The organism is Streptomyces sp. NPDC042100, from assembly GCF_055582325.1.
The window spans coordinates 395,001-442,159 of record NZ_JBVJDK010000007.1 but is presented as its reverse complement, the minus strand read 5'-3'; the positions used below and the strand labels follow the sequence as shown (position 1 = coordinate 442,159).

Below are 47,159 nucleotides of genomic sequence, written 5' to 3'. Positions count from 1 at the left end.
CGCGCCAGCAACACCTCCACCAACTCCGCCACCGCACCCACCACATGCTCACAGTTGTCCAGCACCAGCAGCATCCGCCGCCGCGCACAGTGCTCCACGAGGGCGACGAGGGGGTCGCGCGCCTTGCCGTCGGCCAGGGCGGGGCCGCTCCAGAGCTGGGTCTCCCGGGCGCCGAAGGCGGTCAGGACGGCGGCCGGCACATCGGACTCCGCGCGCACGGACGCGAGTTCGGCCACCCAGACCTCCCGCTCCACTGCCCCCTCCACACCCCGGGCCGCCTCCATCGCGAGCCGGGTCTTCCCGACGCCGCCGGGACCCAGCAGGGTGACGAGCCGCGCCCCCACCAGCTCCGCCGCCACCTCGGCCAGTTCCTTCTCCCGGCCCAGGAACGAGGTCAGCGCGAGGGGCAGTGCCGGACGGGGGGTCGGGAGCGGATTCGGATTCGGATTCGGATTCGGATGCGGGTGCGGGTGCGGGTGCAGGTACGGGTACGGGTGCGGATTCAGGTGGGGATTCGGATTCGGGTGGGCTCCGTGCGCGGGGGGCGGAGTGCGGGGCCCTGGCGCCGCGCCCGTCAGCAGTTCCTCGTACAGCTCTCTCAGTTCCGGGCCGGGGTCGGTGCCCAGGCGCTCCGCGAGGGTGCCGCGCACCGTCTCGTACGCGGCGAGGGCCTCGGCCGGGCGGCCGGCGGCCCGCAGCGCGCGCAGGTGGAGGGCGTGCAGCGGCTCGTCCAGCGGGTGCTCGGCGGCCAGCTCGGCCAGGGGGGCGACCGCCTCCCGGGCCTCGCCGAGGGCCACGGCGGCGGCGAGCCGGTCGCGGCGGGCGCGGGTGCGGCGGTGTTCGGCCCGGACGGCCAGGGGGTCGGTGTCGTACCCGGGGAGGTCGGCGAGGGCCGGGCCCCGCCACAGTTCCAGGGCCTCGTCCAGGAGCTCCGCGGCGCGCGCGGGGCGGTCCGCGTCGAGCTCGCGGGCGGCGGCGTCGGCGTTCCGCTCGAAGCGGAAGTAATCGATCTCCTCGGGCGCCCCGACGACGAGCCGGTAGCCGCCGGGCTCCGACGCGACCGCCTCCGGCCCGAGGGCCCTGCGCAGCCGCCCGACGAGCGCCTGGAGCGCCGCCAGCCGCCCGCCCGTGCCCGTACCCGCCGTACCCGCCGTACCCGTCCCCGCCGTATCCCTGTCCCTGTCCGTCCCGGCCCTCGCACCGGCTCCCGCCCCGCCGCCGTACCCCGCCGGACCGGCCTCCTCGCCCCAGACCTGGTCGATCAGGGCGTCCGTGCGCACCGGGCGGCCGCCCGCCGCCGCGAGGGCGGTGAGCAGGGCGCGGAGCCGGGCGCCGTTGAGGGCGGCGGCGGTCCCGTCGGGGCGGAGGGCCTGGGCGGGACCGAGGATGCGGTAGAGGGGCTGCACCGCCCCATTCTGGCCGAGGTCCCCGCGCGCCCCGTGACCGCGGTGACGGCCCGGCGGGGAAGCGCCCCGGCGCCGGCGCGGAAAGCACTCCGGCCGCCGGTGTCGCCGCCATGGCGTACGGGGGGTGCCGGTTCGACAATGGGGAGGATGACCGAGGACGAGCTGAGCGCGCGCGGTGGCGAGATCGGGCCGACCGAGCGTCTCGCCATGAACCGCACCGGCAGCTTCGACTGGGATCTCGACACCGGCACCATCGATGTCGACGGCGCCGGGCTGCTGGTCTTCGGAGTGTCCGCCGAGCGGTTCGACGGTCGGCCGGCCACGCTGGTGCGGGGGCTCGACCCGGAGGAGCGCTCGCGGCTCGACACGGTGATCAAGCGGGCGATCACCGGCGGGGAGTCCTCGTACACGGCGCACGTGCGGCTGGAGCGGGCCGACGGGACACCCCAATGGACGCACGTGCAGGCGCGGATCCTGCGCCGGGAAGGGCGCATGGCGTACCGGATCGTGGGGATCGTGCGGGACGCGACGGCGGAGGTGACGCACTCGGCGTTCCTGCTGGAGCTGGAGAAACGCCGCGAGGTGCAGACGACCATCGTGGAGCGCACGACGCACGCGCTGTCACGGGCGGTCACGGTGGACGACGTGACGGCGGCGCTGACCGGCCCCGGCGGGCTGGCCCGGCTGGGTGCGGAGGGGCTCGCGCTGGGGCTGGTGGAGAACGACTCGCTTCACATCATCGCCCTGTCGGGCGAGGCGCTGGACGTGTTCGACGACTTCCGGGTCCGGCGGCTCGACCGGGGGCTGCCACTGGCGGAGACGGTGCTCAGCGGTCGGCCCCGGTTCGTGTCGAACTTCCCTTCGCTGGGGCGGGACTTCCCCGAACTGGCACCGTACGTGAAGCGGATGCCGTTCAAGTCGGCCTGCTATCTGCCGCTGATCGCGCAGGCGCGCAAGCTGGGCGGGCTGGCGCTGTTCTACCGGCGGCGCAGCACCTTCAACGCGGACGAGCGGAACCTGCTGCTGGGCCTCGCGGCGATCGTGTCGCAGTCGCTGCAGCGGGCGATCCTGTTCGACGAGGAGCGGGAGCTGGCCACGGGGCTCCAGGCGATGATGCTGCCGCGCCGGATCCCGGTGATCACCGGCGGCGAGATCGCGGTGCGGTACCACGCGGCGTGGAGCGGGCGGCAGGTCGGCGGCGACTGGTACGACGTGATCCCGCTGCCGCGCGGCCGGGTCGGGATCGTCGTGGGCGACGTGCAGGGGCACGACACGCACGCCGCCGCGATCATGGGGCAGCTGCGGATCGCGCTGCGGGCGTACGCGGGCGAGGGCCATGCCCCGTCCACGGTGCTGGCGCGGGCCTCCCGCTTCCTCGCCGAGCTGGACACCAACCGCTTCGCGACCTGTACGTACGCACAGGTGGACCTGGCGAGCGGCACGGTGCGCGGGGTGCGGGCGGGGCACCTGGGGCCGCTGATCCGGCACACGGACGGGCGGGTCGGGCGACCGAAGCTGCGCGGCGGGCTGCCGCTGGGGCTGGCGACGGTCTTCGGGGACGAGGAGTACCCGGAGACGCGGCTCGACCTGGTGCCGGGCGAGACGCTGGTGCTGTGCACGGACGGGCTGGTCGAGCAGCCGGGCACGGACATCGAGGCGGGGCTCTCGGCGCTCGCGGAGGCGGTGGGCGGCGGGCCGCCGCAGGCGGAGGCGCTGGCCGACCACCTGTCGGAGCGGCTGTGGGAGCGCTGGGGCGCGGGCGACGACGTGGCGCTGCTGGTGCTGCGGCGCAGTCCGGACCCGGGGACGCCGCGGGCTCCGCGCATCCACCAGTACATCCACCAGGCCGATCCGCAGGGCCTGTCGGACGCGCGGGCCGCCGTCGGGCAGGCGCTCACGGACTGGGGTATGCCCGAACTGGCGGACGATGCAGAGCTGTTGACGGGCGAGCTGCTGGTGAACGTACTGCTGCACACCGAGGGCGGCGCGGTGCTGACCCTGGAGGTGCTGCCCGAGCCGGTGCGGCGGGTGCGCCTGTCGGTGCAGGACCGGTCGAGCGCGTGGCCGCGGCGGCGCACGCCGGGAGAGGCGGCGACGTCGGGCCGGGGGCTGCTGCTGATGGACGCGCTGGCCTCGCGGTGGGGCGTGGAGCCACGCGGCGAGGGCAAGGCGGTGTGGTGCGAGATCGGGCCCGCGCCGGCGGCGGGCCCGGCCGGCTCGGCGGGGTCGGCCGGCTCGGCGGGGTCGGCCGGCTCGGCGGGGTCGGCCGGCTCGGCGGGGTCGGCCGGCTCGGCGGGCTGAGCGGAAGGAGGGTGCGGGCGATGGACCCGGTGGCGGCGTTGGAGCGGATCGCGTTCCTGCTGGAGCGCGGGCAGGCGCCCACGTACCGCGTGCGCGCCTTCCGTACGGCGTCGGCGGCGGTGACGGCGCTGGGCCCGGCGGAGGTGGCGCGGCGGACGGCGGCGGGGACGCTGGAGGCGGTGAAGGGCATCGGGCCGAAGACGGCGGCGGTCGTGCGCGAGGCGCTGGAGGGCCGGGTGCCCGCCTATCTGGAGCGTCTGGAGCGGGAGATCCAGATGCCGGAGGTGACGGGCGGGGAGGCACTGCGGGCGGCGCTGCGCGGCGACTGCCACCTCCACTCCGACTGGTCGGACGGTGGCAGCACCATCGTGGACATGGGCCGGACGGCGGCCCGGATCGGGCACGAGTGGGCGGTGCTGACCGACCATTCGCCGAGCCTGAAGGTGGCGCGGGGCCTCTCCCCGGAGCGGCTGCGCGAGCAACTGGACCTGGTGGCGCGGCTGAACGCGGAGTGGGCGCCGTTCCGGCTGCTCACCGGCATCGAGTGCGACATCCTGGAGGACGGCTCCCTGGACCAGGAGCCGGAGCTGCTGGACCGGCTGGACCTGGTGGTCGGCTCGGTGCACTCGAAGCTGCGGATGGAGTCGCGGGCGATGACGCGGCGGCTGGAGAAGGCGGTCCGCAATCCGCTGATGGACGTGCTCGGGCACTGCACGGGGCGGCTGGTGAGCGGCGGGCGGCTGCGCCCGGAGTCGGAGTTCGACGCGGAACGGGTCTTCGCCGCCTGCGCCGAGGCCGGGACGGCGGTGGAGATCAACAGCCGTCCGGAACGCCGCGACCCGCCCCTCCGGCTGCTGCGGCTCGCGCTGGCGGCCGGGACGCACTTCGCCGTCGACACGGACGCCCACGCCCCGGGCCAGCTGGAGTGGCAGATCCTCGGCTGCGCCCGCGCGGAGGAGTGCGGGGTCCCGGCGGACCGGGTGATCAACACGTGGACGGCGGAGGAGCTGCTGGAATGGACGCGGGGGCGGTAGCCGGACGGGCGGGGGGCCGGGCGGGGCGGGCGCGGGCCGGACGGTACGGGGGGGCGGGCCGGACGGTACGGGGGCGGGGGTGCGGTCAGCGGCGCTGCCAGATCGTCGTGATGTTGCAGAACTCGCGGATGCCGTGGCCGGAGAGCTCGCGGCCGTAGCCGGAGCGCTTCACGCCGCCGAAGGGGAGCGCGGGGTGGGAGGCGGTCATGCCGTTCACGAAGACGCCGCCCGCCTCCAGGTCGCGCACGAAGAAGGCGAGGTCGTCCGCGTCACGGGTCCAGACGTTCGAACTGAGCCCGAACGGCGAGTCGTTGGCGACGGCGACGGCCTCCTCGACGTCGGCGACGGGATAGAGGGTGGCCACGGGACCGAAGGTCTCCTCGCGGTGGACGCGCATCTCCGGGGTGATGCCGGTGAGCACGGTCGGGCGGTAGAACCAGCCGCGCGGCCGGTCCTCGGGGCGGCTCGCCCCGCACAGGACGGTGGCGCCCCGGCGTACGGCGTCGTCGACGAGGGCCTCCAGGTCGGCCCGGCCCTGTGCGGTGGCGAGGGGGCCGACGTCGGTGTTCTCGTCCAGGGGGTCGCCGACGGTGAGCGCGTTCATGGCGGCGGTGAAGCGCTCGGCGAAGTCGTCGTAGACGTCCCGGTGGACGATGAAGCGCTTGGCGGCGATGCACGACTGCCCGTTGTTCTGCACGCGGGCGGTGACCGCCGTCTTGACCGCGCGCGGGATGTCGGCGGAGGGCATCACGATGTACGGGTCGCTGCCGCCGAGCTCCAGCACCGTCTTCTTCACCTCGTCCCCGGCGATCGCGGCGACGGACCGGCCGGCCGGCTCGCTGCCGGTGAGCGTGGCGGCGACGATCCGGGGGTCGCGCAGCACGCCCTCGACCGCGCCGGAGGGGATCAGGAGGGTCTGGAAGCAGCCCTCGGGGAAGCCGGCCCGGCGGAAGAGTCCGCCGAGGTAGAGGGCGGTCTGGGGGACGTTCGAGGCGTGCTTGAGCAGTCCCGTGTTGCCGGCCATCAGGGCCGGCGCCGCGAAGCGGATCACCTGCCAGAGCGGGAAGTTCCACGGCATGACGGCCAGCACCGGGCCCAGCGGCCGGTACACGACCCTGGCGGTGTCCGCGCCCGCGTCCTGCGCGTCCTGCTCGGCGGGGTGCTCGTCGGCGAGCAGCGCCTCGGCGTGCTCGGCGTACCAGCGCATGGTCTTCGCGCACTTCGCCGCCTCGGCACGGGCGGCGGCGATCGGTTTGCCCATCTCGGTCGTCATCGTGCGCGCGATGTCGTCGGTGTCCTCGTCGAGGAGCGCGGCGGCGGCCCGCATCAGACGCGCCCGGTCGGCGAAGGGGGTGGTGCGGTACTGGCGGTACGCCTCGTGGGCGGCGTCGATCCGCCGTTCGACCTCGGCGGGCCCGTGGGCCTCGTACGTGCGCAGCGTCTCGCCGGTCGCCGGGTTCACGGTGGCGATGCCCATGTCGTCTCCTCCTGGCCTCCGCCCCCTCCGGCAACCTTTCGCGCCCCGGCGCCCGGCGCAATCGGGGCGGGGCGGCGGGGTGACACGCCCGGACGCGGGGGGCCCGGGCTCAGCCGCCGGTCACCCAGCGGAGGGCGCCCGCGAGGTGGGCGCGGAAGACGGGGTCCGCGTACGCCTCCGGGGCGTGCCCGAGGGCCGTGAACAGGAACCGGCCGCCGCCGGGCCCGGTCTCCCGGGACCAGACGAGCGGATGGTCCGCGCCGAGGGTGCCGCCCCGGTAGCTGGTCTCGTCGGCGCGGGCGAGGACCCGCACGCCGGTGGGACGGGGGTTGGCGGTGAAGTCGTACCACTCGTCCGTCCACCGCCAGCGGGCCGGCAGGCAGGCCGTCGCCGGGTGCCCGGGGGCGTCCACGCGGACGGTGCCCGGCTGGATCTCGGGGTGCCCGGCGAAGCGGGTGCCGAGGAGCTCGCCGTAGAAGGGCCAGTCGGGTTCGGCGTTGGCGGCGGCGTGTACGGCGAGGAGCCCGCCGCCGCCGCGTACGTACGCTTCGAGGGCGGCGCGCCCGGTGTCGGTGAGCACGGTCCCGGTCGTGGACAGGAGGACGACGGCGGCGCAGCGGGCCAGCCGGGCGGGGGTGAACGCGGCGGGGTCCTCGGTGGCCTCGGCCCGCAGCCCCGCCGCCTCGGCCAGTTCGGCGATCGTGGCGGACCCTGCCGGGATGGAGTCGTGGCGGTAGCCGGCGGTGCGGGTGTAGACGAGGACGTCCTTGGCGAGGTCGTCCTTCACGGGAAGGTTGTTCACGAGGTCGTCCTTCACGAGGAGGTCCTTCACCAGGAGGTCCTTCACGGGGGTGTCGCTCACGTGGCTCGCTCCTCGGGCGGCGGGGATAGGTCTCCAACGGTCGCAGCAAGCGCTTTCTACGCTGCCCGGCCGGTGCGACGGTAGCGCATGCGGCCCCGCTCGCGATCCGTGCGCACACGGAGGCACCGCCGGTCCCCGTCGTGCTGAGCGGTGAGGTCATTGGCGGGCCCGCCCCTTCCCCGTAGCCTCTCGCGCGCCCACCGCACCCCGGGGAGGAACCATGAGCACCCTGCCGCCCGCGCTCGCCGCCGCCGTCGGTCCGCTGCCGGAGGGGGTGACCCTGCCGCTGCCGCCGAGCTTCGCCACCGTCGACGAGGAGCGCCGCTACCGCAAGGAGCAACTGGCCGCCGGATTCCGGATCTTCGGCCGGTTCGGCTTCTCGGAGGGGGTCGCCGGGCACATCACCGTGCGCGACCCGGGCGAGCCCGACACCTTCTGGGTCAACCCCTTCGGCATGAGCTTCCTCCAGATCAAGGCGTCCGACCTGATCCGGGTCGACCACGAGGGCCGTGTCCTCGACGGGCGCCGCCCGGTGAACCGGGCCGCCTTCGTCATCCACGCGCAGGTGCACACCGCCCGGCCCGACGCCGTCGCCGCCGCCCACGCGCACTCCCTCTACGGCAAGGCCTTCTCCAGCCTCGGCGTCCCGCTCGACCCGATCACCCAGGACGCCTGCGCGTTCTTCGAGGACCACGGGATCTACGCCGACTACCGGGGCGTCGTCAACGAGACGCAGGAGGGCGAGCGGGTCGCGAAGGCGCTCGGCGCGTACAAGGCGGTCATCCTCCAGAACCACGGGCTGCTCACCGTCGGGCAGTCGGTCGCCGAGGCGGTGTGGTGGTTCGTCACCATGGAACGCTCCTGTCAGGCGCAGTTGGCGGCGATGGCCGCCGGTACGCCCCGGCTCATCGACCGGGAGACGGCGCTGCTCACGCGCGGGCAGCTCGGCACCCCGCTGGCCGGCTGGTTCCAGGCCCGGCCGCTGTGGGACCAGATCACGGCCTCGGACCCGGACCTGTCCCACTGACGACGGGCCGGGTGCAGGACTCCAGCAGCGGTGCGAGGAAGTCCCGTTCGAGGGTGCCCGGGGGCAGGGCGGCCGGTTCGACGTAGCTCTGCGCCAGGCCGCCCTCCCGCAGGGCCACGATCAGGCGGGCGAACCGGTCGGCGTCGACGGTGAGTTCGCGGCCCGCGCGGCGCAGGACGAGCTCGACGCCCCGGGCGATCTCGGCCCGCAGCCGGGCGTCGTGGCGGGCGAGCACCCAGGCCGCCTGCGGGTCGCGGACGGCGTGCAGGGTGAACTCCGTGCTGACCAGGTACCAGTCGCGCTCGTCCGGGTCCACCCGGGAGGCCAGCTCCGCGATCCGCTCCAGCGTGTACTCCTCCGGGCCGAGCGCGTCGACGGACTCGGCGAGCCGGCGCACGATCTTCTCGCTGTGCGCGTCGAAGAGGGCGAGGAAGAGCTCTTCCTTCCCGGCGAAGTTCGAGTAGTAGGCCCCGCGCGTGAACCCGGCGCGCTCGCAGATCCGCTCGATCGAGGCGGCGTGGAACCCGTGCTCGGCGAAGGTCTCCAGGGCCGCCTTCAACAGGGCCTCGCGGGTCCGTGGCCGGCGCCCGGTGACACCCTTCGGCACGGTCCCCCACCTCCTCGTTCCCGCGCGGTTCCCGCACGGCTCCCGCACGTCGTCGGCGCGGCCCGCCGGGCGGCGGGGCGACCACCATACTCGGCCGTGGCGTGTTCGCCCCCCGGCCGAGTCGCGGCGCGACCCCGCCGGCCGGCTCCGGGGAGGGACACGCGCCGGCCGGTGGTCTGCGAGCGCGCGATCGCGCCCGTCCCCGTAGGATTTCGGATATGGGAGAGCGGCCCGTCGCGCCCGCCGCGCCCGAGCTGGTCGTGGAGATCGGCGGGGACGCGACCGTGATGAACCCGAGTCGCGTCTATCGCATCGGACGCGACCCCACCAGCGACTTCGTCCTGGCCGATGCCCGGGCGTCCTGGCACCACGCCGTGCTGCGGGCGGCGGGGGGCCGGTGGACGGTCGAGGACGAGGGCAGCACGAACGGCACCTACGCGGACGACCGGCGGGTGCACCTGAGCGCGGTCGGCCCCGGCACCGTCATCCGCTTCGGACACCCGGCGGACGGCCCCACGGCCACCCTCTCGGCCCCCTCGGCCCCCTCCAGCCTCTCGGCCCCCTCGGCCCTCTCGTCCCCCTCGGCCCCTTCCGCCCCCTCGTCCGCCCCGCCGGAGCCGGTCCCCGGACCAGGGCCGGGCCACCCGGAACCGGAACCAGAGCCGCCGGGGCCCGCGGCCACTCCGGAGCCCGGCCCGGTGCCGGCTCCCGCGTCCGTACCGGAGCCCGGCCGCGTACCGGACCCCGGTCCCGTCGCGCCCCGCGTCCCCCCGCGCCCGTCCTCCGTCTCGTATCCCGCCCGTACGGGCACCTTCCGGCAGCCGACCTCCGTGCGGCCCCTGCCCGCGCGCGGGGTGCGGATCGGGCGCGGGCCCGACAACGACCTCGTCGTCGACGACCTGACCGTCTCGCGCCGCCACGCCGAGCTGCTGGCCGCGCCGGACGGCACGTACTGGATCCATGACCTCGGCAGCCACAACGGCACCTTCCTCAACGGCAGCCCCGTCGAGCGTGCCCGGGTGACGGCCGAGGACATCGTCGGCATCGGCCACCACGCCTTCTGCCTCATCGGCGGCGACCTCGTCGAGTTCACCGACACCGGCGAGGTCTCGCTCGACGTGCAGGAGCTCGCCGTCACCGTCGACCACGGGCGCAAGACCCTCCTCGACGGCGTCTCCTTCCCCGTCGGGCAGAAGTGCCTGCTGGCCGTCGTCGGCCCGTCCGGCGCCGGGAAGTCGACCCTGCTCAACGCGCTCACCGGGCTGCGGCCCGCCGACCGGGGCACCGTCCTCTACGACGGCCGCGACCTCTACCGCGACTACGCGGAGCTGCGCCGGCGCATCGGCCTCGTCCCGCAGGACGACATCCTGCACCTCCAGCTCACCGTGCGCCGGGCCCTCTCGTACGCCGCCGAGCTGCGCTTCCCCGAGGACACCGACCCCGCCGAGCGGCGCGCCCGCGTGGACGAGGTGATCGGCGAACTCGGGCTCGTGGAGCGGGCGGAGCAGCCGATCCACAGCCTCTCCGGCGGGCAGCGCAAGCGGGTCAGCGTGGCCCTGGAGCTGCTCACCAAGCCCTCGCTGCTCTTCCTGGACGAGCCGACGTCCGGACTCGACCCGGGCATGGACCGCTCCGTGATGCACATGCTGCGCGGGCTCGCCGACGACGGGCGCACCGTCATCGTCGTCACGCACAGCGTGCTCAGCCTCGACGTCTGCGACCGGCTGCTGGTCCTCGCGCCGGGCGGCCGGGTCGCCTACTTCGGCCCGCCCGACGAGACCCTCGGCTTCTTCGGCTACGCGCAGTGGCCGGAGGCGTTCGAGGCCTTCGAGAACGACCGGGACCGCGACTGGGCCGGGCAGTACCGCGCCTCGCGCCTCCAGCGGCGGTACATCGACGAGCCGATGGCCCGGCCCGGGAGCGGCGGGGCCGCCGCCGGGGCGCCGGGAGCCCCGGGCACACCGGGCGCCCCGGCCGGGGTCCCGGCGCCGCCGCCGAAGGCGCAGAGCTGGTGGTCGCAGCTGCGGACGCTGGTGCGCCGCTACACGGCCGCGCTCTCCGCCGACCGCACCTTCCTCGTGATCATGGTGGCGCTGCCGTTCGTCATGGGCGCGATGGCCCGGGCCCTCTCCGAGGGCAGCCTGAACGCGGAGTCCACGTTCAACGTGCTCCTGATCCTGTGCGTCGGCGGCGTCCTCACCGGTGCCGCGAACGCGGTCCGGGAGCTGGTCAAGGAGCGCACCATCTACCGGCGCGAGAGAGCCGTCGGCCTGTCCCGTTCCGCGTACCTCATGTCGAAGGTCGTCGTCCTCGGTGTGATCACGGTCGTGCAGGCCGTGGTCCTGACCCTGGTGGCGCTGGTCGGCGTGCCGCTGAACGTCCCGGGCGGCAAGGGCGTGCTGATGCCCCCGCTCGTGGAGCTCACCCTGGCCGTCGCGCTGCTCGCGTTCACCGCGATGATGCTCGGCCTGTTCGTCTCCGCCCTGGTGAGCAAGGAGGAGGTGACGATGCCGCTGCTCGTCCTCCTCGCGATCGTGCAGGTGGTGTTCTGCGGGGCCCTGCTCAGCGTGCGGGGGACGCCCGTCCTGGAGCAGCTCGCGTGGCTGGTGCCGTCCCGGTGGGCGTTCGCGGCGATGGGCGCGACCATCGACATCGGGACCGTCGCGCCGAGCGCCAAGACGGCGGACCCGCTGATGGCCCACACCGTCGGCGCCTGGCTCTTCGACATGGGGATGCTGGTGGTGCTCTGTGTCGTCCTCGGCTTCGTCGTCGCCCGGCTGCTGCGCCGGCACGAGCCGGTCGTCATGCGGAGGTAGCGTGCCGTGAACACCGTCGTGCCGGAATCCGGCTTCTCGTACGTGCCCGACTTCCGGCCCACGCATGTCGTGCCCCGCGCGGGGCTGCCCGCCTGGGAGTCCCCCGGCCCGGGACTGCCGACGACACCGCTGGACGCCTTCCTGCCGGTGCGGCTCGTGGACCGGGCCGGGGACTGGGGCCGGATCCTGTGCTCCAACGGCTGGTCCGCCTGGGTCGACGCGCGGCTGCTCGTCCCCGTGCCCGACGACCCGCCCGCCGCGGGCCGCCCGCCGGCCCGCACCGCCGACCCCCGGCCGCTGATCGCCCGCGCGGAGGACGCCCTGGGGCGGTACCGGCGGGCGGCGGAGGAGCTGGCCGGGGGCGGGGCGGACGGCGAGACGTTCCGGCGGCGCACCCGGGGGCTGCGGGTGGGGATGGTCGTCGACGGCGAGTCGCTGTGGCTGTACGACGCGGAGCACGAGCGCTGGCTGTACTGCGACGGGACCGGGCTGCTCACGTACGCGGCCTCCGCCGCTCCCTCGGCGGCGGCCGGGCCCGGCGGGCCGGGTGGGGCGGCGGCCTCGCACGAGCCGACGCAGGTCGTCCCCCGGTTGGATCCCGGAGCGGGGGCGGCCGGTGCGGCCGCCGGCGCTCCGCCTGCGGACGACGCCGCCGCTCCGCCCGGCGCGTCGCGCACGCGCGTGGTCCCCAGGTCCGACGCGGACCGCACCGCCGGCTCCGGTGACGGCCGATGACGGCCCCCGGCGGTCCCCCGGACCCGGGTGCGGCCCCGCACCCCGGCCCGCCCGGGGCGGTCCCCACCGACACGGCGCCCGGTACGGCCCCGGAGCCCGGGTTCGCCGAGCTGCCCGTGGGCCGCGACTCGGGGCTCATCGGCAAGCGCATCGCCGGCTACCGGGTCGAGGACGAGATCGGGCGCGGCGGCATGGCGGTGGTGTACCGGGCCCATGACCTGAACCTGGACCGGACCGTGGCGCTGAAGCTGCTCGCGCCCGAGCTGGCCCGTGACGACACCTTCCGCAGGCGCTTCGCGCACGAGTCGCGGGTGGCGGCGGCCATCGACCACCCGCACATCGTGCCGGTCTTCGAGGCGGGCGAGACGGAGGGGCTGCTGTACATCGCGATGCGGTACGTGCCGGGGCAGGACCTGCGGGCCCTGGAGGACCGCGAGGGCGCGCTCGGCCCGTCGGCGACGGGGCGGATCGCGGGCCAGGTGGCCTCGGCCCTGGACGCGGCGCACGCGCACGACCTGGTGCACCGGGACGTGAAGCCCGGCAACATCCTGGTGGCCGAGGGCACCGACCGGGACCATCCCGAGCACGTCTATCTGACCGACTTCGGGCTGACGAAGAAGTCGCTGTCCCTGACCGGGTTCACGACGGTGGGGCAGTTCGTCGGGACGCTGGACTACGTGGCGCCCGAGCAGATCTCGGGCAAGCCGGTGGACGGGCGCTGCGACGTGTACAGCCTGGGGTGCGTGGTCTTCGAGATGCTGACCGGGGTGGTGCCGTTCCGCCGCGACGACGACATCGCGGTGCTGTGGGCCCAGCAGTACGATCCGCCGCCGCCGTTGTCGGAGGTGCGGGCCGGGCTGCCGGAGGCGGCGGACACGGTCCTGGCCAAGGCGCTGGCGAAGGCGCCGGAGGAGCGGTACGGGACGTGCCTGGAGTTCGTGGCGGAGCTGCGGGCGGCGCTGGAGCGGGGAAGGCCCGCGAAGGAGCCGGCGCGCGACACGGGCGGCGGCGGCACCCCGCAGGGCCCGCCGCCCGAGCCCCCGGCGTGGGCGCGGGCCGTGTTCCGGCGGATCGGCGCGTAGTCGCGGGCGGCGGCCGGAGCGCGTGACCGAGGCCGGAGGGCGGCGGCGCGCGGTCTCCCGGACGGCCCCGGGTGCCGCCCGCCCGGGCGGTCCTCACCCCTTCGGCGGCGGGCCCGCGTCCTCTTGTCGTACGGGCACCTCGCCCCGGCGGTGGACGGGGCTCGCGAGGAGGGCGCCGAGGGGGCCGGCCACCAGGCCCCAGAGCAGGGCGAGGCCGGCCGTGCGCCAGACGTCCGGGCGGAGCAGGACCTCGCCGCCGAGCGACGCCAGGTCGCCGATGCCGAGGACCGAGAGGCCGAAGCGCGCCTGGACGAGGGTCAGCGGGACGATGACCAGCATCGTGACGGCGAAGGCGATCCCGAGGCGCAGGGCGTGCTGCCAGAGCCGGGTGCCCGCCGGGGAGCGCACGGCGGCCACGAAGGCGGCGGCGAGCACCAGGACGGCGGCGACGGGCAGCAGCCACCAGGCGCGGGAGTCGTAGGAGGCGAGGCTCGACAGGTCCACGGTGGAGAGGTCCTTGCCGCCGTTCCCGCCGCGCAGGACGTCGTCGAGGATCTGCGGCATGGGCAGGCCGAACGGGCCCTCCACCCTGCCCTGCCAGGAGCCGCCGATGCCGACGCCGAGGGCGAGCCAGCTGACGTTGGGCAGGCCGAGGAGGAGCACGGCGAGGGTCTGCGCGGCGTGCCCCTTGGTCGCGGCGACGACGATCCCGGTGACGAGGCCGATCGCCACGTACGCGAGGGCGAGCAGCAGCATCGCGGAGGCGGCGGGCCGCACGGCCTGGTGGTGGCGGACCAGGCGGGCCGGCAGCGGGGTCGCGCGGGAGACCAGGAGGGCGATGACGAGGACGCCGAGGATCCACAGCAGGCCGTAGAAGAGCGTGGGGCCGAGGTCGGTGCGGAAGCCCACGGTGGGGTTCACGGCGTTCAGGAGCTCGTTGAAGAGGTCGCCGAGGCTTCCGGTGTCCTGGGAGCCGCCGCCGACGCTGATCGGGAAGTCGTGCCGGGCGAGCGCGGAGAGGCCGGCGAGGGCGAGCAGCCACAGCACGACGGTCGGCACGGCGAGCGACAGCAGGGCGCGCCCCCGGGCGACGGCGTGGTGGCGCAGCGGCCGCAGGAAGCAGAAGCCGGCGACGAGCGCGCCCACCAGGGTGACGCTGAGCGGCATGGCGGTGAGTTCGGCCTGCGTACCGGCGAGGTCGCCGGCGCTGCCGGACAGGCCGACCTGTCCGCCCGCCGCCATGACGACGACGGCGGCGAGGACGGCGGCGAACGCGCCCGCGCCGCCGGGGAGGTCCGTCGCGCCCGCGGCCCACAGGCCGAGGCCGGCGACGACGCCCATCGCGAGGAATCCGGCGACGACCGTGAGGAGGGCCGAGGCCGCGTCACGGGCCGGGTTCCCCGGGGAGGTGCTCACCTCGCCCACGCTAGTACCGGTGGGCGCGGTCCGCTTGCGGGCGGGCCCCGGTGGGCGCACACAATGGGCGCGGAACGGAAGAAAGGGAAAAACGTGACTTCCCACCCGCCGTCCGGCACCCCCTCGGTTCCCCCGGTTCCCCCCGCCGGCCCGCCCTCGGGACCCCTCTCGGGCCCCACGACGCGGCCCGGGCAGCCCGCACCCCCACCACCCCCCGGCCCGCCGCACGACGGCTCCGGGGGCGGCTCCGGCGGGGGTGGGAGCGGCGGAGGCGGGAGCGGGGGCGGCGGCTCCGGCCCCGGAGGCCCCGGGCCCGGCCAGGGTTCCGGCGGCGCGGCCGGGGGCGGCGGCAAGCCCCCCTGGTGGCGTTCCGTCCCGAAGGTCGCCTCGGTCACCGCCGTCCTGGTGGCGGCGATCGCGCTCGTCGTCGTCCTCACCCGGGGCGACGGCGGCAGCGGGAAGAACGAGGCCGGCGGAGGCGGCGGAGGCGAGGTCTTCCTGCAGAACACCTCCGCGTCCGGACCCGACCCCTTCACCCGTTCGACGGCCCAGTCGACCGGCGCGTCGATGTCGCCCGTTCCACTGCCCAGCGAGACCGGCGCCGACACCAACGCCACGCGCAGCGTGCAGGGTTCGGCCCCCGGCCTGTACGGCGGCACCCACCGGACCGCGAGCTGCGACGTCGAGCGGCAGATCCGCTTCCTCGCCGACGAGCCACCGAAGAACGCGGCCTTCGCCAAGGTCGTCGGCATCTCGGCGAACGAGGTCCCCGGCTATCTGCGCTCCCTGACCTCGGTCCAGCTCCGCGTCGACACCCGCGTCACCAACCACGGCTTCCGTGACGGGTCCGCGACCCCGTTCCAGTCCGTGCTCCAGGCCGGTACGGCCGTCCTGGTGGACGACCACGGGGTGCCCCGGGTGCGGTGCGCCTGCGGCAACCCGCTGACGCCGCCGGTCGCCCAGTCGGCGCCGAAGCAGGTCGGCACCGGCTGGCCCGGCTACCGGGCGGGCAACACCGTGGTCGTCCAGCCCTCGGTGACGGTCATCAACATCTTCGTGATCTACGACCCGCACCAGGACCGCTGGATCGCCCGGAAGCCCGGCGACACCGGCCGCCACGACCGGCCCACGGCGCCGCCGCCCCCGCCGACGACGTCCCCCTCGGCCTCGCCGTCCTCGTCGACGTCGACCTCCACGTCGCCCTCGACGTCGCCGTCGACCTCCCCGTCGACGTCCCCGTCCACCTCGTCGACGAGCCCGTCGGCCCCGACCTCGTCGTCCTCACCGTCCGCGCCGTCCTCGTCGGCGTCCTCGCCCTCGTCGCCCGCGTCCTCCGCCTCCAGCGCGTCGGCGCCCGCGACGGAGTCGTCGATCACGGGCTCGGCGTCCACCTCGACGTCCGCCTCGACGTCCACCTCGGCGAGCGCCGCCTCCTCCGAGTCGTCCCCGGCCTCGGCCGCCGTCCCGCCCTCGGGCTCCGGCCCGGTCTCGCCGCCCGCCCCGGGCGCGCCCGCCGCTCAGCCGGTCGTCTGAGGCGACGCCGGGGACTCCCCCGGCACCCGTCCGGCGGTACGGGCGTGCCGCCGCGGGACCCGGGCCTCACCCCGGCTCAGCACCGGCCCCGGCACCACCAGGGGGGTGCGGGCGTACACCGTCTCCCCCTCCGGCGGCTCCCAGGCCAGCACGGCCAGGAGCCCGGCGCCCTCGCGACGGGCGAGGGCGGTTGCCGCAGGGCGGCGAGCGAGGCCGGCGAGCCGCCGACGCCGGCCACGACCCTGTTCACGCCGGCCCGTGGGGACGGGGCCGGGCGACCGGGACGGCGGCGCGGTGGGCGGACCGCCGGCGCGACCGCCTCCCGAGCCCCCCGAGCGAGCGGAGCGCCCGGAGCGGCCCGAACGCTCCGGGCGACCTGAGCGACCTGAGCCATCGCCCCACGCCCCACGGTGCGGCGATCCGCTGTTCCGCCCGCCCCTGCCACGCCCTCTCGTCCCGGTCCGTGAAGTGTCCGGACATGCCGCGCTCCTCTCCCCTTGGTTCTTCGTTTCGCAGTGCCCCGAGGGCCACTTGACCGGAGTCTGTAGCCTTATTGGCCTGGACAGCACAGCCAATGGAGAGTGATTGGCATGGCACAGGACCGAGTGGTCCGATCCGTGGTCACCGTGGCGGACCGCGTGCTCAGCGGGCGCCAGCTCGCCGCGCTGCTCACCCCGCCGCCCGAGGGCCGCTTCGGCTACCGGGAGCTGGCCCGGGCCGTGCGCCAGACCCTGCTCGACGGGCGGGTGGCGCTGCGGATGCGGCTGCCCGCCGAGCGGGAGCTGGCGACGGCCCTCGGGGTCAGCCGGACCACCGTGACCTCGGCCTACGACCTGCTCCGCGAGAGCGGCTACGCGCACAGCCGCCAGGGCGCGGGGACCTGGACGGCGCTGCCCGAGGGCCAGTCGCCGATCGGGCCCGCCGCCATCCACGGCGCCGGCGGCGAGGTGATCGACTTCGCCCTCGCGGCGCCCGAGGCCCCGGCCGGGCTGCTCGCCGAGGCACTGGCCGCCGCCTCCGCCGAGCTGCCGCGCTACGCGACGACCCAGGGCTACCACCCGTACGGGCTGCCGGAGCTGCGCGCGGCCGTCGCCGAGCGGTACACCGCGCGCGGGCTGCCCACCCGGCCCGAGCAGATCCTGGTGACGACCGGGGCCCAGCAGGCCCTGGCGCTGGCCCTGGCGCTGCTGGGCGGGCCCGGTGACCGGGTGCTCGCCGAGAACCCCTCGTACACCAACGCCCTGGACGCGATGCGCGGCCACCGGCTGCGGATCACGCCCGTGCCGGTCACGGAGACCGGCTGGGACAGCGGGCTGATCGACGCGGCGCTGCGGCAGACCGCGCCCCGGCTCGCCTATCTGATCCCCGACTTCCACAACCCGACCGGGCGGCTGATGCCCGAGGAGCAGCGGCGGGAGGTGGCCGGGGCGGCCCGGTCCACCCGGACCTGGCTGCTGGTGGACGAGACCCTGTCGGACATCGCGCTGGACGTGCCGGCACCCCGCCCGTTCGCCGCCTCGGCCGGGCCCGGCGCGGCGGAGCAGATCATCAGCGTGGGCTCGCTCAGCAAGAGCTGCTGGGGCGGGCTGCGGGTCGGCTGGGCGCGGGCCTCGTCGCGGATGGTGACGGAGCTGGCGCGGGTGCGCGTCACCCACGACCTGGCGGGGTCGGTGCTGGACCAGCTCGTCGCCGTGGCCCTGATGGACCGCGTCGACGCGCTGCTCCCTCGCCGCGCCGAGGAGCTGCGGCGGCGCCGGGACGCGCTGGTGACGGCGCTCGCCCGGCACGTGCCGGAGTGGCGGTGGACGCTGCCGCCGGGCGGTCTGTGCCTGTGGATCGACCTGGGCCGCCCGATCGCCTCCCAGCTCGCGGCGCGCGCCCTGGGGCACGGGGTGCGGGTGGAGGGCGGCGCCCGGTTCGGCGTGGACCCCGGCACCCACGAGCACCGGCTGCGCATCCCGTACACGCTGCCGCCCGAGGTGTACGAGACGGCCGCCGAGCGGCTCGCCTCGGCCCTCGCGGGCGCCCCGGCGCGGGTGTCGCTGCCCGGTCTGCCGGAGTGGGTGGCCTGACCCGGCGCCGCCCGATAACGGGATGCCCGGGACGCCGGAGGGTGTGTACCGTCCCAGGGTGGAACCGCTGACCGACAAAGAGATCCGCGCCTCCTTCGTGAACTGCACGAAGGGCGACGCGGCCCGCCTGAAGACCCCCCTCGACTTCGCCGAACTGCCGTGGCCCGACCTGGACTTCCTGGGCTGGGTGGACCCGGGCGCGCCACTGCGCGCGCACCTGGTCGTGCCGCGCCCCGACGGCCCGGTCGGGGTGACCCTGCGGGTGCCCGCGGTGGGCCGGACGAGCGCGGTGAAGTCCAGCATGTGCCAGATCTGCCTGACCGCGCACGCCTCCTCGGGCGTCACGCTCCTCGCGGCGCCGCTCGCGGGCAGCCGCGGCCGGGAGGGCAACACCGTCGGCACGTACGTGTGCGCCGACCTCGCCTGCCCGCTGTACGTGCGCGGCAAGCGCGAGCCCCGGCTGCGCGGGCTGCGGCAGGAGGAGTCCCTGAGCGTGCCGGAGCGCGTCGAGCGGATGATGGGCAACCTGCACGCGTTCGTGGACCGCGTGACGGCCGGCTAGGGGGTGTCGTCAACGTCCCGTCGTCGCCCGGAGGGCGGCAGACGGGAGTGTGACGACAGGCCTTAGGGCCGGGGGCGGCGGGTCCCCGTGCGGCGGGCGGGTCAGCGGAAGGCCTGCTCGCCGGTGAGCGCCTTGCCGATGACCAGGGCGTGGACCTCGCTCGTGCCCTCGTAGGTGAGGACCGACTCCAGGTTGTTGGCGTGGCGCAGCACCGGGTACTCCAGGGTGATGCCGTTGGCGCCGAGGATCGTGCGGCACTCGCGGGCGATGGCGATGGCCTCGCGGACGTTGTTCAGCTTGCCGACGCTGATCTGCTCGGGGGTCAGCTCGCCCGCGTCCTTCAGCCGCCCGAGGTGCAGGGCCAGCAGCATCCCCTTGCCGAGCTCCAGGGACATGTCGGCGAGCTTCGCCTGGGTGAGCTGGTACGAGGACAGGGGCCGGGCGAAGACCGTCCGGTCGGCGGCGTACGCGAGCGCCGCCTCCAGGCAGTCGCGGGCGGCGCCGAGCGCGCCGAAGACGATGCCGAAGCGGGCCTCGTTGAGACAGCCGAGCGGGCCGGACAGGCCTCGGGCCTCCGGCAGCACCGCGTCACCGGGCAGCCGGACCTCGTCCAGGACGAGCTCGCTGGTGACGCTGGCGCGCAGGGAGAGCTTCCGCTTGATCTCGGGGGCGCTGAAGCCGGGCGTGTCGGTGGGGACCACGAAGCCGCGGACGCCGTCCTCGGTGCGGGCCCAGACCACGGCGACGTCGGCGACGGAGCCGTTGGTGATCCACATCTTGGTGCCGTTGAGGATCCAGTCCGAGCCGTCCCGCTTGGCGTGGGTGCGCATGGCGCCCGGGTCGGAGCCGGCGTCGGGCTCGGTGAGGCCGAAGCAGCCGATGTACTCACCGGCCGCCATCCCGGGCAGCCAGCGCAGCTTCTGCTCCTCGGAGCCGTACTTCCAGATCGCGTACATGGCGAGCGAGCCCTGCACGGAGACGAGCGAGCGCAGGCCGGAGTCGACGGCCTCCAGCTCCATGCAGGCCAGGCCGTAGGCGACGGAGCCGGTCCCGGCGCAGCCGTAGCCCTCCAGGTGCATCCCGAGGACGCCGAGGCCCCCGAGGGTACGGGCGAGCTCGCGGGCCGGGATGGCGCCCCCCTCGAACCACTCGGCCACGTGCGGGCGCAGCTCGCGGTCGGCGGCGGCCCGGACGGTGCGGCGGATCTCGCGCTCCTCGTCGGTCAGCAGCCCGTCGACCGCGAGCAGGTCGAGAGGGTGGACGGGCGAGGACTGCGACGGACGCGACGGCTTCGGCGACGACTTCACGGACGGCCTCCTGGCGACTGCGACGACTCGAAAGGCAACTCGGCGTGCCGCAGCCTAGCGGCCGATTGGATATTGGATCCAGTCTTGAATCCCCGCTCTCCACCGCATACGGTCCGGGGACCTCCCGATCACCGGACGACCGGATCGCCGGGCGACGGGATCGCCGGGCGACGGGATCGCCAGATCGCTTGATCGCCTGTTCGCCTGTTCGCCGACGAAGGAGAGCGGAATGCCCTTGGATCCCCCGGAGACGCCCGCTCCGGGCGCCCTGTCCGGAATCGTCGTCGCCGACTTCGGACGGGTGCTCGCCGGGCCGTACATGACCATGCTGCTCGCGGACCTCGGCGCCGAGGTGGTGAAGATCGAGCGGCCGGGCACGGGGGACGACACCCGTGCCTGGGGCCCGCCGTTCGCCGACGGGCAGTCCACGTACTACCTCGGTGTGAACCGCAACAAGCGCTCCGTCGCCCTCGACCTGGGCGACCCGGACGGCCTGGCGGCGGCCCGCGCGCTCGTCGACCGCGCCGACGTCCTGGTGGAGAACTTCCGCCCCGGCACCATGGACCGTCTCGGCCTCGGTTACGAGCGGGTGCGGGAGTCCAACCCGGGGCTCGTCTACTGCTCGGTGACCGGCTTCGGCGCGGCGGAGGGCGCCCACCTGCCCGGCTACGACCTCCTCGTCCAGGCCATGGGCGGCCTCATGAGCGTCACCGGCGAGCCCGGCGGCTCCGGTACGAAGGCGGGCGTCGCCCTCGTCGACGTCATCACCGGGCTGCACGCGGGCCTCGGCGTCCTGGCCGCCCTGCGGCACCGCGAGCGCACCGGCGAGGGGCAGCGGGTCGAGGTCTCGCTGCTCGGCTCGCTCCTGTCGGCGCTGACCAACCAGTCCGCCGCCCACCTCGCCGCCGGGGTCGTCCCGCGTGCCATGGGCAACCGGCACCCGAGCATCGCGCCGTACGAGGAGTTCGCGGCGAGCGACCGCCCGCTGGTCCTGGCCGTGGGCAACGACCGCCAGTTCCGCGCGCTGTGCGAGCGGATCGGGCGCCCCGGGCTGGCCGACGACCCCCGGTTCGCCGACAACAGCGCTCGCGTCGCGCACCGCGAGGAACTGGTGAAGGAGCTGTCCGGGCCGCTGGCGGGCCGGACAGCCGACGCCTGGTTCGAGGAGCTCACGGGCGCGGGCGTGCCCTGCGGGCCGATCAACGACCTCGGCGCCGCGTTCGCCCTCGCCGACCGCCTCGGCCTCGCCCCGCGCGTCCCGGTGGAGGCGGCGGGCCCCGGGCAGGTCGCCCACCCGATCGCGTTCGGCGCGACCCCCGCCGCGTACCGCTCCGCGCCGCCGCGCCTGGGCGAGCACACCGCCGAGCTGCTGGCCGGGCTGCCGGACGCCGGACCGGTGCCGGGGCGGGCGGCGCACCGGCCGTAGCAAGATGAGCACGATGTACGGGACACCCGGGGCGGACCGAGCGCTCCCCGAAACGAAAGGCCACCGGTGATGAGCAGCGCCGTGGAGAGGCGGCGGCCACCGACCGCCCAGCAGTTCGTCCTGGCGGAGCTGCGGCGTGCCATCACCTCCGGGGAGCTGCGGCCGGGCGGCGCGATCCGGCAGGAGACGCTGGCGGCGCGGCTCGACGTGAGCCGGGTCCCGCTGCGCGAGGCCCTGAAGGCCCTGGAGGCCGAGGGGCTGGTGGTCCACCACGTCCACCGGGGCTACTTCGTGGCCGAGCTGTCGCTGGCCGATCTGGAGGAGATCTACCGGATCCGGCGGCTGCTGGAGACGGAGGCCGTGCGCACGGCCGCCCCGCGCCTGCCGGACGGCGTCCACGACGCCCTGGAGGAGACCCAGCGGGAGGTCGAGCGGGCGGCAGCCGCCGGTGACGTCACGGCCATGGCGGAGGCGAACCGGCGCTTCCACTTCACCCTCGTCGAGGCCTCCGGGATGCCGCGCCTGGTGCGCCTGATCGCCACCCTGTGGGACGCGACGGACGCGTACCGCTCGCTCTACTACACCGAGGACGCGCACCGGGAGCTGGCCGTGCACGAGCACCGGTCCGTCATCGCGGCCCTCGCGGCCGGCGACGTCGACGCGGCCGTGCGGTGGCTGGACCAGCACCGGGACCACGCCGTCGCCGCGCTGCGCGAGGTCCTGGCGGAGGAGTGAGCCGGGGGTGGACCCTCGGCTCACCAGGCTCCCCCCAGGCTCGCCCCGCCCCGGCGTGCGCCCGGCGGTCCCCTCGGCCCACGATGGTGGAGGGGCCCGTGACGGCCAGGGATCCGGAGGCGCGGAGATGCGCGGCGAGACCACCAGCGGAAGCGGCCACGGAACCGACGTCCTCGTCGTCGGTGCCGGACCGGTCGGGCTCACCTCGGCCGCCGAACTGCGCCGCCGAGGCGCGCGGGTGCGGATCGTGGACCGGCTGCCGGCCCGCCTCCCCTACGCCAAGGCGGTCGGCATCCAGCCGCGCACGCTGGAGGTCTGGGACCGGATGGGCTGCGTCCGGGCGGCCCTGGAGGCGTCCGTGCCGCTGCGCGGGCAGCTCCGGTACGTGGACGGCGCCGAGCGCTCCCGCCTGGAGCTGACGCTGCCCCCGGAGGTGCCGTACCGCTTCGCCTCGCTGCCGCAGTACGAGACGGAGCGGATCCTGGAGGAGTTCCTGGCCGGATTCGGGACCGCGGTCGAACGGGGCACGGAACTCGTGTCGTTCGACCAGGACGCGGACGGCGTGACCGCCCGCCTGGTCACCGGCCGAGGCGACGGGGCGCCGGTCGCCGAGGAGCTCCGCTGCCGGTACCTGGTGGGCTGCGACGGCGCCCACAGCGTCGTGCGCAAGCGGCTCGGGCTCGGCTTCGAGGGCGGCGCCTTCCCCGAGGAGTACATGCTCGGGGACGTCGAGCTCGACTGGGACCTGCCGCCGGGGTACGCGGTCCGCTCGACCCGCACGGACGGCGGCCCGGCGGGCCCGGGAGCCCGGGACGACGTGCTGGTCTGCATCCCGCTGCCGGGCCGCGGGCGCTACCGCGTGTCCATGAACGTGCCGCCCGAGCTGTCCACCGCGCCCCGGGACGGCGAGCCCCGGAGCGCTGGACCGCCGAGCGGCGGGCCCCGGGACAGCGCCCCCGCGCACGGGCTCGACGGCGGCGCGCGGGCGCCCGGGCTCGCCGACCTCCAGGCGGTCCTGGACCGCCTCGCGCCCCGGCCCGCGACCGCGTCGGCGCTGCGCTGGTCGTCGGTGTTCCGGATCAGCCACCGGCTGGTGGACCGGTACGGCGAGGGCCGGGTGTTCGTCGCGGGCGACGCCGCCCACATCCACCCGCCGACCGGCGCGCAGGGCATGAACACCGGCATCCAGGACGCCCACAACCTGGCGTGGAAGCTCGCCCTCGCCCTCGACGGCACCGCCGCCCCCGGGCTGCTCGCGGGCTACGACGCCGAGCGGCGCCCGGTGGGCGAGGAGGTCGTCGGCCGGACCGTGCGGCACGCCGGCGGGGGCGTGGAGGCGGACCCGGAGGCCCCGGAGACGCTGCTCCTGCGGGAGGCCCAACTGCTCGTCGGCTACCGGGCCGGCCCCCTCGTCGCGGCGGCCCCCGACGACGGCGGGCCCGGACCCCGGCCCGGCGACCGGGTGCCCGACTGCGCGGGACTCGCCGCCGGGACGGCCGCCCGGCCGCTGCGCCTGTACGAGCTGCTGCGCGGCCGGGACCACGTCCTGCTGCTCTACGGGGACGTGCGGACCAGCGGCGGCTTCGCCCGACTCGCCGAGCACGCGCGGGAGTTGTCGCACGGCGCGGTGCGCTCCCTCGCGCTGCTCGCCCCCGGCGCGGCGCCCGGCGAGGTGCCCGGCGAGGTGCCCGGCGAGGTGCCCGGCGCGAGCGTCGGTCCGCCCGAGCTGCCCGTGTACCTGGACGCGCGGGGCGAGTTCGCCCGCGCCTTCTCCGTACGCCCGCCGACGGCCGTGCTGGTACGGCCCGACGGCTACCTGGGAGCGCGCCTCGATCCGCCCACGGCGGAGGGCCTGGCCGGGGCGCTGGCCCGGGTGTTCCGGGCCTGAGGGCGGGGCCGCGCCCACCGTGCGGGGCCGGGGGCGCGGGCCTAGCCTGGAAGACGGAGTTGCCCTCGTCTGGCAGGAGGCTGCCGTGAGGTACTCGCAGGCGCGTTGGCGCAGGCTCTGCATCGGTGTGGCCCTCACCGGGACCCTGACCGTACCGGCGGCAGCGGGCGCCGCCTACGGCGCGACGGCCCCGGCCCCCGAACCACCGGGCCCGGTCGCCGCGAGCACCACGGCGGACACCCCGTCGCCGTCACCGGTCTCGCCGACGCCCACCTCGCCGTCACCCTCCTCGGCGGACCGCTTCCCGCAGCTCAGTCCGGAGGTCGCCGCGCGGCTCGACACCGCGATCAAGGGCGTGATGACCGAGGCGAACGTGCCCGGCGTGATGGTGGCGCTGTCCGCCCCCGGCAAGGGCGAGTACATCCGCTCCTTCGGCATCGCCGACAAGGCGACCGGGCAGCAGATGAGCCCCGGGCTCTACATGCGGATCGGCAGCGAGACCAAGACCTTCACGGTCACCGCGCTGCTCCAGCTCGTCGACCAGGGCAGCGTCGGCCTCGACGACCCCATCGGCGACTACGTGTCCGGCGTCCCGAACGGCGACCGCATCACGCTCCGCGAGCTCGCCGGGATGCGCAGCGGCCTGTACAACTACTCGATGGACGAGGGCTTCTTCAAGGCGCTCACGTCCAACCCGCAACGCCCCTTCACTCCACAGGAGTTGCTGGACTACTCGTTCAAGCACCCGGTCAACTTCGCGCCCGGCACGCAGTTCGAGTACTCCAACACCAACACGATCCTGCTGGGCCTGGTCGTCGAGAAGGTCTCCGGGATGCCGCTGCACGACTACATCGACCAGAAGGTCGTGCGGCCGGCCGGTCTGAAGCACACCCTGTTCCCGACCGGCGCGGAGTTCCCCCACCCGCACGCCCACGGCTACACCAACCAGACGGCGACGGGCCAGGTCGAGGACGCCACCGACTGGAACCCGTCCTGGGGCTGGGCCGCCGGCGCGATGATCTCCGACCTCCAGGACATGCGCACGTGGGCGAAGGTCGTCGCCACGGGCACGCTCCTGACGGCCGACACCCAGGCGCAGCGCCTCAAGACGGACTCCGCGAGCGGCATGACGGACACCGGCTACGGCCTCGGCATCTTCAACGTCGAGGGCTGGATCGGCCACAACGGCTCGCTGCCCGGCTACGAGTCGCTCACGATCTATCTGCCCCAGGAACAGGCGACCCTGGTCGTGCTCCTGAACACCGACATCCCGCACGGGCAGACCGAGCCCAGCACGCTCTTCGGGAAGGCGATCACCGAGATCGTGACCCCGGACCACGTCTACGACCTGCCGAAGCCGACCGAGCCGGCCTCGTCCCCTTCGCCTTCCCCCTCGCCCTGAGCGCGCCCCTCCCGTCCGCTTCCCGGCTCCGACCACCGATCCCGTGAGGGATCATGGACAAAGGAGCCGAGAAGGGACAGGACGAAGATGAGGCACCGCAGTGTCGCCGACCTCATGACACCGACCGCCGTGGCGGTCCAGCCCGGCACGCCGTTCAAGGAGATCGCGCGGCTGCTCGACGAGTACGGCATCACGGCCGTGCCCGTGGTGGACCCGGAGGACCGGCCGGTCGGAGTGGTCTCGGAGGCGGATCTCATGCGCCGGCACACCTCGAAGGACGGCCCGAGCACGGCCGAGGCGATGATGTCGAGCCCGGTCCACACCGCCCGGCCCTCCTGGACGGCCGTCGAGGCGGCGCGGCTGATGGAACGCCACCACGTGAAGCGGCTGCCGGTCGTCGACGCGGACGGGCGGCTGATCGGCGTGCTCAGCCGCAGCGACCTGCTCCAGCTGTTCCTGCGGCGGGACCGGGCCATCCAGGAGGAGATCCTGGAGGACGTGGTCACCCGCATCCTCGGCCTGTCGCCCGCCTCGTTGCACATCGACGTGGCCGAGGGCCGGGTGACGCTCAGCGGCACGCTGCCGCGCCGGGGCATCGGGCCGGTCTTCGTCCGGCTCTGCGAGGACGTGGACGGGGTGGTCGAGGTCGTCGACCGGCTCGCGTACGACGGGGAGGGCGCGGAGGCCCCGGGCGGGGAAGCCGGGTAGCGGCGGGCCCGGACCGGACCCGCCGGCCCGGGCTCCGGCCCGCCTCCGCCGCCCGCTCCGCCGTGCGTTCCGTTCGTGCAGTTTCGTGCGGTTTCGTGCTGTTTCGTTCCGGCGGTCCCTCAGGAGACCGCCTCCGGCCAGCCGTATCCGGGTCCGGTGCGCCGGGGCACGGTATCGGCTCCGGCGGCCTCCATCTCCCGGCCGGCCTCGTTCATGAGCTTGCCGGCCAGGTCCTTCATGGCCCGGCTCGCGGCGATCTCGTCGCCGATCGCCGGTACGTCCACGTCGGCCGGGGCGCACCGGGCGCTGCCTCGGCCGGTGAGGCGCGAGGTACCGGTGTCCAGGCGCGCCTCCGCGCGGGTCGTGCCGCCGTCCTCGACCAGATCCAGGCCGACCTTCCACTCCAGGTGCCGTGTCATGGCCCGCCGCCTCCTGCTGTCGTGCGGTGTCGGATGGGCCCCCTCCCCTTCAGGATCCGTCCGGCGGGGCGGCGGCGCCATGTGCCCCGCTCCTCACAGGGCGGCCGAGGTCCCCGTACGCGGGGCGCTGCGGGGCTCGAAGGCGGGCGGCCGGTCGCTCCGCGTGCCCTGGGCGTCACGGGCGGGCGGGGCCGGCCGGTCCTCGAAGCCCTCGGCGAGCGCCCCGTACACGAACCGGACCGCGTAGACGAAGACGACCAGGGCGGCGACGGCGAGGGCGGCGACGAGGAGGCCCTTGGGCCAGGTCTCCGTGTTCGCCGAGCAGGTCATCGCGACGAGGACCGCGAGCTGGCCGTACACGCCGAACAGGGTCGTGCAGGAGGAGGCGACGAGACCCCAGCCGCAGCCGGTGGCGGTGAACTTCGGCGACGGCGGCGGGGGCGGCTTCCGGCTCTTGTCGCGGCGGGCCGCGCGCAGGGTCTCCCGTACGGTGCGGCGGACGCGGAGGTCCGCGCGGCCCCAGGTGCAGGAGGCGGCGTAGATGACGGGGGCGAACAGGATCACGCCGCCGAACAGCAGGTTCAGCTTCACGAAGTGCGAGGGCGAGATGCCCGGCAGCCACTCGCCGAGCACCCCGCCGGTGCCGAGCACGGTGCCGAGGAGCGCGCCGAGCGCGGTGACGTTGGTGAGCCAGCTGTCCTTGAGGGACCAGGGCGAGTCGATGGGCGGTTCGACCTGGCCCCAGTGGGTGGCCTCGCGCCGGAAGGGCAGCACCATCCAGAGGAACGCGACGACGGTGAGGCCGAGGGCCGACCACAGGGCCGCCGCGTACTGCGGTTCCTGCTCCACGTCGCGGACGAGGGCGAAGCGCACGGAGACCGGTTCGCTGTTCGCCCCGGAGACGACGAGGACGCCCGAGCGGCCCGCGCACTCGGTGGGCAGGGTCAGGTCGACGGTGACCGGGACGGGCTCGTTGGCGGCGAGCCGCACGGGCGCGTCCCTCAGGCGGGCGCGGACCTTCTCCGGGTCCGTGCACGGGGCGTCGTGCGGGTCGCCCTCGGCCTCCAGGACGGCGGCGACGGCCACGCTCGGGACGCCGAGGCTCGCGTTGAGGACCAGGCGCAGCGGGCCGCCGACGCGGCCGGGCTCGCCGGTGCCGTCGAGCTCCACGGCACCGCCCTCGGCGGCGCTCACGGCGGTCAGCTTCCCCCCGTCGGCGGCGAGGGCCGGAGACGGAGGCAGGAACAGGAGGAGGGAGAGGGAGAGGGAGAGGAGCACGAACGGGAACGGGGTGAGGGCGAGGGCCGTCAGGGGTGCCGGGCGGGCACCCGCCCTCCTCCGGGTGGTCATACGGCCGGCTCCTCTCTCTGTCCCCCTCCTCGCCACGCGCCACGCGGCCGGGTTTCCGGCATCCTCCGGCGTGGGACCCGCCGGGCCGCGCAGGCTCACACGGACGAGGGCGATTCGTTGCCCGGAACAGCCCCGTCGCTCGTCCTCCCGTGTCCCTCGGGCGGGGGTGCAGGCGGTACGGCCCCGGCGCTGCCCTCCCGGGCCTGTCCGGGCGGGCCCGGGGGCGGCACCATCGGGAGCGGGAACGGTGACGACGAACGGGAGGCGATCCGTGCGCGCGAGAGCCGAGGGCCGGGGCGGCACGTCCGGCGAGAGGGCGGTCGGCGAGACCCGGGCGGGCCGGACGGACCGGGCAGACCGGGCAGACCGGGCGGCGGCGCCGGCCTGGACCGGACGGAGAGACGGGGCGGGCCGGGCGGGCGCGTCCGCCGGGTCCGTGGACGCGGCGGCCCTTCAGGGCCTCGTCGGGAACGCGGCCGTCGCGCGCGCCGTCCAGCGCGCGCGGGACCGGGACCAGGCGGACGACGGGGGCGGCGGTGCCCTCGTCCACGAGGTGCTGCGGCGGCCCGGCCGGCCGCTCGGGGAGGCGCTGCGCGCGGAGATGGAGGCGCGGCTCGGCGCGGACTTCTCGGACGTACGGATCCACACCGGCGCCACGGCCCGGCGCTCGGCCGCCGCGATCGGGGCACGGGCCTACACCTCGGGCCGCGACGTGGTGATCGGGTCCGGCGGCGGCGACCGGCACACGCTCGCGCACGAGCTGACGCACGTGGTCCAGCAGCGCGAGGGTCCGGTCGCGGGCAGCGACGACGGCACGGGGCTCGCGCTGTCCGACCCCGCCGACGCCTTCGAGCGCGCGGCCGAGGCGAACGCCCGCCGGGTCATGTCCGGCGGGCCCCCGCCCGTAGCGAGGCGAGCGGCAGCCGCGGCGCACCCGGCACACGGCTCCGGCGGGTGCGCCGACGCCGTGCCCGCGCAGCGGGCCGCCGCCCCGGTGCAGCGGATGCTGGGCTTCGAGACGGAGGTCAGTCTCCCCGTGGAGGACGCGGCGGGGAACCAGTTCGAGGGCGACACCGACCTCGCGAAGAGCACCCGGGAGGATTTCAAGGTCGTCTCCGACAAGCGGAGCCTGAACTCCGGGGCGGGCTACTCCAACATCGAGTTCGTGACGGGGGCGGTCCGGGTCGTCGGTTCGCAGGCCGAGGCGGGGAAGGGGCGGCTCGACGCTCTCGTCGACGAGATCAGGGCCGTACGCGACCGCTTCTACCAGGAGACCGAGCGGACCCCGCTGGCCGATCTGCCGCTGGAGCTGGAGATCCTGCCGGGCGGCGCCGAGGCGCGGGTCGCCCCGGACCTGGACTATCCGGAGCACGCCGGGCAGCCGGGGCTCGGCGACGGCCTGTTCGTGCACTACTCGGTGGGCGTGCCGCTCAAGGGGATGCCGCTGTTCTTCGACCACCTGCGCACCGCGGCGCCCGACACGCAGGGGGCGCCGAACCGGCGGGCCCGCTTCCGGCTGACCCAGGCGAAGGCGTTCGCCAAGGCGGTCGTCGACATGTACGAGCTGGCGGACACCGCCGACAGGAAGCGCAAGGAGCAGGACGAGGACACGGACGCCCTCGACGGCTACTGCCAGCTGTTCTTCACGCAGGTCGCGGCGGTGGCGGACTACGTCGCCGAGGAGCAGGACGAGGGCCAGATCAAGAACCTGACGGCGGTGCTGTCCCGGTCGCGGCTCTCGGATGTGCACGCGCTGCTCAAGGCCGAGTTCAGGACGTTCCTGACCGACCGCGACGAGCAGATCCTCACCCTGCTCGCGGGATACCAGGAGAATTCCGGGGACGGGCGGACGCTGGAGTTCCAGGAGGACTCGACGCGGGACATCGAGGACGGCCCGGTCTCGCTCTACGACTTCGCCATGTCGGCGATCCGGGGCGTGCCGCACGTGTACCAGCAGCGGGTCTTCGGCGGCATGAACCAGATCGCCCCGCATCTGGAGGAGGGCGCCGTCATGGTCCCCTTCGAGATCCGCACCATGGGCAACGTCATGAAGACCTGGGACGAGCTCAAGACCGAGCTGCGCAGCCTGGCCGACTGGGCCGACGAGGCGTACCGGCACGACCGTGGACCGGCCCCGGCGGAGGGCGAGCCGCAGCGGACCCGGTCGCGGCGGAGCGGGCGCGGCGGCGGGGCCTCCGGATCGGGGCGGATCCGGAAGTAGGCGCGGGAGCCGGCGGGGCTCCCGGTTCTCCGAGGAGAGCCGGGAGCCCCGCCGGTTCCGTCTTGAGAGCGCTCTTTCCCGGTCTTCCTTGACTTCTTTCCGGCCAGCGCCGGGGGCCGGGTCCCTGCGCGGAGCCGCGGATGCCCCAGGATGGGCGCGCCGCCTGGTTCACCTGAGGTCGCTGAGCACTCCGCTCACGTTCAGGACCTCGTGGCACTTCTCCGCTCGTCGGCCGGAGGCCGGGGTGCCCGGCTTCGCGCAGGTCACCTGGACGGTGACGGTCTGGCTCTCGGTGATCCTGATGGGGGTGACCCAGTGGTAGTCCTGGTTGCGGAAGGTCTCCAGCGCGATCGTCGTGATCTTGCGATCGCCGAAGCCGATGGTCATCACGCCTTCGTCGCCCTGGAAGTTGGCGACGACGATGTCCGTGATCCCGAAGGCCTTGCCCGGGGGCACGGTGTATGTGCCGGTCGCGGTCCGGCCGCCGGAGGTCTCCAGGTCGATGGTGGCGGAGCCCTGCTGCCCGCCGCCCGTCCGGCCCGGTCCGGTGCCCGTGCCGCCGTCGCCGCCGGTCCCGGGCGCGGTGGTGGCGCCGGAACCGCCGGGCCGGGTGCCGTCGCCGGTGCCGGAGGGCCGTGCGCTCGGCGCGGCGGTGGGCGCTGGCCGCTGCTGGACCACCTCGTCGGCGGCCTCCTTGGCGGTGCTGCGGACGGCCGGGCGGACCAGCGCGAACCAGGCGACGAGCAGGGCGAGCAGCAGCGCGAGGAGCGCCAGCAGCCACCTCGGCAGGAGCGGGAGCTGCACGAACTCGGCGTCCAGCGGCGGCCGTACGGGGACGTCACCGGCCCCTTCGCCCTGGGTGCCGGGCGCCCCGGCCGCACCTCCCGGGGCTCCCGCCCCGTCGCCACCGCTCACGCCGCCGGCCCCGGCGGCGCCCGTCGCGCCGGCCACGGCCTCCGTGCCTTCCGGGGCATCCCGGGCCTCGCCGGCCGTCACGGTGAACGGCCGGGTCGTGGGCGTCCCGAACCACACCGGGCCGCCCGCCCTGACCCGCAGCCCCGCCTCCGCCGACTCGCCCGGCTCCAGGTCCTGGGCGGTGGGCTGGAAGGCGAAGCGCAGCTCCTCGCCCTGCTGTCCGGCCGCGAAGGCGACCCGGACGGGGGCGTTGCCCTCGTTGCGCACGGCGAGCCGGTAGCGTCCGCGCAGCCAGCCGCGGCGGCGGCGCGGGACCAGTTCGGCGCGCAGCTCCCGGAACTCCCCGACGTGGACGACGGTCTCGGGCACCCGGACCGCCTCGGGGCGCTCGGTGGGCAGCACCCGCACGGCCAGCGGCACCTCCCCGGCCCGCACCCGCGAGGAGCGCGGCGGCGCCAGCCGGATCGTCACGGTCTCCGAGGTGCCCGGGTAGAGGGAGATCCGGTCGGGTTCGACCGTGGTCCAGGGGGCGCAGTCGCCGACGACCTCCAGGCGGTACGCCTCGACGATGTCGCCGTCGTTGCGGACGGTGAGGCTGGTGGTCGCTGTGCCGCCGGGGACGACCGACACCCTCGGGATGTCGGTACCGGGCGCGCCAGCGCTGGCAGAGGCAGCTGAGGACGTCACCCCGACGACGCTAGGCCGCCGGCTCCGGGGGCTCCACGGTCGCGAGGGCAGGGCCCCGGGCAGCCGAGGTGCCTGCCGGGGCCCGGCCGCGCCGCCCACCGCGCCGACCGACGCGCCGACCGACGCGCCCCACCGTGCCGCCCCGCCCCGTACCTCCCGCCCCCTCCGCGCACGTCTCGACGACACCGAACAGGTAGCGACCCATGAGCCGAGCTCAGCACAGCGGACCCGTCACCCCCTCCGGCACCGCCGCGTACCCCGCCCCGGTCCAGGAGGCCGCGCGGACCCGGGACGCGCCCCGGACGCACGACGCCCCCGACCCCGGCGAGGTGCCCCGGCACCAGCTCCCGGCCGTGCCGCCCGCCCCCGGCGGCACCCTCCAGGACCGGCGGATCACCGTGGCGGTCTACGCCTCGGACCCGGTGCTGCACGTCGGGGTCGTGCACCAGCTCCGCCAGCGCCCCGAGGTCGAGCTGCTCGACGGGGTCCGGGCCGCCGAGGCCCGCGTCTCGCTGGTCACCGTGGACAGCGTGGACGACGAGACCGCCGCGCTGCTGCGGCGGCTGCGGCACAACTCCCGCACCCGCACCGGGCTCGTGGTCGGCACCTTCGAGTCCGGGGACGCGCTCCAGCGGGCCATCGAATGCGGGGTGACCGCGGTGCTGCGGCGCGCCGAGGCCGACCAGGACCGGCTGCTGCGGCTGGTGGTGGCGATGGCGAACGGGGAGGGCGTGCTCCCCGGCGACCTGCTGGCCAAGCTCCTCAGCCACGTCGGCAGCCTCCAGCGCTCGGCGCTGGACCCGCACGTCTCGTCGCTGTCGACGCTGACCCCGCGCGAGGCGGACATGCTGCGGCTGGTGTCCGAGGGGCTGGACACGGCCGAGATCGCGCGGACCACCTCGTACTCGGAACGGACCGTCAAGAACGTGCTGCACGAGGTCATCACGCGGCTGGAGCTGCGCAACCGCACCCACGCGGTCGGCTACGCCCTGCGCAACGGGCTCATCTGACCGCCGCGACTGCCCCAAAGCGCACCCGGCGCTTCCCCCGGGTGCGGCCCCCGCGGCCCTGCCGGGCGGCCTGCGGGGGCGGGCAGGGTGGCCGGGTCGTAGGACCCCGCTGCACCGGACTGTGAGGTGGACCGTGATGAGCACGGGCGGCTCCGGCGGCCGACGGCACCGCTGGGGAAGGGTCGGCGCGCCCATGCTGCTGCTGGTCCCCCTGCTCGCGGTGACCGCGGCCTCCGCCCCCGACCGCGCCGAGGCCGGGCCCCGGGCGGCCGCGGGCGACGTGCGGATCGCGTACGCGGGGACCCGGCACCGCAGTCTGGGCCGGGTCACCAGCGGCACCACCAGCGCCCCGCTGTTCGGCGAGGGCCCGGCCCACCTGGACGTGCAGCCGGCCGCGCTCGGCGACCGGCTGGTCTTCGCGAGCCGCCGCGACGAGCAGGCCCCGCAGATCTACCTGCGGGCGGCGGACGGCGCGGTGTCCCGGCTGACCGCCGGCCTGGACGCGGCGAACCCGCGGCTCACCCCCGACGGGCTGGCCGTGGTGTTCGACGCGGCGGCGCCCGGCGGCGGCCAGCGCGACCTGTGGCGGGTGGGCACGGACGGGACCGGGCTCACCCGGCTCACCGACTCCCCCGCGAACGAGGAGCACCCGACGGTGTCGCCGGACGGGGCGCGGCTCGCGTACGCGAGCGACGCGGACCCGGCGCTCGGCCGGCAGGTGTACGCGCGCCCGCTGGCCGGCGGCGACGCGGAGCTGGTCAGCGACCCCGGGCAGGGGACGGCCGGGGAGCCGGTGTGGAACCCGGTGGACGACGCCGCGCACCGGGACCTCATCGCGTACACGGCGAACGGGTCCGGCGGCCCCCGGCTGCGGTGGACGGACGCGGGGACCGGCGGGGCGACGGGCGGGCCGCTGTTCTCCGGTACGCCGGAGCAGTGGCGGACCCACGGGGCAGCGTGGCTGCCCGACGGGAACGGGGTGCTGTTCCTCAGCCCGGACCGCACCTGCGACTGCGAGGGCGACTGGGACCACGTCTTCCGGGTGACCGCGCGCACGCAGGACACGCCCTCGGTGGTGCTGAGCGAGGACCGGGAGGTCGGCTCGCCCACCTGGCTGGGCCCGCAGGAGGGCGGCGGCGCCGTCGTCGAGCGGGTGTCGGCGCGCGGTCCGCACGAGGTGACGCTCCAGGACGTACGGTCGGACGGCGCCGATCCGCGCGACCTCGGCCGGGCCGTCCTGAACGAGGACCCGGCCGCCGACACCGAGACCGATCCGACGCGCGACCCGCTGTTCCGGCCCGCGCCGGGCTTCGACCCGTGGACCGAGCGGCAGACGTACACGCCCGACGGGCGCGGTCTCCTGTTCACCCGCTTCGAGGGCACCCCGGACGCGCGGATCGAACGGATCTGGACGGCGGACGCCGACGGCGCGAACGAGCGGGTGCTGCCGCTGGCCGGGCGGGGGCCGCGCGACTGGGACACCGACCCGACCCTCTCCCCCGACGGGCGGCTCCTCGCCTTCACCCGGACCTCGCCCGGCGGCGTCGGCGACGCCTCCGGCCCGGCGCGGGTCCTGATCGCCGACGCGGCGACCGGGGAGCCGCGCGGCGAGGTCGTGCCGCCGGCCGGGCAGGCGGCGGGCGGCGACGCGCAGCCGACCTGGTCGTCGGACGGCACGACGCTCGCGTTCACCCGCGCCCAGGTGATCGACGGCGTCGGCGGGAACAAGCACGTGTGGACCGTGCCCGTCGACCGGCTCGGCGAGCAGCGCGATCTGAGCGCCCTGATGTGCCCGCCGGGCTGCCGGGTGATCGACGACAGCCCGGCGTTCTCCCCGGACGGCACCCTCGTCGCGTTCAACCGGAAGAGCGGCGGCGGGCTGGTCGACGAGCGCGACGGGCTGCTGCTGGCGGCCCTCGACGCGGGCGGCGGCGTGCCCGGCTGCCGGGTGCTGCTGCCCGACGCGGCCCGCGACGTGCCGGGAGCCTGCGGGCGGGAGCTCCCCGACACCGGATACGGCGGGCCCTTCCAGCCCCGGGACGCGGCCTGGACCTCCGACGGGCGGAGCCTGGTGTTCAGCTCGCGGGCGGCGCGCGCCGCGAACAGCCCGGAGAAGCTGCGCCTGGTGGACGTGGCGACGGGCACCGTGACCCCGCTCACCGCCGGGCTGCCGGGCCGTCAGAAGGAGCCCGCCGTCCGCCAGTCCGTCGACCTCGCCGTGCGGGCGCCCGGCAGCGTGCCGCCGCTGACCGTGGGAGTGCCGGGGACCGTGCGGGTGGAGGTCGTCAACCAGGGCCCGGCGGCCTCGCCCGGCACGCGCCTGACGCTCGACCCGCCCGCGGGCCTGACCGTCACCGCGCTCGGCGCGCCCGGCACGCCCGGCGCGGTCTGCGACCCGGCCGCCCTGAGCTGCGCGCTCGGGGTGCTGGCGCCGGGTGCCACCGTCCCCGTGGACGTCACGTTCACCGGGACGGTGGCCGGGGAGCAGCCGGTGGACTGGTCGGTGACGGGGGCGGTGCTGGACCCCGCGCCGAGCGACAACACGGGCCGCACGCTGGTGCCGGTGCGGGAGCCGGCACCGCCGTCGCCGTCGCCGTCCACGCCGACCCCGACCACGCCCGCGCCGACGACCCCGGTCCCGACCGTCCCGCCGACCACCACCCCGCCGCCGACGACACCGCCTCCGCCCGAGCCGCCGGAGCCGCGCGCGGGGCCCGGGGTGCGGATCACGGCCCGGCCCCAACCGGGGTACGTGGGCGGGCGCGTCGTCGTCACGTACACCGTCCGCAACGGGCGCCAGGCCCTCGCGACCGGCCTCCGGCTGCGGATCGGGCTGCCCCGGGGCGTCCCCCACGACGGGCCGCCGCCCGGCTGCGACGGCGGCTGGACGTGCGCGCTGCCGGACCTGGCGCCCGGCGCCCGCGCGGTCGTCCGGGTCGTCCTGACCCCCGACCGGGCCTTCTCCTCGGACGTCACCGGTGTGCTCACCACCACGGGCACGGACGCCGACCCGCGCGACAACACCGCCCGGCAGCGGGTCCGGGTGCTCCAGCCGAGGATCGTGGCGGTGCCGCCGATCGGCAGGCCCGGCTTCGTCACCTCGGTGCGGGGCACGGACTTCCCGCCCGGGGTGCCGGTGCGGTTCACCTGGCGGCCCGGCATCACCGCGGCGGCGGCGCCGACCGTGCCGGGCCCGGACGGCTCGTTCACCGGGCAGCTGCTCATCCTCGCCAAGGACCTCACCGGGCCGAGGACGATCACCGCGACCGGCCCGGGCTTCGGCCCGGTGCGGACGGACTTCCTCGTCGTCCCCGGCACGGTCCAGCCGCCCGACTGGGTGAACCGCCGGTGATCGACGAGGTGGACGAGGCGCTGCGCCGCCTCCTCGCGGAGTCCGGGCTCGCGGCGGCGGGGGTCGAGGTGGCCTTCGACGCGCCGACCCGCGACTGGGCGGCCCGCCGCAGCACGCCCACGGTCTGCGTGTTCCTGTACGACATCCGCGAGGACCACACGCGGCGCGGCAGCGGGGCGGGCGAGGTCTACGACGAGGCCGGGTTCGTCGTCGCGCGGCGCGGCCCGCCGCGCTGGTTCGAGCTGACGTACCTGGTCTCCGCCTGGGCGGGGCGCCCCGAGGACGAGCACCGGCTGCTCTCCCGGGTCCTGGTCTGCCTCACGGCCCGCGACGAGCTCCCCGCGCACCTGCTGGGCGGCACGCTGGCCGAACTCGGCCTGCTGGTCCCGCTGGACACCGGCGCCGGGGGCCCGGACGCGCCGTCGGCCTCGGACGTGTGGTCGGCGCTGGGCGGCGAGCTGAAACCGTCGATCGCGGTACGGGTCCGGGCGCCGCTCGCGTCCCTCACCCGGCTCGCCGCACCCCCGGTCACGGAGGGCCTGGTCGTCCGCTCGGGCCCGGACGACGACGCCGGCTCCCGCCGCCTCCGCTACACGGAGCTCCCTCCCCCCGCCCCCGACGAGGGCTTCGCCGTGCCCCGCGACCGCCCGCTCCCCCCGGCCCGCCGCAGACGAGGAGACCGCCGCCCGTGACCGACACCGCCCACGACGTGGCCGCCACGGGGCGGACGGGACACCCGGACCGGGCCGGGACACCGGGCCCGGAGCGCCGCCCGGGAGACGGGCCGGGAGCGGGCGGTCCGGCCGGTCCCGGGCCGACGTCCCCGGACCCCGGACCGGACCCCGGCCCCGGGCGCCGCTCCGCGCCGGACGGCTCGGATGCCGTCCTCCCCTACCTCTGGCGGCGCCTGCTCGTCGTCGAGGAGCGGGTGCGGCGGGCCGTCGGGGTCCGGGCCGCCGTCGACCCCGACCCCGACGACCCTTACCGGGGGCGGTTCCTGACGCCCGAGGCCGTCGCGCGGGTGCTCGATCCCCCGTACGACCCCCGGCTCCCCGCGCTCGCCCCGGAGCCCCCGCCGCCCGGCTCGCCGCTCGGCGGGCTCGTGGCGCGGTTCGGGCTCGCGCCGGTGGACGTGGACCTGCTGCTGATCGCGCTGGCGCCGGACCTGGACGCCCGCTTCGAGCAGCTGTACGGCTACCTCAACGACGACCTGAGCCGCCGTCGGCCCACCGTCGGGCTCGCCCTCGACCTGTGCGGGCACACCGGGGTCCCGGCCGCCCGATTCCGGCTCGGCCCGGCCGCGCCGCTCGTCGCGGGCGGCCTCGTCGAGGTCACCGAGCCCGAACGGCCCCCGCTGTCACGGGTCCTGGTCGTGCCGGACCGGGTCACCGCCCACCTCCTCGGCGACGCCTCCCCCGACCCGCTGCTCGCCGACGTCCTCGGCTCCGCCGCCGAGGACCCGGCCGCCGACCCCGTCGCCCGGGACCGCTCCGCCGCCTCGGCCGGCCTCGGCCACGTCCACCTGCGGGCGCTCGGCGGGGACCCGGCGGGCCTCGCCGTCGCCGCCCTGCGGGCCCGAGGCCTCGGCGCGCTGCCGCTGGACGCGGCGGCCCTCGGGCACCGCGCGGCCGACGCGCTCGGCCCGCTCGCCAGGACCGTCGCCCGCGAGGCGCGCCTGGCGGACGCGGGCGTGCTGCTGGGCCCGCTGGAGGAGCTGCCCGACCGGCCCGGCGAGCGCGCCCGGATGCTCCGTACCGTGGCGGCGGAGCTGCGCGGGGTCCCCCTCTTCACGTACGGCACCGGCGACTGGGAGCCCGCCTGGGCGCCGGACGCGCCGGTCGTCCTGCCGGTCCCGGCGCCGTCCCCGGAGCGGCAGGCGGAGCGCTGGCGGCACGCCCTGGCGGAGGCCTCGGAGCGGTACGGGCACGGTCACGGGCCCCGGCGCGCCCCGGACGACGCCGCGCCGCTCGCCCGTGCGGTGGCCGCCCACCGCCTCGACGCAGGGCAGCTGCGCCGCGCCGCCGGGGCCGCCGTGCGCGCGGCGGCCCTGGACGGACGGCCGGTGTCCCCCGGGGACCTGGCGACCGCCGTGCGGGCGCAGAACGGCGCCGGGCTCGCCCGGCTGGCCCGCCGGGTGGAGCCCGCCGTCGGCTGGGACGACCTGGTGCTGCCCGCCGTCACGCGCCGTCGCCTGGAGGAGCTCGCGGTGCGGGCCCGGCACCGCGACCGGGTGCTCGGCCGGTGGGGGATGCGGCCCGGCGGCGGGCGCGGGCGCGGGGTGATCGCCCTGTTCGCGGGGGCCTCCGGCACCGGCAAGACGATGTCGGCCGAGGTCGTCGCGGCCGACCTGGGCATGGACCTGTACGTGGTGGACCTGTCCACGGTCGTCGACAAGTACGTCGGGGAGACCGAGAAGAACCTGGAGCGGATCTTCACCGAGGCCGCCGCCGTCAACGCCGTGCTGCTGTTCGACGAGGCCGACGCTATCTTCGGCAAGCGCGCGGAGGTGAAGGACGCGCACGACCGGCACGCCAACATCGAGTCGGCGTACCTGCTCCAGCGGATGGAGTCCTTCGACGGCATCGCCGTGCTCACCACCAATCTGCGCGCCAACCTCGACGAGGCGTTCACCCGCCGTCTGGACGTGATCGCGGACTTCCCGCTGCCCGACGCGGCCCAGCGGCTCGCCCTGTGGGAGCGCTGCCTGGGGAGGCGGCTGCCCCGCGCGGCCGACCTCGACCTCGGCTTCTGCGCGGACCGCTTCGAGCTGGCCGGCGGCTCGATCCGGGCCTGCGCGGTCACCGCCGCGTACGCGACGGCCGCCGCCGACGAGCCGCTGACGATGGAGCGGCTGGTGACGGCCGTCGCGCAGGAGTACCGGAAGCTGGGGCGCCTGGTCCTGGAGGGCGAGTTCGGGCCGTACCTGTCCCGGGTCGCGGAGATGTGAACCGGCGGGCGCGGCGGGCGCCCCCCGAGGGCAGCGCCGGTGCCCCCGGCCTGGTCCGTGCGCCCCTGCCGCCACCGGCGCCCGCCGGAAAGGCTGGTGCGGCGCCGATCACCGCGTACCGCCGCCCGTCCCGGCGGCGAGCCGACCGAAGGAGCGACCATGCCGACGTACCTCACCCCCGGCGTGTACGTGGAGGAGGTGCAGTCCGGTGCCCGCCCGATCGAGGGGGTCGGCACCGCCGTCGCCGCGTTCGTCGGCTTCGCCCGGAGCGGGCCCTTCCACGAGCCGACGCTGGTCACCGGCTGGGAGCAGTTCGCCCGCCTCTTCGGCGGCTTCGCCCCGGGCGCGTACCTGCCGCTCGCCGTGCACGGCTACTTCGCCAACGGCGGCGGGGCCGCGTACGTCGTCCGGATCGGCGGCCCCGCGCGGGACACCGCCGACGCCTCCGACGCCCCCGGCGCCTCCGGCGAGCGGGCCGGGGAGCTTCCGGCCGCCCCCTCGGTCGAGGTCGGCGGCTTCCTCGTCGCGGCCCGGCCCGGCGTGGCCGGCGTGTCCGTGGAGATCGCCGACCCGGAGGGCGAGAACCCGCCCGAGGACCGCTTCCGCGTCCTGGTCCGGCAGGACGGGCAGGTCGCTGAGACGTACGAGGCGTCCACCCGCCGCAGCGTCAAGGGGTACTTCGTGACCCAGGCGCGCGGCTCGCGCCTGATCGAGGTCGCGGAGCGGCCCGAGTCCGCCGCCCAGCCCCGGCCCGCCGCGCAGACGCTCGCCCTCCCGGACGCGCCGGCCGCCCCCGCGCGGCCCGCGCCGGACGCCTCCGCGGGCGCGGCGCCGCTCGACCCGGCCGAGTACGTCGGCGACGCGGAGGCCCGGACCGGCTTCGCGGGCCTGGAGACGATCGACGAGATCACCATGGTCGCGGTGCCGGACCTGATGAGCGCGTACGAGCGCGGCGACATCGACGCCGAGGGCCTGCGCACGGTCCAGCTCGCCGTGATCGCGCACTGCGAGCAGATGGGCGACCGGGTCGCCGTCCTCGACGCGCCCCCCGGGCTCTCCGCCCAGCAGATGCGCCGCTGGCGCAACGACGAGGCGGGGTACGACTCGCGCTACGCGACCCTGTACTACCCGTGGCTGCGGGTCTTCGACCCCTCCGCCGGGCGCAACACGACCGTCCCGCCGAGCGGGCACGTCGCGGGCGTGTGGGCGCGCAGCGACGCCGAGCGCGGGGTGCACAAGGCCCCGGCCAACGAGGTCATCCGGGGCGTCGTGGACCTGGACGTGCGGCTGAGCAAGGGCGAGCAGGACCTGCTGAACCCGATCGGCGTGAACTGCGTACGGGCCTTCCCCGGCCGAGGCATCCGGATCTGGGGCGCCCGCACCCTCTCCTCCGACCCGGCCTGGCGCTATCTGAACGTGCGGCGCCTCTTCAACTACCTCGAAGAGTCCATCCTGCTGGGCACCCAGTGGGTGGTCTTCGAGCCGAACGACGACCGGCTGTGGTCCAGCATCCGGCGCAACGTCACCGCGTTCCTGTCCGAGGAGTGGCGCCGGGGCGCGCTGTTCGGGCTGACCGCCGCGGAGGCGTTCTACGTGAAGTGCGACCGGGAGAACAACCCGCAGGAGTCCATCGACCAGGGGCGGGTGGTCTGCGAGATCGGCGTCGCGCCCGTGAAGCCGGCCGAGTTCGTGGTGTTCCGGCTGGCCCAGTTCTCCGACAGCACGAGCCTCGTCGACGAGTGAGCGACGAGCAGCGAGCAGCGAGTAGAGAGGTGTAGACGTTCATGGCAGAGGGCGACGCGCTTTCCACCCATGTCTTCGGCGTGCAGCTGGGCGGCTATCTGGTCGAGTCCGTCCAGGAGATCAGCGGACTGCGCGTCGAGGAAGAGGTCGTCGAGGTCCGCCAGGTCAGCTCGACGGGCAAGCAGATCATCCGCAAGCAGCCCGGCGCCCGGCAGGCCGGCGAGATCACGATCACCCGGGGCCTCGACAAGAGCAGCGAGTTCACCCGGTGGATCAAGGAGACGCTGAACAACGGCGCCGTCGACACCGCACGGCAGAACATCACCATCGAGATCAAGGACAGCACCGGCGCCACCGTCAGGCGCATCCAGCTCATGCAGGGCTGGGCGTCCAAGTGGGAGGGCCCCTCCCTCAAGGCGGGCGAGTCCTCCGGGGCCACCGAGACCGTGACCATCGTGTTCGAGGAGATCATCGTCGAATGAGGCGCCGTACGGTGACGGCGGGCAGCCTGGAGGAGATCCTCCAGGCCACGACACCCGCCACGACGTCCGAGCAGCCGCCCCCCGCCCAGCGGCGGGACCACGGGCTGCGCACCGACTTCGAGTTCGAGCTGCCGCGCGGGTACGTGGACGAGGACGGCACCCTGCACCGGCACGGCGCGATGCGGCTGGCCACCGCCCGGGACGAGCTGCGCCCGCAGATCGACCTGCGGGTCAAGGAGAACCCGGCCTATCTGAGCGTGGTGCTGCTCAGCCAGGTCATCACCCGGCTCGGCACGCTCACCGACGTGCACGCGGGGATCGTGGAGCGGATGTACGCGACCGACGTCGCCTTCCTCCAGGACTTCTACCGGCGCGTCAACAGCGAGGGGCACACCCGCGCGGCCGTCACCTGCCCGCACTGCGAGGGGGCCTTCGAGGTCGACCTCTCCGGTGGGCGCCTGGGGGAATCGTGACGTACGCGCTCCCCCGGCTCCGGGAGGAGATCGCGTACATCGCCTACCACTTCCACTGGCAGCGCGACGACATCCTCGACCTGACCCACGGCGAACGCCAGGACTGGGTCACCGAGATCGCCCGGATCAACACCCTTGTGAACGAAGGCGGTTGACGCATGGCATGGCGGGACAGGCTACGGCGGCGGCCCTGGGCCGCCGCGTCGCCGGAGGCCCCGGCGGCGCGGCCCGACACCGGCGTGCCGCCCGACTGGGACGGCGGCTGGCGCGGGACACAAGCCCCGCGCCTGACCGTCTCCCGCGCGCCGCTGGCCGTCAGCGACGGCCTGGTCTTCCGCGACGGCCTGACCGCCTGGCAGAACCCGAGCTTCGACGCGGGCCTGGCCCACGCGGTGACCCCGACGGCCCCACCGGGCCTGATCCACGGTGTGACCCACCCGACGACGACCCCCCTCCCCCACACCGCCTCGGGCCCCCTCCTGCTCCGCGCCCTCGCGCGGGCGGGGGACATCCCCGAGGCGCCGGACGCGGCGACGGACGGACAGCCCGAGGAGGCGGCCGCCGCCGCACCGCCGCCGCCGGGGGCGGGGGCGGGGGCGGGGCGGGAGCCGAGGCCGGTCGCGAGGCGGGGAGCCGGGCCGGGGACGGCAGGACCGGCGACGGCGCCGAGGCCCGAGCGGGGCGGGCCGGAGGCAGCACTGAGCGTGGCCCGGCGGACGGCACCGGAACGAGAACGAGAGGGGGCGGTACGGCCTCTCGAACCCGGCCAACCGGGCCCGGGAGAAACGGAGTCGGCGCCGCTCGTGGCACGACGGACCACGCCCGCACCACCGTCCGCACCCGACCGGCCAGGCACGAGCGCACCGGAAACGGCATCCCCCGTAGCACGACCGACCGCGCCCCCACAGGACACAGCCGCCCGGCCGCCCCAGCCCGGCCGACCCGGCCCGAGCGAACCGAAGTCGGCACCACCCGTGGCACGACGGACCACACCGTCACAAGACAAGCCCGCGCGACCGGCCCAGCCCGGCCGGGTGGGCGGCGGCGAGCCGGAGGCGCCGCTGAGCGGCGCACGCCGGTCGGCGCCGGGAGAAGAGACCACCGTGAGGCCGGCCGCGCCCGGCCGGCCGAGTGCGAGCGGCCCGGAGACGGCACCCCTCGTGGCACGACGGCCCGCACCCCCACAGGACACGACCGCTGGGCCGCCCCAGCCCGGCCGACCCGGCCCGAGCGAACCGGACCCGACACCCCCCGTGGCCCGACCGACCGCGCCCGCACCACCGGCCGCACCCGACCGACCGGGCGTGAACGGGCCGGAGACATCACCCACCCTGGCGCGGCGGACCGCGCCGGAGCGAGGCGCGCCCGTGGCGTCGGCCGAGGCCGTTCGACCGCCCGCGAGCGCGCCGGAAGCGGCACCGGCCGTACAGCGGCGACCCGCGCCGGAGCGCGAGGCGACCGTACGGCCGTCCGCGCCCGGTCAGCCCGGCGCGAGCCGACCCGAGACGGCACCGGCCGTGGCGCTCCGGACCGCGCCGGAACGAGGGACGCCCGGTCGCCCCGGCCGGAGCGGGCCGGAAGCGGCCCCGCTGGGCCTGCCGCGGGCCGCGCCCCGGAGCCCGGACCGGAACGGCTCGCCTCCCCCGCCGTCGCGCACCGCGACCGACCCGGGCGAGCCGGACGGGAGCGTTCCCGATGCCGGCCCGGGGGTGCGACGTCCGCTCCCCGACGCCACGTTCACGGCACCGGTGGTGGCGCGGGCCCTCCCGAGCACCCCGCCGCCGCCCGAGCCTCGTACGCAGGCCACCGGCGCCACCCACGCCGGGCCGCTCCGGGCGCCCGTCGTCGAGCCGCCGCCCTCCGTCCACCCGGCCCCGGGCCAGCCCTCCACCGGTGGACGCCCGCTCGTCGCACGGGCCGTCACCGACGCTCCCGCGCCCGGCGAGCCGCCGGAGCGACGGAGCGCGCCCGTGGTGGCGCGGGTCGTCGGAGCGGACCTCGTCCGGCCCACCGGCGTACCCCCCGCGCCCCTGATGCCCAGGCGCCGCGTCCCGGTCGTACCCGCCGTGGGTGACGTACACCCCCGGCGACAACTCGCCGCGCCCGACCCGACCGACACGCCCGACACGCCCCTGGTCTCCCCGGCTCCCGCCCCGCCGGAGGTCGCCGAGCCCCCGCGTACGCGGCGCGGGCTCGGGGCGCCCCTGGCGGCCCTGCCCGCGTCCGTACAGCGGGCCGGGCAGGCCACGCCGCGGCCCGACGCCCCGCCGCCCCCACCGACCACGATGGCCTCACCGACCACGGTGGCCTCACCGGCTCGATCGGCCCCACCCGCCCCACCCGCCCGGCGGTACGACGAACCCCTGCCGCTCGTCGTACCGGAACCCGCGTCCGGGCCGGGGCCCGGGCCCGGGGCCCGCCCGGCCGGGCCCCGGCATCGGCTGCTGGCCGCCCGGCCGCTGCCGCTGGGGCTGGACGCCGATGGCGCCGCCGGAGGCGGTCCGGCGGAGGCGACCGGGCCCGTCGTCGCCCGGCGCCCGGCATCGGCCCCGACACCGACGCCGACGCCGACGCCGCCGGTGCAGGCATCCCGTACCCCCCTCCCGGTGACCGCCCCGCCCCCGGCGCCCGCCCCGGGTCCGCCGCCCCCGGCACCCGCCCGGCCGGCCCGCCCGGTGCAGGCGGCCACCGGGTCGCGGGCGGCGCCGCAGGGGTCCGACACCGAGCTGGACGACCTCGCGCGGCGGCTGATCGACCCGGTCTCACGGCTGCTGCGCACCGAGCTGCGGCGCGGGCGCGAGCGCGCCGGGAGGCCCTTCGACGGACGGCGCTGACACAACGGACGAACGAGAGACGGAAGGCGGACCGATGACCGACAGCATCTTCGCGACCAGCGTGTTCTTCCGGCTGGCGATCGGCGGCAACGACCTGGGCGCGTTCCACACCTGCTCCGGCATGGGCGCCGAGGTCGAGATGGAGAGCTACGCCGAGGGCGGCAACAACGGCTTCACCTGGCAGTTGCCGGGCCGGGTCACCTGGTCGAACATCACGCTCACCCGGCCGGTCACCGCCGACACGGCGAAGATCGGGCGCTGGCTGGACGCGACGCTGCGCCGGGTCGAGCCGAAGGACGGCGAGATCGTGGCGCTGCGCCCGGACCTGAGCCGGATCATCAGCTGGCAGGTGTTCGGGATCGTGCCCGTCCGCTGGCAGGGCCCGTCCTTCGACCCGGCCCGCTCCGAGGCGGCGGTGGAGACCCTGGAGATCGCCCACGCGGGCCTGCTGCCCACCTGAGAACCGCCGTCCTCCCCCTGCCCCCGGAAAGGAACCGCACGGTCATGTCCCCCTCCGCCCGCGCCGGCCGCGCCAGGGCCCAGCTCACGCTCAAGGAGCCCCCCGCCTCGGTCGGCGCCAAGCCCGGCGGGACGATCGCGCGGCTGGACCTCCAGTTCAACCCGGCCTCGCTGGAGCTGCGCAAGACCACCGAGTGGCGGCGCTCGCCGTCCCGGATGGCCGGCCAGTCGGCGCTGCCCGAGTTCGTGGGCAGCGGCCCCCGGGCGCTCAGCCTGGAGGTCTTCCTCGACGCCACCGCCACCCACGACAACTCGGTGGAGCAGGCGGTGGAGAAGCTGATGAAGGCGTGCGTGCCGACCCCGGCGAGCCTGGGCCGCAAGAAGCCCGCCAGCCCGTGGGTGCGCTTCGAGTGGGGCAACGCGCGGACGACCTCGTTCGACGGGGTCCTGTCGAGCCTGTCGGTGACGTACACGCTGTTCGACGTCGACGGGAAGCCGCTCCGGGCCACCTGCGCGCTGTCCATCGAGGAGGCGAGCACCGATCCGCCCGGCCAGAACCCGACCTCCGGTTCGCGCACCGCGCGCAGCACGCACACCGTGGTGGCGGGCGACAGCCTGGCGATGCTCGCCTGGCACGAGTACGGGGACGCGACGGCGTGGCGGCCCATCGCGGAGGCGAACGGGATCGACGACCCGATGGCCCTGGTCCCGGGCACCGAACTGGTGGTGCCGGGGCTCCAGGACGCGGGCGGGGAGCCGTACGGGGACGAGGAGGGCCGGGGATGAGCGGGTTCGAGACCGGGGGCCGGTCGTTCGCGGCCGATCCGATCGTGGCGGCGCCCGGTGAGCTGCCGCCGGTGTGGGCGGCGCAGTTGGTGAGCTGCGTGGTCGACGAGAACCTGGCGCTGCCCGACACGGCGGTCCTCACCTACCGCGACCCCGATCACGAGTTCCTGCGCGCCACCGGCATCACCATCGGCACGCCGCTGACGGTGTCGGTGGTGACGGCGAAGGGGCAGGCGCGGGAGCGCCTGTTCCACGGCGAGGTGACGGCGCTGGAGCTGGACCGGGACCGGACGGGTTCGTTCACCGTCGTGCGGGCGTACTCGAAGGCCCACCGGCTCCAACGGGGCCGCAAGGTCGTGGCGTTCCGCGACATGACGGCGGCGGCGATCGTGCGGAAGGTCGCGGCGGGCGCGGGGCTCGCGGTCGGGACGGTGGAGGCGGCGCCGGTGACGTACCGGCAGCTGTCCCAGGCGAACGTCTCCGACTGGGACTTCCTGCAGTTCCTCGCCGGGGAGAGCGGCGCGCGGGTGCGGGTGGACGACAAGGGGCTTCTCCAGTTCACCCGGCCCACGCCGGCGTCGGGGGCGCCGGATCCGGCCACGTCGGCGATCCGGAATCCGCTGGTCTTGGAGTACGGGCGGAATCTGCTCGCTCTGCGGGCGGTGCTGTCGGCCGCCGACGGGGCGGCGCGGGTGCGGGTGCGGGGCTGGGACGTGACGACGAAGCGGCCCCTGGTGGCGGAGCGCCCGTCGGTGGTGAGCGACACGGTGGTGCCGGGGCTCGCTCCGGGGGCCGCCGCCCGGTTCGGTTCGCCGACGGTGACCGTGACGGACACCCCGTACCGGACGCAGGCCGAGACGACGGCGGTGGCGGGGGCGACGGCGGCGCAGATCAGCGCGGGTTTCGGGGAGCTGGAGGCGGTGGCCGAGGGCAATCCGCTGCTGCGCGCGGGCAAGGCGGTGGCGCTGGGGAACGTGGGCGCGGAGTTCTCCGGCCGCTACACGGCGACGGCGGTGCAGCACGTCCTGGAGCCGCACGGCGGCTACCGCACGACGGTGTGGGTGAGCGCGAGCGCGGACCGTTCG

General features: G+C 76.0%; 36 protein-coding genes (1 of these 36 only partly in view). 27 read left to right on the top strand and 9 right to left on the bottom strand.

Features of this window, described 5'->3' with window-relative positions:
• On the bottom strand, positions 1-1,406 hold a 1,406-nt coding region (locus tag ACZ6J5_RS18935; RefSeq protein ID WP_469392841.1), incomplete at its 3' end, for an AfsR/SARP family transcriptional regulator.
• A 147-nt stretch (positions 1,407-1,553) separates the two neighbouring features.
• Here ACZ6J5_RS18935 and ACZ6J5_RS18930 point away from each other — a divergent pair.
• Both ACZ6J5_RS18930 and ACZ6J5_RS18925 read left to right on the top strand, forming a co-directional pair.
• Positions 1,554-3,707 carry a SpoIIE family protein phosphatase gene (locus tag ACZ6J5_RS18930; protein ID WP_469392840.1) on the top strand — a complete coding sequence of 718 codons (2,154 nt, stop codon included), beginning with the start codon at positions 1,554-1,556 and terminating at the stop codon, positions 3,705-3,707.
• A gap of 20 nt (positions 3,708-3,727) precedes the next feature.
• Positions 3,728-4,741 (top strand): PHP domain-containing protein, encoded by a 1,014-nt coding sequence (locus ACZ6J5_RS18925; RefSeq protein WP_469392887.1) that lies wholly within the window; start codon positions 3,728-3,730, stop codon positions 4,739-4,741.
• A gap of 85 nt (positions 4,742-4,826) precedes the next feature.
• On the opposite strand, the gene ACZ6J5_RS18920 is transcribed toward ACZ6J5_RS18925, so the two are convergent.
• Both ACZ6J5_RS18920 and ACZ6J5_RS18915 read right to left on the bottom strand, forming a co-directional pair.
• Complete coding sequence (locus ACZ6J5_RS18920) at positions 4,827-6,218, bottom strand: NADP-dependent succinic semialdehyde dehydrogenase (protein WP_469392838.1); 1,392 nt, start codon at positions 6,216-6,218, stop codon at positions 4,827-4,829.
• A 109-nt stretch (positions 6,219-6,327) separates the two neighbouring features.
• On the bottom strand, positions 6,328-7,005 hold the full coding sequence (locus ACZ6J5_RS18915) for a ThuA domain-containing protein (protein WP_469392885.1): 678 nt from the start codon (positions 7,003-7,005) through the stop codon (positions 6,328-6,330).
• Between the two features lie 295 nt (positions 7,006-7,300).
• Here ACZ6J5_RS18915 and ACZ6J5_RS18910 point away from each other — a divergent pair, with 295 nt between their 5' ends.
• Positions 7,301-8,107, top strand: a complete 807-nt coding sequence (locus tag ACZ6J5_RS18910; RefSeq protein ID WP_469392836.1) for a class II aldolase/adducin family protein — start codon at positions 7,301-7,303, stop codon at positions 8,105-8,107.
• Here the strand turns inward: ACZ6J5_RS18910 and ACZ6J5_RS18905 are convergent.
• Positions 8,076-8,714 carry a TetR/AcrR family transcriptional regulator gene (locus tag ACZ6J5_RS18905; protein WP_469392834.1) on the bottom strand — a complete coding sequence of 213 codons (639 nt, stop codon included), beginning with the start codon at positions 8,712-8,714 and terminating at the stop codon, positions 8,076-8,078. The genes ACZ6J5_RS18910 and ACZ6J5_RS18905 overlap by 32 nt on opposite strands.
• A gap of 218 nt (positions 8,715-8,932) precedes the next feature.
• Here ACZ6J5_RS18905 and ACZ6J5_RS18900 point away from each other — a divergent pair, with 218 nt between their 5' ends.
• Genes ACZ6J5_RS18900 through ACZ6J5_RS18890 form a run of 3 tightly spaced genes read left to right on the top strand, consistent with a single transcriptional unit; the run spans position 8,933 to position 13,347 of the window.
• The gene (locus ACZ6J5_RS18900; protein ID WP_469392832.1) at positions 8,933-11,530 is read left to right on the top strand and encodes an FHA domain-containing protein; all 2,598 of its coding nucleotides are present in this window, start codon (positions 8,933-8,935) and stop codon (positions 11,528-11,530) included.
• Positions 11,531-11,536: 6 nt separating this feature from the next.
• Positions 11,537-12,265, top strand: a complete 729-nt coding sequence (locus tag ACZ6J5_RS18895; RefSeq protein ID WP_469392830.1) for a hypothetical protein — start codon at positions 11,537-11,539, stop codon at positions 12,263-12,265.
• Positions 12,262-13,347, top strand: coding sequence for a serine/threonine-protein kinase (locus ACZ6J5_RS18890; RefSeq protein ID WP_469392828.1), 1,086 nt, complete (start codon positions 12,262-12,264; stop codon positions 13,345-13,347). Before ACZ6J5_RS18895 ends, ACZ6J5_RS18890 begins: the two co-directional genes overlap by 4 nt.
• A gap of 93 nt (positions 13,348-13,440) precedes the next feature.
• Here the strand turns inward: ACZ6J5_RS18890 and ACZ6J5_RS18885 are convergent, their stop codons facing one another.
• Positions 13,441-14,763 carry a streptophobe family protein gene (locus tag ACZ6J5_RS18885; RefSeq protein WP_469392826.1) on the bottom strand — a complete coding sequence of 441 codons (1,323 nt, stop codon included), beginning with the start codon at positions 14,761-14,763 and terminating at the stop codon, positions 13,441-13,443.
• Between the two features lie 93 nt (positions 14,764-14,856).
• Between ACZ6J5_RS18885 and ACZ6J5_RS18880 the strand changes: the two genes are divergently transcribed.
• The 3 genes from ACZ6J5_RS18880 to ACZ6J5_RS18870 all read left to right on the top strand — a co-directional run bounded on the left by ACZ6J5_RS18880 (position 14,857) and on the right by ACZ6J5_RS18870 (position 18,930).
• On the top strand, positions 14,857-16,296 hold the full coding sequence (locus tag ACZ6J5_RS18880; RefSeq protein WP_469392824.1) for a DUF6777 domain-containing protein: 1,440 nt from the start codon (positions 14,857-14,859) through the stop codon (positions 16,294-16,296).
• A gap of 590 nt (positions 16,297-16,886) precedes the next feature.
• Positions 16,887-18,368 carry a MocR-like transcription factor YczR gene (yczR, locus tag ACZ6J5_RS18875; protein ID WP_469392822.1) on the top strand — a complete coding sequence of 494 codons (1,482 nt, stop codon included), beginning with the start codon at positions 16,887-16,889 and terminating at the stop codon, positions 18,366-18,368.
• Between the two features lie 58 nt (positions 18,369-18,426).
• Entirely contained in the window at positions 18,427-18,930 is a 504-nt protein-coding gene (locus ACZ6J5_RS18870; protein WP_469392820.1) for an FBP domain-containing protein, read from the top strand.
• 101 nt (positions 18,931-19,031) lie between these two features.
• On the opposite strand, the gene ACZ6J5_RS18865 is transcribed toward ACZ6J5_RS18870, so the two are convergent.
• Positions 19,032-20,237 (bottom strand): acyl-CoA dehydrogenase family protein, encoded by a 1,206-nt coding sequence (locus ACZ6J5_RS18865; RefSeq protein ID WP_469392819.1) that lies wholly within the window; start codon positions 20,235-20,237, stop codon positions 19,032-19,034.
• Positions 20,238-20,466: 229 nt separating this feature from the next.
• Between ACZ6J5_RS18865 and ACZ6J5_RS18860 the strand changes: the two genes are divergently transcribed.
• The 5 genes from ACZ6J5_RS18860 (at position 20,467) to ACZ6J5_RS18840 (ending at position 26,396) form a co-directional block, all read left to right on the top strand.
• Positions 20,467-21,663, top strand: coding sequence for a CaiB/BaiF CoA transferase family protein (locus ACZ6J5_RS18860; protein WP_469392817.1), 1,197 nt, complete (start codon positions 20,467-20,469; stop codon positions 21,661-21,663).
• A 69-nt stretch (positions 21,664-21,732) separates the two neighbouring features.
• Positions 21,733-22,398, top strand: a complete 666-nt coding sequence (locus ACZ6J5_RS18855; RefSeq protein ID WP_469392815.1) for a GntR family transcriptional regulator — start codon at positions 21,733-21,735, stop codon at positions 22,396-22,398.
• Between the two features lie 127 nt (positions 22,399-22,525).
• Complete coding sequence (locus ACZ6J5_RS18850; RefSeq protein WP_469392813.1) at positions 22,526-24,286, top strand: FAD-dependent monooxygenase; 1,761 nt, start codon at positions 22,526-22,528, stop codon at positions 24,284-24,286.
• Between the two features lie 85 nt (positions 24,287-24,371).
• The gene (locus ACZ6J5_RS18845) at positions 24,372-25,688 is read left to right on the top strand and encodes a serine hydrolase domain-containing protein (RefSeq protein ID WP_469392811.1); all 1,317 of its coding nucleotides are present in this window, start codon (positions 24,372-24,374) and stop codon (positions 25,686-25,688) included.
• 87 nt (positions 25,689-25,775) lie between these two features.
• Positions 25,776-26,396, top strand: a complete 621-nt coding sequence (locus ACZ6J5_RS18840; protein WP_469392809.1) for a CBS domain-containing protein — start codon at positions 25,776-25,778, stop codon at positions 26,394-26,396.
• Between the two features lie 119 nt (positions 26,397-26,515).
• On the opposite strand, the gene ACZ6J5_RS18835 is transcribed toward ACZ6J5_RS18840, so the two are convergent.
• Positions 26,516-26,815: a DUF1876 domain-containing protein gene (locus tag ACZ6J5_RS18835; protein WP_469392807.1), complete on the bottom strand. Its 300-nt coding sequence runs from the start codon at positions 26,813-26,815 to the stop codon at positions 26,516-26,518.
• 93 nt (positions 26,816-26,908) lie between these two features.
• Positions 26,909-28,165, bottom strand: coding sequence for a hypothetical protein (locus ACZ6J5_RS18830; RefSeq protein WP_469392805.1), 1,257 nt, complete (start codon positions 28,163-28,165; stop codon positions 26,909-26,911).
• Between the two features lie 271 nt (positions 28,166-28,436).
• On the opposite strand from ACZ6J5_RS18830, the gene ACZ6J5_RS18825 reads away from it, so the two are divergent.
• Positions 28,437-30,386, top strand: a complete 1,950-nt coding sequence (locus ACZ6J5_RS18825; protein WP_469392803.1) for an eCIS core domain-containing protein — start codon at positions 28,437-28,439, stop codon at positions 30,384-30,386.
• Between the two features lie 168 nt (positions 30,387-30,554).
• Here ACZ6J5_RS18825 and ACZ6J5_RS18820 read toward each other — a convergent pair whose 3' ends face one another.
• Entirely contained in the window at positions 30,555-31,931 is a 1,377-nt protein-coding gene (locus tag ACZ6J5_RS18820) for a COG1470 family protein (RefSeq protein WP_469392801.1), read from the bottom strand.
• A 260-nt stretch (positions 31,932-32,191) separates the two neighbouring features.
• On the opposite strand from ACZ6J5_RS18820, the gene ACZ6J5_RS18815 reads away from it, so the two are divergent.
• The 12 genes from ACZ6J5_RS18815 to ACZ6J5_RS18760 form a co-directional block, all read left to right on the top strand.
• Positions 32,192-32,998 carry a helix-turn-helix transcriptional regulator gene (locus ACZ6J5_RS18815; RefSeq protein ID WP_469392799.1) on the top strand — a complete coding sequence of 269 codons (807 nt, stop codon included), beginning with the start codon at positions 32,192-32,194 and terminating at the stop codon, positions 32,996-32,998.
• Between the two features lie 136 nt (positions 32,999-33,134).
• Positions 33,135-36,350 (top strand): hypothetical protein, encoded by a 3,216-nt coding sequence (locus ACZ6J5_RS18810; protein ID WP_469392797.1) that lies wholly within the window; start codon positions 33,135-33,137, stop codon positions 36,348-36,350.
• Positions 36,347-37,042 (top strand): Pvc16 family protein, encoded by a 696-nt coding sequence (locus ACZ6J5_RS18805; protein ID WP_469392795.1) that lies wholly within the window; start codon positions 36,347-36,349, stop codon positions 37,040-37,042. The genes ACZ6J5_RS18810 and ACZ6J5_RS18805 overlap by 4 nt, the downstream gene beginning before the upstream one ends.
• 215 nt (positions 37,043-37,257) lie before the next feature.
• Complete coding sequence (locus ACZ6J5_RS18800) at positions 37,258-39,297, top strand: AAA family ATPase (RefSeq protein ID WP_469392883.1); 2,040 nt, start codon at positions 37,258-37,260, stop codon at positions 39,295-39,297.
• 159 nt (positions 39,298-39,456) lie between these two features.
• Positions 39,457-41,040: a phage tail sheath family protein gene (locus tag ACZ6J5_RS18795; protein WP_469392793.1), complete on the top strand. Its 1,584-nt coding sequence runs from the start codon at positions 39,457-39,459 to the stop codon at positions 41,038-41,040.
• A gap of 41 nt (positions 41,041-41,081) precedes the next feature.
• Positions 41,082-41,522 (top strand): phage tail protein, encoded by a 441-nt coding sequence (locus ACZ6J5_RS18790; protein WP_469392791.1) that lies wholly within the window; start codon positions 41,082-41,084, stop codon positions 41,520-41,522.
• Positions 41,519-41,995 (top strand): hypothetical protein, encoded by a 477-nt coding sequence (locus tag ACZ6J5_RS18785; protein WP_469392789.1) that lies wholly within the window; start codon positions 41,519-41,521, stop codon positions 41,993-41,995. The genes ACZ6J5_RS18790 and ACZ6J5_RS18785 overlap by 4 nt, the downstream gene beginning before the upstream one ends.
• Positions 41,992-42,150 carry a DUF6760 family protein gene (locus ACZ6J5_RS18780; protein WP_469392787.1) on the top strand — a complete coding sequence of 53 codons (159 nt, stop codon included), beginning with the start codon at positions 41,992-41,994 and terminating at the stop codon, positions 42,148-42,150. Before ACZ6J5_RS18785 ends, ACZ6J5_RS18780 begins: the two co-directional genes overlap by 4 nt.
• A 1,554-nt stretch (positions 42,151-43,704) precedes the next feature.
• Positions 43,705-44,829 carry a hypothetical protein gene (locus ACZ6J5_RS18775; RefSeq protein ID WP_469392785.1) on the top strand — a complete coding sequence of 375 codons (1,125 nt, stop codon included), beginning with the start codon at positions 43,705-43,707 and terminating at the stop codon, positions 44,827-44,829.
• A 34-nt stretch (positions 44,830-44,863) separates the two neighbouring features.
• Positions 44,864-45,289 (top strand): phage tail protein, encoded by a 426-nt coding sequence (locus tag ACZ6J5_RS18770; protein WP_469392783.1) that lies wholly within the window; start codon positions 44,864-44,866, stop codon positions 45,287-45,289.
• Between the two features lie 44 nt (positions 45,290-45,333).
• Positions 45,334-46,074: a CIS tube protein gene (locus tag ACZ6J5_RS18765; protein ID WP_469392781.1), complete on the top strand. Its 741-nt coding sequence runs from the start codon at positions 45,334-45,336 to the stop codon at positions 46,072-46,074.
• Positions 46,071-47,159 carry the 5' portion of a VgrG-related protein gene (locus ACZ6J5_RS18760; protein ID WP_469392779.1) on the top strand. 729 nt of this gene lie beyond the right edge of the window, so 1,089 of the gene's 1,818 nt are visible here — the first part of the coding sequence; it begins with the start codon at positions 46,071-46,073; its stop codon lies off the right edge, out of view. Before ACZ6J5_RS18765 ends, ACZ6J5_RS18760 begins: the two co-directional genes overlap by 4 nt.

Bases quoted from the DNA above. Each gene is read 5' to 3' on its own strand.
- ACZ6J5_RS18810 (WP_469392797.1), top strand. From the start codon at position 33,135: ATGAGCACGGGCGGCTCCGGCGGCCGACGGCACCGCTGGGGAAGGGTC.
- ACZ6J5_RS18900 (WP_469392832.1), top strand. From the start codon at position 8,933: ATGGGAGAGCGGCCCGTCGCGCCCGCCGCGCCCGAGCTGGTCGTGGAG.
- ACZ6J5_RS18765 (WP_469392781.1), top strand. From the start codon at position 45,334: ATGTCCCCCTCCGCCCGCGCCGGCCGCGCCAGGGCCCAGCTCACGCTC.
- ACZ6J5_RS18815 (WP_469392799.1), top strand. From the start codon at position 32,192: ATGAGCCGAGCTCAGCACAGCGGACCCGTCACCCCCTCCGGCACCGCC.
- ACZ6J5_RS18920 (WP_469392838.1), bottom strand. From the start codon at position 6,218: ATGGGCATCGCCACCGTGAACCCGGCGACCGGCGAGACGCTGCGCACG.
- ACZ6J5_RS18930 (WP_469392840.1), top strand. From the start codon at position 1,554: ATGACCGAGGACGAGCTGAGCGCGCGCGGTGGCGAGATCGGGCCGACC.
- ACZ6J5_RS18835 (WP_469392807.1), bottom strand. From the start codon at position 26,815: ATGACACGGCACCTGGAGTGGAAGGTCGGCCTGGATCTGGTCGAGGAC.
- ACZ6J5_RS18830 (WP_469392805.1), bottom strand. From the start codon at position 28,165: ATGACCACCCGGAGGAGGGCGGGTGCCCGCCCGGCACCCCTGACGGCC.
- ACZ6J5_RS18785 (WP_469392789.1), top strand. From the start codon at position 41,519: ATGAGGCGCCGTACGGTGACGGCGGGCAGCCTGGAGGAGATCCTCCAG.
- ACZ6J5_RS18850 (WP_469392813.1), top strand. From the start codon at position 22,526: ATGCGCGGCGAGACCACCAGCGGAAGCGGCCACGGAACCGACGTCCTC.
- ACZ6J5_RS18855 (WP_469392815.1), top strand. From the start codon at position 21,733: ATGAGCAGCGCCGTGGAGAGGCGGCGGCCACCGACCGCCCAGCAGTTC.
- ACZ6J5_RS18770 (WP_469392783.1), top strand. From the start codon at position 44,864: ATGACCGACAGCATCTTCGCGACCAGCGTGTTCTTCCGGCTGGCGATC.
- ACZ6J5_RS18890 (WP_469392828.1), top strand. From the start codon at position 12,262: ATGACGGCCCCCGGCGGTCCCCCGGACCCGGGTGCGGCCCCGCACCCC.
- ACZ6J5_RS18860 (WP_469392817.1), top strand. From the start codon at position 20,467: ATGCCCTTGGATCCCCCGGAGACGCCCGCTCCGGGCGCCCTGTCCGGA.
- ACZ6J5_RS18790 (WP_469392791.1), top strand. From the start codon at position 41,082: ATGGCAGAGGGCGACGCGCTTTCCACCCATGTCTTCGGCGTGCAGCTG.
- ACZ6J5_RS18925 (WP_469392887.1), top strand. From the start codon at position 3,728: ATGGACCCGGTGGCGGCGTTGGAGCGGATCGCGTTCCTGCTGGAGCGC.
- ACZ6J5_RS18795 (WP_469392793.1), top strand. From the start codon at position 39,457: ATGCCGACGTACCTCACCCCCGGCGTGTACGTGGAGGAGGTGCAGTCC.
- ACZ6J5_RS18910 (WP_469392836.1), top strand. From the start codon at position 7,301: ATGAGCACCCTGCCGCCCGCGCTCGCCGCCGCCGTCGGTCCGCTGCCG.
- yczR (WP_469392822.1), top strand. From the start codon at position 16,887: ATGGCACAGGACCGAGTGGTCCGATCCGTGGTCACCGTGGCGGACCGC.
- ACZ6J5_RS18840 (WP_469392809.1), top strand. From the start codon at position 25,776: ATGAGGCACCGCAGTGTCGCCGACCTCATGACACCGACCGCCGTGGCG.